We start from the raw sequence: 54,693 nt of genomic DNA on the forward strand, positions 1-54,693 counted from the left end.
CGCACGTCCTGTGCGCCGCCCTCCGGGTCTACTGTTGACCGGCAAAGCGGCAAAGCAGATCAAAATCTTGGCAACTGCAACTGCAACTGCAACTGCAACTGCAACTGCAACAACGACGCCGTTCTTGGGTGGGAGCGGCGCGAGCCGCGACCAAACGAAGAGGTTTAACGCCACGTCGCTGTCCGAAGCCCTGCTGAGCAGTGCGGAGCCGGAATGTCTCGGTTCCGGTCATTGCGCTTGCGCTCGTCGCTTCGTTCTGTCGCGGCTTGCGCCGCTCCTACCCCTAAAGGCAGCGCCGCCCAAGCCGACTGCCTGGAGCCGCCGAGCAAGATCAGCCGTGCTGCTTCTGCGCGGCCTCGAACGCGGCCAACTGCTCCGGGGTGGCGTCCTTCTGATGCTGGGCCTTCCACTGCGCGAACGGCATGCCGTACACGGCCTCGCGGGCTTCGTCCTTGGTCATCGCGATGCCGCGCGCGTCGGCGGCTTCGCGGTACCAGTCGGCCAGGCAGTTGCGGCAGAAGCCGGCCAGGATCATCAGGTCGATGTTCTGCACGTCGCTGCGCTCGTGCATCAGGTGGGCGATCAGGCGCCGGAAGGCGGCGGCCTCGATCGCCAGGGTTTCGTGGTCCTGAGGGGGATGGTCGGGGGGCGGGGTGTGGCTCATGGCGGCGCTCGCGGTGACCCGGCAAAAAACGCGGGTGGGAATAGGGGATAATGCGCGGCCTCGACTCTACCGCAGCGCATCCGACCTCGCATGACGTCCACACCCCATTCGGCGCATCCGGCCCGCATCCTCGACGGCAAGCGCATCGCCGAGGATCTGCTCGACAATCTCAAGGCCCAGGTCGATGCGCGCATCGTCGCGGGCCAGTCGCGGCCGGGTCTGGCGGTGGTGCTGGTCGGCAACGATCCGGCCTCCAGCGTCTACGTGCGCAATAAGCGCCGCGCCGCGCAGAAGGTCGGGATCCGCGCGATCGACTACGACCTGCCGGCCGATACCAGCGACGAGCAGTTGCTGGCCCTGATCGACCGGCTGAACGCCGATCCCGAGGTCCACGGCATCCTGGTGCAACTGCCGCTGCCGGACCGCCGCGACGCCACCGCGCTGATCCACCGCATCGACCCGCGCAAGGACGTCGACGGCTTCCATCCCGAAAACGTCGGCCACCTGGTCCTGCGCCAGTTCGGCCTGCGTCCGTGTACGCCGCGCGGCATCACCACCTTGCTGGGTTATACCGACCGCCCGGTGCGCGGGCAGAGCGCGACCATCGTCGGGGTCAGCAATCACGTCGGCCGGCCGATGGCGCTGGAGCTGATGATCGCCGGCTGCACCGTCACCAGCTGCCACAAATTCACCCCGCCGCAGGTCCTGGAGGCCTCAGTGCGCGGCGCCGACATCCTGGTGGTCGCGGTCGGGCGTCCGCAGCTGATCCCGGGCGAATGGGTCAAGCCGGGCGCGGTGGTCATCGACGTGGGCATCAACCGCCTCGACGACGGCCGCCTGGTCGGCGACGTCGGCTTCGATGCAGCGGCCCAGCGCGCCAGCTGGATCACCCCGGTGCCGGGTGGGGTCGGGCCGATGACGGTCGCGACCCTGATGCAGAACACCCTGGAAGCGGCCGAGGCCGCCGACGCCTGAGCGCCCGCGGGCAAAGGGTAGGAGCGGCGCAAGCCGCGACCACGCCCTTGCAGGTCGCGGCATCATCGGCGGTGTCCCCTGAGGCCCCCCGCCTGAATGCCGTCCTGACCGCGGAACGCCCAATTCCATGCGCAGGCGAGCGCCGGAGGCCCGGAACGGGATACAATGGCGCGCTTCATCCTCCCGGGCCCGCCCATGCTGCGCATCCAGGCTGAAGCGCTTACTTACGACGATGTGTCCCTCGTCCCCGCGCATTCGATCGTCCTGCCTAAGGACGTAAACCTCTCGACCCGCCTGACCCGCGACCTGTCGATCCGCCTGCCGATCCTGTCGGCGGCGATGGACACCGTCAGCGAGGCCCGCCTCGCGATCGCGTTGGCCCAGCTCGGCGGCATCAGCATCATCCACAAGAACATGAGCCTGGAAGCCCAGGCCGCGCAGGTCGCCCAGGTCAAGAAGTTCGAGGCCGGGGTGATCCGCGAGCCGTTCACCGTCGGTCCGGAAACGACCATCGGCGAAGTGCTCAAGCTGACCCGCGCGCGCAACATCTCCGGCGTGCCGGTGGTCGACGGCGGCCAGTTGGTCGGCATCGTCACCAGCCGCGACATGCGCTTCGAGACCAAGCTCGACGATCCGGTGCGCCACATCATGACCAAGCGCGACCGCTTGATCACGGTGCAGGAAGGCGCCAGCGACGACGAAGTGCTGCAGCTGCTGCACCGTCACCGCATCGAGAAGATCCTGGTGGTCAACGACGGCTTCGAGCTGCGCGGCCTGATCACGGTCAAGGACATCCAGAAGAAGACCGACAACCCCAACGCCGCCAAGGACAGCGCCGAACGGCTGCTGGTCGGCGCGGCGGTCGGCGTCGGCGGAGACACCGAAGCGCGCGTCGAAGCCCTGGCCGCGGCCGGCGTCGACGTGGTCGTGGTCGATACCGCCCATGGCCATTCGCAGGGCGTGCTCGACCGGGTCAAGTGGGTCAAGACCCGCTTCCCGCAGTTGCAGGTCATTGGCGGCAACATCGTCACCGGCGACGCCGCATTGGCGCTCATGGATCACGGCGCGGACGCGGTCAAGGTCGGCGTCGGCCCCGGTTCGATCTGCACCACGCGCGTGGTCGCCGGCGTCGGCGTGCCCCAGGTCACCGCGGTGGCGATGGTCGCCGAGGCCCTGCAGGACCGCATCCCGCTGATCGCCGACGGCGGCATCCGCTATTCGGGCGACATCGGCAAGGCGCTGGTCGCCGGCGCCTCCACGGTCATGGTCGGCGGCCTGTTCGCCGGCACCGAGGAAGCCCCGGGCGATATCGAACTGTTCCAGGGCCGCAGCTACAAGAGCTATCGCGGCATGGGCAGCCTCGGCGCGATGGAGCAGGGCTCCAAGGACCGCTATTTCCAGGACGCATCCGACGCCGACAAGCTCGTGCCCGAAGGCATCGAAGGCCGCGTGCCGTACCGCGGCCCGCTGCACGGCGTGGTGCACCAGTTGGCCGGCGGTCTGCGCGCGACCATGGGTTACGTCGGCTGCGCGACCATCGAGGACATGCGCAAGAAGCCCAGCTTCGTGCGCATCACCAACGCCGGTGCGCGCGAAAGCCACGTCCACGATGTGCAGATCACCAAGGAACCGCCGAATTACCGAGCGGGTTGAAACCTAGGAACGAGTGAAGAGGAGTGAGGAACCAGTGTCCCGCTCCTCTTCGACCATTCCGAAGCCGCTTTTGCTCCTCTCGTTCCTCACTCCTCTCCATTCGTTGCCGGCTCCATGACTGACATCCATAGCGACAAGATCCTGATCCTCGACTTCGGCGCGCAGTACACCCAGCTGATCGCGCGCCGTATCCGCGAACTCGGCGTGTACTGCGAAATCTGGGCCTGGGACCACGATCCGGCGGAGATCGCCGCGTACGGCGCCAAGGGCATCATTCTTTCCGGCGGCCCCGAATCGACCACCGAGCACGGTTCGCCGCGCGCGCCGCAGCAGGTCTTCGACGCCGGCCTACCGATCCTCGGCATCTGCTACGGCATGCAGACCATGGCCAAGCAGCTCGGTGGCGAAACCGAGGCCGCGGACCAGCGCGAATTCGGTCATGCCGAGGTCTCGCTGGTCGCTCACGACCGCTTGTTCGACGGCCTCAAGGATCACCCGGGCTCGCCGCCGCGCCTGGACGTGTGGATGAGCCACGGCGACCACGTCTCCAAGGCGCCGGAAGGCTTCACCGTCACCGCCAAGACCGACCGCATCCCGGTCGCCGCCTTCGCCGACGACGCGCGCCGCTGGTACGGCGTGCAGTTCCACCCCGAGGTCACCCATACCAAGCAGGGCCAGACCCTGCTGCGCCGCTTCGTGGTCGACATCTGCGGCTGCCAGACGCTGTGGACCGCCGCGCACATCATCGAAGACCAGATCGAGCGCGTACGCGCGCTGGTCGGCAGCGACGAGGTCATCCTCGGCCTGTCCGGCGGTGTCGACTCCTCGGTCGTGGCCGCGCTGTTGCACAAGGCGATCGGCGACCAGCTGACCTGCGTCTTCGTCGACACCGGCCTGCTGCGCTACAACGAAGGCGACCAGGTCATGGCGATGTTCGCCGAGCACATGGGCGTCAAGGTCGTGCGCGTCAATGCCGCCGACCGCTACTTCGACAAGCTCGCCGGCGTCAGCGACCCGGAAGCCAAGCGCAAGATCATCGGCAACCTGTTCGTCGAGATCTTCGACGAAGAGTCGAACAAGCTCGCCAACGCCAAATGGCTGGCGCAGGGCACGATCTACCCCGACGTGATCGAGTCGGCCGGCAGCAAGACCGGCAAGGCCCACGTCATCAAGAGCCACCACAACGTCGGCGGCCTGCCCGAGCACATGAAGCTCGGCCTGGTCGAGCCGCTGCGCGAGCTGTTCAAGGACGAAGTGCGCCGCCTCGGCGTCGAACTCGGCCTGCCGCGCGAGATGGTCTATCGCCATCCGTTCCCGGGCCCGGGCCTGGGCGTACGCATCCTCGGCGAAGTGAAGCGCGAATACGCCGATCTGCTGGCCAAGGCCGACCACATTTTCATCGACGAACTGCGCAAGGCCGGCCTGTACGACAAGACCAGCCAGGCCTTCGCGGTGTTCCTGCCGGTGAAATCGGTCGGCGTGGTCGGCGACGCGCGCGCCTACGAGTGGGTGATCGCGCTGCGCGCGGTCGAGACCATCGATTTCATGACCGCGCATTGGGCGCACCTGCCGTACGACTTCCTCGGCACGGTCTCCAACCGCATCATCAACGAACTGCGCGGCGTCTCGCGCGTGGTCTACGACATCAGCGGCAAGCCGCCGGCGACGATCGAGTGGGAGTGAGTCGCCGCTGAGTCCGCCGGGGCCGTCGCCCCGACGACCGGGGTCTTGCCGCAAGCGCGGCAAGGTCCCGATGCGGTCTTATCGGTCGAGGCATGTGCGGGCCACGTCCGCTTCGGCCGGGTAAAGCCGAGTCGACTCTTGCAGGAACGGGTGGCGCTGGCCGCAGTTCGCGCATCTTTCTGTTTACTCCCAAGAGCGTCTCGAAGAGAGCGGCAGCGAAGCATCGTGCCGGCGCCCACCGTTCGGTTTCGAAGCGGCTGTCCGGGCGCGAGCCATCCTGTCGGCGACGCATCAACCCAAGCTTTCATAGCGCTGCCTTCCGGCCCTGGCGTCGGGACGGGCGCTCCGTGCCCATTCCCGAGTGCGTTTGTGTGATTCGCAACGCGTTTCCGCGGGCCTGACGCCGCTAGGGTGCGAACGGCATCCGGGTATCGGCCCGGAGCCGCCAGGGGACACAAGGATGTCCGCACCCGCTTGGATGGGCTGCCTCATTACCGTCGTGTTTCGCGAAGCCGACGCGCGGCCGGGGTGGTCGTCGCGCCGCCGCGAACCGCCATGTTCCTGTTTTCGGGCGCCGGCGCCGACCAGGCCCGCAGTTGGTCTGTCCGCCATTGAATCTTCGACATCGCCGGTCTGCACGACCGATGCGCATGAGCGTCATCCGACTGCTCAGGGCTTGAAGACTGTTGCGACGAAGCGCGTGCCGCCGTTGGTGCGCGCTCTCTCCGTCAAGGAGCGAGGCGAGCAAGCACTGCGAAATACGAGCTCGCGACGGCGAAACGCCGCATCGCGGGACCGATTGGCTGCGGAAGGAGTCGCGGCGAACCCGCGCTGGACGGCACCCGCCGTCGGCGTCCGAGACGGCGGGGAAGGAGAGCCCCGGTCGTCCCATCACCATAGGAGAAGGCGATGAATAGGAAGTCCCGTACCAAGGTATTGCTGGCTTGCTTCGCGTTCGGCTTGGGTCTCAGTGTCAGCCTCAGCGCGTTCGCGCGGCCCTGCTGCAGCAGCTGCGATCCGGACGATCCGGATTCGCGTTGCTGGGCCATCTGTTCGCCGGGCTGCTGATTCCGGCACCAGGAAGGGGCGGGTTGACCGCCCCTTCCTTCGATCCACGAGGGCCGCCGCGGCTCTGTCCGCTGTCCGCTGCCGATGCCGCGCCTCGGCAAGCGAAGCTCTTCACCACAGATCCCCAGAGCCGAGCCCGATGCACTCGCCGGCGCCGCCGACATGCCCGCGACATCGGGTCACATCCGATGGATAACTGCGTCTCGGATCATGACATCGCCACAGTGGCGCCTTCGATTTAGGACAAAGCCAGTCCGGAATGGGGCGTAGCTTCGCCGCATGACGATCTGTCCCGGGGCCTCGATCCAAGCGGCTCACGGGCATCCGTCTGCGCATAGAAGCGGGGTATGTCGAGCCGCCTTTCGCGTTTACGCGTGATCGCTGTCGATTTTGGGGTGCTCGACTCGTCGTTTCTTCAGTGCCGGCCGATCCAGGCAATCGCCGTGGCCGACCTGCACGAGGAACGGCCTTGATAAGGAGAAGTTCGATGTCGAGATATCTGCCGGTGGTGGCGGCCTTGCTGGCCTTGCCGCATCTGATCGCGGCCGCGTCTGCGCGGACCGAATCGGATGCGGCGCGCAGCGAACATGCGATCGAGCTGGAACGGGCCCGCTGCGACGCGCTTTACCGGAAACACCCCGTGGCGGCACCCAGAAAGACCGCGAAGCCGATCGTGGCCGCGCCGCGATCGCTCGGTGCGCACTGAGCGCGCCAGCGCGCTTGCTTCAGGCTGAGGGCCAGGCGCGCATCGCGATGCGCACGACCTGCGCCAGCTGCGCCGTCGTCGCACCGTCGCGTGCCTGGATCGACAGGCCCTGGGTCAGGGCGGTGAGGAACTTGGCCAACGCTGCCGCATCGGTATCGGCCGGCAAGTCGCCCACGCGCATACCGCGTTCGATGCGCAGCAGGAATTGGCTCTCGAGCGCGCTGCGATAGCGCGCGAGCTCTTCGCGCAGTTCGGCCGGCAGGCCGCCGGCCTCGGCCGCGATCAACATGCAGCCGGAGCGCTGTTCGGACTCGACGAAACTCTGCCCGATCGCCTCGAAGAAGGCTTCGAAGGCTTGGCGCGTGCTCATGTTTTCGTCGGCGAGCAAGCGTCCGCCGTTGCAGCGGTAGCCGTCGATGTAGCGGGCGATGGCGGCGCGGAACAATTGTTCCTTGCTGCCGAACGCGGCGTACAGGCTGGGGGCGGCGATGCCCATCGCGGCGGTGAGCTCGCTCAGCGACGTCGCCTCGTAACCCTGGCACCAGAACAAGCGCATCGCCGTTTCCAGGGCCTGCTCGCGGTCGAACACCCGCGGCCGGCCGCGTGGGCGGGGCGCCTGCTTGCAGCTGTCCGAGGCCTCGGCGAGGGGCTCGGGTTTCGCAACGGGTATTTCCATAGCGATCGATAATAAAATCGTTGACCCGGCCGGGGCAAGCGGCCAGAATCCCGCTCGCATTCCTTAGCAATCGCTACATTAAGTTTCCGGCCCGGAGTCGCCACTACCTGTGTGGCGCGAGCCTGCGCCGTGCAGTCGGTTTCGATCCATCCGCAAGCAGCTCACCGGCGCGCCGTCCGACGGCGGCGCGTTCGCCACCACGCCACCATGAGAATCCCCATGAATCTATCCTTGTACGACATCTCGGTACCCAGCCTGTTGCGCGGTCTCGACACGCTCTCGCACTTGCTCGACAAGGGCGCGGCGCATGCGCAGGAGCAGGGCATCGAGGTCGGGCAGTTGCTCGGCGGCCGTCTCGCCCCCGACATGTACACGCTGACCCGCCAGGTGCAGGCGGCCAGCGATGCGGCCAAGTTCGGCGCCGCGCGCCTGGGCGGCATCGCGCCGCCGAGCTTCCCCGATACCGAAACCACCCTGGACGAGCTGCGCGAGCGTATCGCCCGCACCCAGGAGTTCCTGCGCAGCGTGCCGCGCGAGAGCATCGAGGGCCAGGAGCAGCGCGAGGTCGTGATCCGCCCGCCGAACGCGCCGGAGCTCAAGTTCGTCGCCGCCGATTACATCCGTTTCTTCGTGCTGCCGAACTTCTATTTCCACCTGACCACCGCCTACGGGATCCTGCGTCACCAGGGCGTGGCCCTGCGCAAGCCGGACTTCCTCGCCGCCGGCTCGATCTGAGCCGCAGCGGCCCCGCATGCAGGCGCACCGGCACGGCCGGTGCGCCGCCGCGGCGCGTCGGCGATAATCGCCGCTTTCCACGAGCGGGACCCGCGCCGAGTGAGCGAGCTGGCCGACATCGACGAACGCTGGATGCGGCATGCGCTGGCCCTGGCCGAACGCGCCGAGCGCGAAGACGACGAAATCCCGGTCGGGGCGGTGTTGGTCTCGGCCGACGGCGAGGTGCTCGGCGAGGGCTGGAACCGCAACATCGGCAGCCACGACCCCAGCGCGCACGCCGAGATCGTCGCCCTGCGCGAAGGCGGCCGGCGGCTCGCCAATCACCGTCTGATCGGCACGACCCTGTACGTGACCCTGGAGCCTTGCGCGATGTGCGCGATGGCGATGGTGCATGCGCGCGTCGCGCGCGTCGTGTTCGGCGCCGGCGACCCCAAGACCGGCGCGGCCGGCAGCGTGTTCGACCTGTTGACCGATCCGCGCCACAACCATCGCATCGAGGTGCGCGGCGGGGTGCTTGGCGAAGAGGCCGGCGCGCGTCTGACCGCATATTTCCGCCGCAAGCGCGGCAAGCCGATCGCAGGGGCGTAGCTCGCATCCAGCGAGTTTCCGGCGCGGGCGCGTAAACGCCAGTTCGTGCGAGGCCTTCGCTCTCAACGCGCGCCGTCGCGCATCAGCGCCGCTTCTGGCGTCCGTTGTCGCGGTCGAATTCGCGCTTCACTTCGGCATCGAGCATGCTCACGCTCATGCGCGCTTCCCGGCCCATGTTGATCGACGCGGCGAGTACCAATAGCACGCCGCACATCGCCAGGCCGGTCGGTACGCCGCGCAGGCGGTAGTCGGTGAACTGGTCGATGCCGATCGCCAGGCTGGTGGCGACGAAGGCGGTCATGGCGCCGTACAGCAACTGCAGGCAGATCAGGATCAGGCGCACGCGTCGGCGGTGCAGGATGATGCGCGCCTCCAGATAATCGCGGGCCTGCTCGTCGACGGTGTCCTCGAGTTGGTTCAGTTGCTGGCGCATGCGGTCGACCACGCGTGCCAGGCGGTTGTTCGAGGACACCAGCAGCGAAGCGGTCGCGGTCAGGAAGAACGCCGGCGTGATCATCGCCGACACCACGGTGTAATGGCTGCTCAGTTGCAGCAGAGGATCGGCCATGACGGGCTCCAGGATCGATGCGCGCGAAGCCCGATGATGCCGCAAGCCGGGCCGCAGCGGTTCATGCGCGCGGCTTGGACCAGCGCTTCATCGCGGTGATGTGGCCGTGGTCCATTTCCTCGTTGACCGCCTCGACCGCCAGCGAGGATTCGCGCGCGAGCAGCAGGCTGGCGGCGAACATCGCCAGCACCCCGAGCGCGGCGAGGATCGTCGGCACCGCGCCGAGCCGGTAGCCGAGGAAGGCGTCGCCGGCCACGCTCAGGCTGGTGCCGACGAAGAAGCTGATCGCGGTGTAGAGCAACTGGCTGCCGCGCAGGATGATCTTGCTGCGCTTCTTCTGGCGCAGGATGTGGCGTTCGAGCTGGTCGCGCTCCTCGGCGTCCTCGGTTTCGGCCAGTTCCTTCAGCAGGACCCGGGCGCGGTCGATCACCCGCGCCAGGCGGTTGTTGGCCGACAGCAGCAGCGAGGCGGTCGCGGTCAGGAAGAACGCGGGGGCCAGCATCGCGGTGAGGATCGCGTAGTGGGCGAAAGAGGCGGCGTTCTGGCTCATTGCGGTACGGCAGCGGGGAAGGGGGCTGGGCTATCATGCCGCGACACGGGCACGACGGCGAGGCTATGAGCGACAAGACAGGGCAGGAGCACCGGCTGATCTGGATCGATCTGGAGATGACCGGGCTGGATACCGACCGCGATTCGATCCTGGAAATCGCCACCGTCGTCACCGATGCGCAGCTGCAGGTCCTGGCCGAAGGGCCGGAACTGGCCATCGCCCATCCGCTCGAACGCCTGCAGGCGATGGACGAGTGGAACCGCCACCAGCACGGCAAGTCCGGCCTGTGGAAGCGCGTGCTCGAACAGGGCGTGGCGATGGAAGAGGCCGAAACCCGGACCCTGGAATTCCTCGCCCAGTGGGTGTCGCCGAACACCTCGCCGATTTGCGGCAATTCGATCTGCCAGGACCGCCGTTTCCTGCACCGCTGCATGCCGCGGCTGGAGAAGTACTTCCACTACCGCAACCTCGACGTCAGCACGATCAAGGAGCTGGCGCGGCGCTGGGCCCCGGACGTGCTGGCCGGGTTGAGCAAGGACAGCAAACACACAGCCCTGAGCGACGTCATGGACTCGATCGCCGAGCTCAAGCATTACCGCGCGGCGATGGGCAAGTTGGGCGGATTGGGCTGAGGCTGCCCTGAGGCCACCGCCTCGGGGATCGGCGAAGCGGCTGCGGTCAGGCCTTCGGCTTGACCACCGGCTGGGCCACATCGCCGTCGTCGGCGATGGCCTTGGTCAGCACTTCGGTCAGCGGGCGGCCGTCGGCGTCGTGGTGATACACGTGCAGATCGCGCTGCGGGTAGGGGATGTTGAGGCCCTTGCCGATCAGCTCGTTGCGGATGCCCTCGACCAGGTCACTCTTGGTCCGCATCAGATTCGCGGTCTTGACCCAGGAGCGCAGCTCCAGGTTGACGCTGCTCTCGGCCAGGGCCGTCACCAACACTTCCGGCGCCGGGTCCTGCAGCACGTTCGGATGCGCGGTGGCCAGGGCCAGCAGGGTTTCCTTGGCGACCTTGAGGTCGTCGTCGTAGCCCACGCCGACGGTCAGGTCGATGCGGCGCTTGGGGTTGGCGGTGAAGTTGATGATCGCCGCGGTGGTGATCAGGCTGTTCGGCAGCACGATCACGCGGTTGTCGATGGTGCGCAGGCGGGTCTGGAACACGCGGATCTGTTCGACCGTGCCCTCGATGCCGGCGGCCTGGACATGGTCGCCGGCCCGGAACGGGCGCAGCACGATCAGCATCACGCCCGAGGCGATGTTGGACAGCGAGTCCTTCAGCGCCAGGCCGATGGCCAGGCCGGCCGCGCCGAGCACGGCGAGCACCGAGGTCATCGGCACGCCGAGCTGCTGCAGGGCCGCGACCGCGACGATCACGATCATCGCCGCGTAGGCGATGTTGCGCAGGAAGCCACGCAGGGTGACTTCCATGTTGGCGCGGGTCATGACCCGCTCCAACGCGCGCGACAGCCACTTGGCCAGCCACAGGCCGATCAGCAGGATCGCCAGGGCGCTGATCAGGACCAGGCCCTTGGTCTGCGCCCAGGCGAGCAGCTTGTCGATGTCGAAGCCGGCCTCAAGTCCCAGCAGGGACTTGGGGACCAGCGCCTGCACCGCGTCCTTTTCCGTCATCGTGCGCTCAGGCCTGGGCCTTGGCTTTCGCCTTGGCCAGGCGCAGCCAGGTGTCGACCACGGTGTCCGGGTTCAGCGACACCGACTCGATGCCCTGATCCATCAGCCATTCGGCCAGGTCGGGGTGATCGCTCGGGCCCTGGCCGCAGATGCCGACGTACTTGCCCTTGGCGCGCGCGGCCGAGATCGCCATCGCCAGCAGCTTCTTGACCGCCGGATCGCGTTCGTCGAACAGGTGGGCGACGATCGCCGAGTCGCGGTCCAGGCCGAGGCTGAGCTGGGTCAGGTCGTTGGAACCGATCGAGAAGCCGTCGAAGATCTCGAGGAACTCGTCGGCCAGCAAGGCGTTCGAGGGCACCTCGCACATCATGATGATCTTCAGGCCATTCTCGCCCTTGCGCAGGCCGTTCTTCTCGAGCACTTCCAGCACGCGACGGCCCTCGTCGAGGGTGCGCACGAACGGGATCATGATCCAGCAGTTGGTCAGGCCCATTTCCTCGCGCACCTTCAACACCGCCTGGCATTCCAGGGCGAAGGCGTCGGAGAAGCTCGGGTCGACGTAGCGGCTCGCGCCGCGGAAGCCGATCATCGGGTTCTCTTCGTGCGGCTCGTAGCGGGTGCCGCCGATCAGGTTGGCGTATTCGTTCGACTTGAAGTCCGACAGGCGCACGATCACCGGATGCGGCTCGAACGACGCGGTGATGGTGGCGATGCCTTCGGCCAGGCGGTCGACGTAGAACTGCACCGGGTCGTTGCCGTAGCCGGCGATCTTGGCGTCGATCTTCTTCTTGGTATCGGCGTCCTGCGAGGCGTATTCGAGCAGCGCCTTGGGATGGATGCCGATGTGGCTGGCGATGATCATCTCCAGGCGCGCCAGACCGACGCCGGCGTTCGGCAGCATCGCGAAATCGAACGCGCGCTCCGGGTTGGCGACGTTCATCATCACCTTGAGCGGCGCCGGCGGCATCTTGTCGAGGTCGGCGACGTGCCGCTCGAAGGGCAGGCTGCCGTCGTAGATGAAACCGGTGTCGCCTTCGGCGCAGCTGACCGTGACGACCTGGCCGTCCTTGATCGCATCCAGGCCGTTGGTGGTGCCGACGACCGCCGGCACGCCGAGTTCGCGGGCGATGATCGCCGCGTGGCAGGTGCGGCCGCCGCGGTTGGTCACGATCGCCGCGGCGCGCTTCATCACCGGCTCCCAATCGGGGTCGGTCATGTCGGCGACGAGCACGTCGCCCGGCTGCACGCGGCTCATGTCGTCGAGGTTGCGCACCACGCGCGCCACGCCGCTGCCGATCTTCTGGCCGATGGCGCGGCCTTCGGTGATGATCTCGCCGCGCTTTTCGAGCTGGTAGCGCTCGATCTGGGTGGCCTTGCCGCGCGACTTCACCGTCTCCGGGCGCGCCTGGACGATGAACAGCTTGCCGCTGACGCCGTCCTTCGCCCACTCCACGTCCATCGGACGGCCGTAATGCTTTTCGATGACCAGCGCCTGCTTGGCGAGCTCGTGCACGTCGGCATCGTTGATCGAGAATGTCGCGCGCAGTTCGGCCGGGGTGTTCTCGGTGCGCACGCGCTCGCCGGGCTGGTCGGAATAGACCATGCGCAGCTGCTTGGCGCCGACCGAGCGGCGCAGGATCGCCGGCTTGCCCTGTTGCAGAGTGGGCTTGTAGACGTAGAACTCGTCGGGATTGACCGCGCCTTGCACGACCATCTCGCCCAGGCCGTAGCTGGAAGTGATGAAGACCACGTCGCGGAAGCCCGACTCGGTGTCGAGGGTGAACAACACGCCGGAGGCGCCGACGTCGGAGCGCACCATCAACTGCACGCCGGCCGACAGGAACACGTCCTCGTGCTTGAAGCCGTGGTGCACGCGGTAAGCGATGGCGCGATCGTTGTAGAGGCTGGCGAAGACTTCCTTGACCTTGCGCACCACGTCGTCTTCGCCGGTGACGTTCAGGAAGGTTTCCTGTTGGCCGGCGAAGGACGCGTCGGGAAGGTCTTCGGCGGTGGCCGAGGAGCGCACCGCGACGGCGACGTCGCCGCCGCCGTTCTCGTTACAGAGCTTGCGGTAGGCGGTGCGGATGTCCTGGTCGAGATCGTCCTGCAGCGGCGACTCGATGACCCAGCCGCGGATCTCGGCGCCGGCGGCGTTCAGCGCCGGCACGTCTTCCACGTCCAGCGTCGCCAGCTTGTCGAAGATGCGCTGGTGCAGGTTGTTATGGGCGATGAAGGCCTTGAAGGCTTCCGAGGTGGTGGCGTAGCCGCCGGGCACCGATACGCCGAGGTTGGCGAGGTTGCCGATCATCTCGCCGAGCGAGGAATTCTTGCCGCCTACGCGGGCGAGATCGTTGAGGCGTAACGCGTGCAGCCAGAGGATGTTCTCGTTCAAGACACACAATCTCCGAGGGGGGAGGACACGTCGGGGCGCGGCCAAGCGGCTATGATCGCCCGGGCGTCGGGTGCATACAAGCTTGATCCGACGGGCTTTTTCGTATTGGTGCAGCTTCGAGACGGGGTGGGCGATGGCAGGAACAAGACCGGTTTTCTACGTTTCCGACGGTACCGGCATCACCGCCGAGACTATCGGTCACAGTTTGCTGACCCAGTTCACCGAGACCCGGTTCGTCACCGATCGCATCGCTTTCGTGGACAGCGTCGAGCGCGCCCAGGACGCCGCGGCCAAGATCCGCGAGGCCGCCGTGGTCCACGGGGTGCGGCCGGTGGTGATCAATTCCTGCATGGACGGGGAGGTCGGCGCGGCCCTGGCCGAGAGCGGGGCCCTGATGCTGGACGTATTCGCGCCGTTCATCGAACCGCTGGAGCGCGAGCTGCACGAGACCCGCCAGCGCCGGGTCGGCCAGGCCCACGGTATCGCCGACTTCGAGACCTACCACCGCCGCATCAACGCGATGAATTTCGCCCTGACCCACGACGACGGGGCCAGCGTCGACTACGCCGAGGCCGACCTGATCCTGGTGGCGGTGTCGCGGGCCGGCAAGACCCCGACCTGCGTTTATCTGGCGCTGCATTACGGGGTGCGCGCGGCGAACTATCCGCTGACCGAGGAAGACCTCGAGCACGACCGCCTGCCGCCGCGCCTGCGGCCCTACCGCAACAAGCTGTTCGGCCTGACCATCGACCCGGTCCGGCTGCAGCAGATTCGCCAGGAGCGACGGCCGAACTCGCGCTACGCCCAGTTCGAGACCTGCAAGCGCGAGGTCGCTGCGGCCGAGATGATGTTCCGGGCCGAGCGCATCCCGACCCTGAGCACCACCCACACCTCGATCGAGGAAATCTCGAGCAAGGTGCTGACCACCCTGGGCATCCATCGCGAAATGTTCTGATGCCGCCATGCGCCGCGCCGCCATGCGCGGCGCGGATGCGCGCGAGCGAGCGAATACGCGGGGCAGGGCAGGCCCTGAGTGCGATGCGGAGCAGGGAGGGTTGCGAGGCGATGGCTCGCGGATGAATGCATGAACCGGGGCGTAGGACCGCGCGCCGCAGTGGGGTTCGGGGGGCGAATTCCGAGCGCGTGCTTCGGCGTGTTTCCGGCCCCGTTCGCCTTGGCGAAGAGCCTACAAATTAAGGCTTTTTTGCCATTGCGTCAATCCTGCCGCGCGCTGCGCAAGGCGTGTAGGATCGCGAACATGAGCACCGCCGCCTCCCGCTTCGCGCGCCTTCCCAAACTCAGCCGTTTCGGCTGGTTGATGGGCTTGTACGCGGAGAATCACGATCGTCTTTCGCGCCTGTTTTCTCCGGCCGAGCTCGCACGCGGCGTGTACCTGTCCGACGTCGGCGACGGCCTCGAGCTGCGCCTGGACGTGATCGAGCAACATCGCTATACGACCGAAATGCGCTTGACGTATGCGCTGCAGGACCCCCTGACCGGCGAACCCGACCCTTCCGCGTATCTGCGCCTGTATCACGACGCGCACCAGGTCGAAGCCACCCATTGCTATGTCGGCCGCCGCTGGCAGGACGTCATCGGCATGTACCCGCCGCCGGCGGAGGTGATCGGCCACCGCATGCGCATGAATACTTTTTTAGGAAAGTGGCTCGAGTATCTAGCGGAACGGGGTCATGGCATGGCAACATTGCGCCCGGTCGAACACGACCCCGCGCAGCCCGATCCATTCGGCCCAGGCGACGCGGGACCGGGAAAAAATTTAGCGATGAATGCTTGACGACATCGCTGAACGCCCGCTAAGATGTTCGTCTTTCCAGCACGTGGGGCCATAGCTCAGCTGGGAGAGCGCTACAATGGCATTGTAGAGGTCGCCGGTTCGATCCCGGCTGGCTCCACCACTCTTCGGAACTGAAAGGGTTTCCGGACGAGTTAGCTGCAAGAACAACAAGTTTTGTCCCCATCGTCTAGAGGCCTAGGACATTACCCTTTCACGGTAGCGACCGGGGTTCGAATCCCCGTGGGGACGCCAAACAACACAGAAGGCCGCCGAAAGGCGGCCTTCTGTGTTTTCGTTCGTTCGTGCGACGAACGAATGCCGCCGGCATGCCCGCGTTCGTGGCTGCGCTTTCATGGCCTGTCTTGCATGGCTCGATAAGCGGAGCGCGTAGGGCCGGCGATGTGCATCGACGCATCGTGCGCGCGGCGCGCCTGTCGAGCCGCGATCGTCGACGAGGCAAGGATCGCAAGCGCGCCGACGAGATCGTGCGACGGATGCGTACGACGGATGCGTACGACGGATGCGCGCGCCGCGGCGCGCGCATTGCCGATACGGTCGTTGCGCCGCCGCGGGCACTCGCCCGAACAGTCTCGATCGGCCTCGATTGGCCTTGTCAGCTTTAATCGGCAGCGACTTCGGCGTACATGCCGTTGTGCACGGTCTCGATGATGTCGTTATAGCTGCCGGTGGACCACGGCTGTCCCTTGCCCGGCGCATACAAAGTCATCTTGGCCGGAACCACCCGGCTGCCGGCCTGATCGAGCAAGCGATCGAACTCGGTCAGCCCTTCCAGCAATTTCTTGGTCTTGAGCTTGGCCGGATTGCCCTTCTTCGCCAGCACATCCTGCATGCGCGCGCTCAGCGCCGGCACGGTGCATTCGAGTTCGACCTCGCTGATCCGCCCGTTCTTGACGTATTCGTTCGCTTGCTCGGTGTTCGACAGGCCGCGGCATTGCGCGCCGGCCGCGAGTTGGTTGACCCGCTTGATCGCTGCGGCGAGGGCGGGCTTGGCCTTGGCTTTGTCAACCTTCGGCATGTCCGCCAGGATGCCGTCGGCGAAGCCTTCGTACTGCTGCTCCATGCCGGCCGTGTCGGCCAGGTCCTCGAGATCGAAGGCGTTTTCGTTGTTGGCGTACAGCGGTTTGGAGTAGGCGTTGAGTTGCTTCGCCGCTTCGAGGTCCTGCCTCAGCGCAACGCGCGCGTAGAGCTCGGCGACCTGCTCGGGCTTCATGGCGATCTTGGGCGCGCGGGTCTTGGCTTTGGCGGCCTTGGACGGCTTGGCGGCGAAGGCCGGGTCGAAGACCGGCGCGAACACGGCCGGAATCAACAGCGCGGCCAACAGCGCATTACGGAGCGGGTTGCGGGACATAGGGCGTTCCTTTGCGTGGGAAGAGGGTGGTTTGCCGGTTCAAAGCGACCGGCTGGTCCGGCCGAGGCGGGCATGCGGGCCCGCCGAAGTCATAGGACGAACGACGGCACCCGTTCCAGCACGCCGCCGGCATAGTCGCGCTGGAACGGCAGGTCGGGGCGATGGGCGTAGCCGATGTAGCAGTCGCAACGCGAGTTCGGACAGCTGCGGGTGCGCAGTTGCGCGGCGTAGCTGCCGTCGTAGAGGTTGCCGAGCGGTTCGGCGACGAAGTGGCAGCGCTTGACGTTGCCGTCGCCGTCGACCGAAACGACGTTCTCGCCGGTCAGGCAGGGCGCGCCGAGGCTCGGCGCCGGGTCGAGGTTGTAGCGGAAGTGCGGGTCGATGCGTTGCAGGCGTTCGATCTGCGCCTCGTCGTAGTAACTCGGCGGACGCTCGTCGTAGGCGTTGAGCCACAGCGGCGTGTGCGCCGGTAGTTCGGCCCGCAGCGCTTCGATTTCGTCCAGGTGCTCGTGCAGGGCGACCATGCCGACGCTGTGGCGCACGCCGCGGCGCGCGAGTTCGCGGCAGCGGGCGAGGAAGGCCGCTCGCGTGACCTGGGTCGGGTGATAGGTGCACCACAGTGCGAGCGTGCGGGTATCGACGTCGTCGAGCCAACGCATGCCGACGCACAGGTTGGTCTGGATCGCGACTCGGCGCACCTGCGGCAGGTGGCTCAGGCGGGTTATCGCGTCGCGGTAGTGGCGGCGCACCAGGCCTTCGCCCCAGGGGGTGAACAGGATCGACAGGTCCATGCGCTGCTGCATCGCCCAATCGACGAAACGCGCCAGGTCGTCGGCGTCGCGACGCAGCGCGGCGCGGCTGTCGTAGGTCTTCGCGAACGGGCAGTAGGCGCACTCGTAGTTGCAACTGCTGAGCCGGCCGCGATAGAGCAGGGACAGGTGCATGCGCTCAGCCGAGGCGATAGTCGTGCATGCGCTCGGCGATGCGCGCCGACGTCAGCCAGGGGCCGATGGTGTCGGCGCGGGCGAGGCCGGCGTCGGTCAGGGCAAGCATCGCCCCGTCGCCGTGGGCGAGGTCGAGATCGAGCAGGTCGCGCAGCTGCGGCAGGTCGTCGAGACAATCTGCGCCGAAACGGCGGCGGTAGTCGTCGCGGTCCAGGCCCGGGCGGATCAGCAGGGACTGGATGACGTGGCGGCGCCGGCGTTCGTCCTCGTCGAGCTCGATACCGTAGTCGGCGTAGGCGAACGAGGCCGGGTCGCGGGCCAGGTAGTGGTCGAGGATCTCGGCGACGCTGCGCCGGGCCACGCCATACTCGCTGGAGTAATGCAGGGTGCCGGTGTAGGAGCGCGCACCGCAGCCGACCCCGACCATGCCGTCGCTCTGGCAGCAGTAGACCGGCGCGGCGATGTCGGGCGAATGCGGGGCGCGGAACATGCGCATCGAGACCTGGGTGTAACCGGCCGCGAGCAGATGGTCGCGGCCGGCCTCGTACAGCGCCAGGCGCGTGTCCAGCGGTTCGGGCTGCAGGGCGAATCCGGGCTTGGCGCCGGCCTTGGCCTCGATCCGGCCCAGACCGGTCAGCGGCCGCACGTACAGCGGATACAGATAGATCTCCTCGGGCTGATGCGCCAGGGCACTGTCGATCGAGGCGAGAAAGCTCGTCACCGTCTGCCCGGCGATGCCGTAGATCAGGTCTAGGTTGAGGATCGGGAAGGCCTGCTCGCGGATAGTCGCGATCGCGCGCTCGACCACCTCGCGCTGCTGCGGCCGCACCAGCGAGCGCACCTCGGCGTCGCTGAAGCTCTGGATGCCCATGCTGACCCGGTCGATGCCGGCTTCGCGGCAGACCCGCAGCTTGTCGGCATCGACGGTTTCCGGCGACACCTCAATGCCGGCCGGCGTGGTCTTCAAGTCGATCGAGGCGTGGCGTTCGACCATAGCGAACACTCTGCGCAACTGGTCGACGTCGAGGTAAGTCGGGGTGCCGCCGCCGAGCGCGAAACGCACGAAACGGTGATCGCCGAGCGCCTGCGCGGTGGCCTGCAGCTGCCGCTCCATCTGGTCGAGATAGGCGTCGACCTTGGCCGGTTCCGGCCGCGCCAGCGCGAACAGATTGCAGAAGCCGCAGCGGTAGGAGCAGAACGGGATGTGCAGGTACAGGAACAAGGCATCGCGGCGTTCGCCGGCCCACAACTGCGACAAGGGCTGCGCCGGCTCGATCGGGCGATAGGCGGTCTTGTGCGGGTAGGAATACGAGTACGCCTGGTAGGGCGGCAAGTTGAGCAGGTCGGCGAGGCCGGGCGAAGCAAGGGGAGCGGTCATGGCGTGAGTATGAAATGCGCGTAAGGCACGGTCATCACCACTTCGTGGGCGAGGCGATGGCCGTGGTAGCCGTCCTCGCCGTAGGCGGTGCCGTGGTCGGAGCAGGCGATGACGAAGGCGCGTCCGCGTTCGCGCAAGGCGGCGAACAAGGGCGCGAGCGCGGCGTCGACGTAGCGCAGGGCGGCGCAATGGCTGTCGTAGCCGTCGTGCTCGGCGCCGGCGAGGTAATGGCGATTGGGCTGGTGCAGGGCGGAGACGTTGATGAAGACGAAGCAGCGGGTATCGCGCAGCTCCTCGCTGCGCAGGCGTGCGCAGGCCAGCGCGACCTGGCGCTGGGTGGAGTCCGCCGCGGTGACGCCGAAACCCGGCTCCCAATAGCTCTCGTCGAACAAGCCGGGCAATTGCGAACCGAGCGGGTTGCGCTTGTTGAAGAAGCCGACCCCGCCGACGCAGATCGTGCGATAGCCGGCGTCGTGCAGGCCGGAGACGATGTCGGCGCGGTCGCGGAACACGTAGGTGTGGGCGGCGGTGGTTTCGCTGCCTTCGAAGTCGAGCGCGAACAAGCGCGGATGCGGGCCGGGCGAGGCCGGGGTCGGCAGGAAGCCGGCGAAGAACGCCGCGTGCGCGGCATAGGTGAAGCTGCCCGGCGTGTGCCGGCGCTCCCACCCGCCCGGAGGCAAATGCGGGCCTATCACCGGCAGTTCGCCGCGCTCGAAGCAGGCTTGGGCGGCGTCGTAGCGCAAGGTGTCGAGGGTGATCAGGACCAGGTCGTGATCGCCGACGATGGCGCGCATGTCGGGCAGGGCATCAGGCATGGGCGGGGCTTCGTTGCGGGCCGGTCGTGGTGTGCGGCGAGGGCGTCAGCGCCGCCTGATCGTCGTAGGTGCCGCGGCCCTGCCACAGCAAGTTCGGCAGCAGGTCGCCGAAGGCATTGGCTTCGAGCAGCCAACTGCGGCGGCCGCGCAGGATCAGGTCGAAGCCGATCATGCGGCTGCGCGGGAATACCTGGGCGGCGTGTTCGCTCGCGGTTTCCAGCGCCTGCATCGAACCCGCATCGAGCCAGGCCTCCAGCGCGCCGCGGCGGTTGCCCAAGTGCAGATTGGTTAACGGCCTTCGGCTGACCCGGGCGACGCGTTGCCGCGCCTGGCCGTCGAGGGCGACTACGCGCAGGTCGTAGTGTCCGCCGAGGGCATCGGGCGCGCGCGGCTTCGGTATCCAGCGCTCGGCGTATGCGCCTTGTGCGGCGAGGAGGTCGACAAGGCGGGCGATGTCGCGGGCGGCGGTGTAGCGGCGCGGGCGCAGCGAATTGAACACGCGGACTTGCCCGCCGCTTTCGACCAGTTCGGCCGAGCCGTAGGCGATCTCGCGGCCGGCGCGGTTGCGCCGATACGCCAACACGCCGGCGCCCGAGGATCCGTAGCGCGCCTTGACGAAGGCCTGGTCGCAGCCGGTATCGCGCAAACGTTCGCGCAGGTCTTCGTAGCCGTCGATCGGGCCGAGCAGCGGCGGCACCTCGATCCCGGCCGCGATCAAGCGCTGCTGGCAGGCCAGCTTGTCGCTCATGCAGGCGATGTCGTCGGGTGGGTTGAGGTAGGCGGCCTCGGCCGGCAGCGAGCGCAGCAGATCGGCGAAGCCGGCGTACCAGTGGTGCTGGTAGGCGAGTTCGCCATGTTCGAGCGGCTGCGGTACCGGGCCCGGCGCGCCGAGCCGATGCCAGCCGCGTTCGATCAGGGCGGCGTGCAGGGCCGGCGCTTCGCCGGGCGATTCCAGCTTGACCATCGCGCCGCGATGGCCGCCGATCGCCTCGGCGGCGCGTTCCGGCGCGCTCAGCAGGGTCTGGTAGTCGACGACTTCGGCCGCAGGCAGGCCGCGCTCGCGCAAGGCCTGCTGCAATCCCTGGACCCGGCGGCTGGCGCGCGGGCCGAACAGCAGCCAGGGGGGGGCGGCCACGTCTTACTCGGCGACTGCGACGTAGCGCTCGCCGTCGTCCTCGTCTTCATGCTCGTCGAGCAGCACTTCGCAGGGCAGGCTGGCGAGTTTCTGCTGCCATTCCGGCGAGATGTAGTGGTGGCTCAGGTTGATGCGTTCGATGCCGCCGAGGTTCGGGCTTTCGAACAGGGCCTGCGCACCGACGTCGCCGATGGTGCCCAGCGACAGGTCGAGGGTCTGCAAGCCGCCCAGCCAGGGCTGCGCGGCCAGCCATACGGCGAGTTCGTCGCTGATGCTGGCGTTGCGCAAGCCCAGGTAACGCAGGCGCTCGGGCTGGATCGCGGTGAACAGGCGCTGATAGGTCGTCAGGTCGCCGTCGTAGCCGTAGTTGTCGTCGCCGAGCCACAGTTCGAGGTGGTGCAGTGCGGGCAGCTTGGAGCCGGCGAGGGCGTCGACGATCTTCGACGGCAGGCCGCCGCATTCGATCGCCAGTTCCTGCAGGTGCTCATGCTCGAAGGCCTGCAGTTCCAGACCGCTGGAGCCTCGGATGCGCAGGGATTCCAGCGCCGGATAGGCGGCGAGCAGGGCGTTGTACGAGGTCTGGATGATCCAGGAGATCTCGCAGTCTTCGTACGTCATGTCGCCGACGAACAGCCCCTTGAGCGCAGGCAGTTCGGCGCGGCGTTCGATCAGCAGGTCGAGATAGCCCGACGGGCTTTCGTCGTGGGCTTCGCTCCAGGGGCCGACGACCAGCGCATCGAGCGTGCCCGGGTCGACCTGCGACAGCAGACTGCCGAGCAGATCGCCTTGGCTTTCGGCGCTGTCGTAGTCCTGATGCAGGCGGTAGACGACGTCGCCGCCGGCGGGCGTCTCGCCCATGCTGAAGTTCACGATGCGCTTGCCGCGGTAGATCTGCGAATACTCGCCAATGGCCACGAGTGGCTCCTTGCCTGAATGTGCCGCAAGCATACCCAAGCCCGGGCCGACCGCGTAGCCGCGCGCAGTTTGCGCATCGCGGCGGTCGGCACAGCATCGGCGCATCGATCGGCCCTCATCGCGCGGCGGTGCTGCCGACACAGCGCGCGGCAACAGGCCGTTGCTATGATCGGATCAAATCATGGAGGCGGCGATGGCGAATTTCGGTTTCGGCTCGACTAATCCCGGCGATTTCGGCGCCGGCCCCGATCTGGATGCATTGGCGCGACAGTACTGGAGCGCATGGGGGCAGATGATGCGCGGTGCCGGCGCGCAGCCCTCGCAGCCGTCGGTTCCGGGTTGGAACGAGGCCGTGAACTGGTGGTCGCAACTGGCCAAGGGCGCGAGCCCGCAAGCCGACGAAACCCTGGACCGCTTCAACAGCCAGGCGCGCGGCTGGTTCGGCGAAATCCAGAAGTTGGCGGCGCAGTTCGCCGGCAGCGACGCCTCGGCCGGCGACATCGCCGGGGCCTGGAAACGCGCGCTCGGCGGCAATGCCGCCAATCCCTTCGCCGACGTGTTCGGGGCGATGCGCGGCCCGGGCCAGCAGGATCTGTCGCGTTGGGTCGAGCAGGTCGCGCCGTTTCTGGAGCGCCTGCAAGGCCAGGGCCCATCGATCCTCGGCCTGCCTGCCTTCGGTTTCGCGCGCGAGCATCAGGAGCGTCTGCAGGCGCTGGCTCAGGCGCATGTCGATTACCAGAAGCAAAGCCAGGCCTACAACGCCTTGATGACCGAAGCCGGCCAGGATGCGTTCTCGCGTTTCGAGGACAAGCTGGCCGAGCGCAGCGAGCCGGGTCGTCAGCTCTCCAGCGCACGCGCGCTGTTCGATCTGTGGATCGATGCGGCCGAGGAAGCCTATGCCCAGATCGCCTTGTCGCCGCGTTTCCGCGACGCGTATGCGGCCCTGGTGAATTCGCAGATGCGCCTGCGCGCCGGCGTGCAGAAGGAAGTCGAACAGGCCAGCGGCGGCTTCGGCATCCCGACCCGCACCGAGATCGACGCTGCGCACCGCAAGATCGCGCAACTCGAACGCGAACTGCGGCGCCTGCGCGATGAAGTGCAGCAGGCGCGGTCCGCCAGCGCGAACGAGGCGCCGCGCCGGGCCGCGGAAGCGCCGCCCGCGCCGGCCCAGCCGGCTGCGAAGGCCGCGGCAAAATCAGCGGCAAAGTCGGCCAAGCCGGGGGCGAAGAAAACCGTCAAGCCGCGCCCGGCCCAGGCCACGGCGGCCGCCGCCAGCAAGTCGGGCGATGTGTCGCCGGGCAAGCCCAAGCCGGCGAAGAAGACCGCGATCGCCCGTCCGCAACCGCCGACCCGGCCCAGCGCCGCCGCCGCGGTGAAGCCGGCCAAGACCACGAAGAAGGCGCGCTGACATGACCTCACCGATCAATTTCAGCGCCGAATCCCTGGCCCAGGAAGCGATGCAGGCGCAGAACAAATTGCGCGCCGGCCTGGACTCGCTGCACCAGGTCGGCAACATCGACTACGGCGCGACCGAGCGCGAGGAAGTCTGGCGCGACGGCAAGGTCGTGTTGTATCGCTTCCGCGGCGACAAGGCGCCGACTGCGAAAGTACCGCTGCTGATCGCCTACGCCCTGGTCAATCGCCCCTACATGGTCGATCTGCAGGCCGACAAGTCGATCGTGCGCGGTCTGCTCGAACGCGGCGAAGACGTCTACATCCTCGACTGGGGTTATCCGGACCGCTCCGACCGCTATCTCGAACTCGAGGACTACATCCAGCGTTTCCTCGGCGGCGCGGTCGACCACCTGCGCCGCGAGTACCGCATGGACGCGATCAACCTGCTCGGCATCTGCCAGGGCGGCGCGTTCTCGCTGTGCTATTCGGCCTTGAACCCGGGCAAGGTGCGCAACCTGATCACCATGGTCACGCCGGTGGATTTCCATACCGACGACAACATGCTGTCGAACTGGACCCGCGGCCTGGACATCGACCAGTTCGTCGACACGCTGGGCAACGTCCCGGCCGACGTCATGAACTGGTGCTACCTCACCTTGAAGCCGTGGCGTTTGTTCGTGCAGAAGTACGTCGGCCTGATCGACATCCTCGACGACAAGCGCGCGCTCGAGGACTTCCTGCGCATGGAGAAGTGGATCTTCGACTCGCCCGACCAGGCCGGCGAAGCCTTCCGTCAATTCATCAAGCAGTTCTACCAGGGCAACGGCTTCGTCAACGGCGGCATCGACATCGGCGGCCGTGCGGTCGACCTGGCCTACATCGGCATGCCGGTGCTGAACATCTTCGCCGAGCAGGATCACCTGGTGCCGCCGGCCGCGTCGCGGGCGCTGGCCAAGTTGGTCGGTACCGAGGACTACTCGGAACTGTCGTTCCGCGGCGGCCACATCGGCATCTACGTGTCCGGCCGCGCCCAGCGCGAAGTGCCCCAGGCGATCCACGACTGGCTGGCGCAGCGCTCGCGCTGAATACGCTGCGCCCGGCGTCCTCGCTGCACACGATGTAGCCTGCCAACTGTTTTCTCTGGCGTATCCGATTCTTCTCGCATATCCGAAGCAGGCCCCGAACCGCTCCCTCTCCCGCTGGCGGGAGAGGGCCGGGGTGAGGGCCAGCGAGGCCTGCGCATAGCCCCCAGGATGCATTGCCCCGCTGGGACGTTTAGTCTCGGCAACTTGTCAGTCAGAGAACGCTCATGAGCCGCATCCTGCTTCCCTTGCTGCTGGCCCTGCTTTGCGCCTGCGCCAGCACCGCGCCGACACCCCAGGCTGCAACGACGGCCGCAGCGGCCCCGGCTGCCGCTGCAGCCGCCACCGATTCCAGCCGCTGGGAAATCAACATCCAGGCCTTCGAGCGCGAGGACGCGGTGGTCCGCCGCCGACCCGGCAGCATCGTCTTCGTCGGCAGTTCGTCGATCCGTTACTGGCAAAGCCTGGATACGGATTTCCCCGGCGTGGCCATCATCAACCGCGGCTTCGGCGGTTCGCGCGTCTACGATTCGCTCTACTACGCCGACCGCATCGTCACCCCGTATCAGCCGCGCGCGGTCGTGTTCTATGCCGGCGACAACGACTTGTCGGAAGGCCGCACGCCGACGCAGGTGCGCGACGACTTCGCCGCTTTCGTCGAGCGCGTGCGTGCCGCCGCGCCGCAGGCGCGGTTCGGTTTCATCTCGATCAAGCCCAGCCCCTCGCGCGCGGCCTTGCTGCCGCAGGTGCGCGAAGCGAACGCCCTGGTCCGCGCTTATGCGCAACAAGCCAAGGGCGTGGATTATCTGGACGTCTATACGCCGATGATGCAGGCCTCCGGTGCGCCGCGTCCCGAGCTGTTCCTCGAGGACGCCCTGCACATGAACCGCGGCGGCTACGAAATCTGGACCGAGGTGGTCGGCGCCTGGTTGCGTACGATCTAATGCGCCGCATGGACATCGCCCGCACCCGCTTCCGCATTCCCTTGATCCGCGCCCTGGCCACGGTCGCCTTGCTTGCCGGCCTGGGCGCCGCCCAGGCCGCGCCATCGGCCCAGGCCGAGCGCGAGATCGAGCAGCTGATCCAGGCGCTCGGCAGCTCCGCCTGCCAGTTCGAACGCAACGGCAGCTGGCACGACGCCAAGGCGGCGCAGGCGCATCTGCGCAAGAAGCTGGCCTACCTGCGCAAGCGCGACCTGGCCGATACCGCCGAGCAGTTCATCGAGCGCGCGGCCAGCGAAAGCAGCCTCAGCGGCCAGGCCTACCGGGTCCGCTGCGGCGGCGCGCCGCCGGTCGCCTCGGCCGCCTGGCTCAAGGCTCGCCTCGTTCAGCTGCGCGCCAAGCCGGCGACGACGCCATCACCCTGACGCGCTAGACTGATTCCGGGCCCGCAGGAACCCGGAGCACGCCCGGATGAGCAGTACCACGCGAACGTTCTGCCGCTCGCGCCACGATCGCATGATCGCAGGCGTCTGCGGTGGCATCGCCTTGCGGATGCATTGGAATCCGGTGCTGGTGCGCGGCGCTTTCGTCGTCCTGGCCCTGGCCACCTTCCTGCTGCCGGTCGCGTTGGTGTACCTGATCCTTTGGCTGTTGATGTCGGAAGAGGGCTGCTGACTGGCTGGCCTGTTGCGAATCGCCGGCAGGACGCTCGGCATGCTCTGGACCTCGCCGATCACGGCGCTGGGTCTGCTCGCCGGCGTCGTCGGCATGCCGTTCGGCGCGCGCCTGCGTTTGCGCCGCAGCGATCTGGCCCTGGTGTTCCAGCATTGGCCGTGGGGGCCGGGCGGGGCGATCACCCTGGGCAACGTCATCCTGCACACCGGCGACAGCCTGGATTCGCCGTGCTTCACCTATGCCCACGACGCCGGCCATGGCGACGAGCCGCCGATCCTGCTCGCCGATCACGAGCGTGCCCATGTCTATCAATACATGGTGCTGGGGTTGTTGTTCGTGCCGCTGTATCTGCTGTGCGGCGGCGTCAGCGTGCGCAATCCGTTCGAGCGCGCCGCCGATCGCTACGCCCAGACCGGCCGCGGTTGGTGGCCGTGGTCGAAGTGAGTCAGGCGAGGAGCGAGTGGTCAGGAGCGAGGAATGAGTAGGTGCCCAGGCTGCGGGCGATCTCTCTCACTCCTGGTTCCTAGCTATTCGTCCCGACTGCTGAACGCGCCGCCGAGCGTCCTGAACAGGTGCGCGTCAGATTTCGCTTACGAAAATTTGATCGGCAGGTAACGCCGGCGGCAGTACCTTACGCCTATCGGAGAACAACCAACGGACGAAAGTCCGATGCAATCGCTCCGATACGGAAGGCCCGGACACCCGAGGAAATCTCGAAGGCCCGGGTCTTCTCATTGCGCGTTTGGTCAGTGCGCGCGAGCAACTCAGCTGCGCGGCGACAAGGGCAGCAGCGTCGCCGATTCGCCGCCGGCCGCGCCGTTCGGGCCGAAGCGACGCTCGACGAAGGCGATCGAATCGGCATCGATCAACACCACCGTGCTGCAACGCGTGCCGTAGCGCTCGCCGAGCACGAACGGCGGCGACAGCATGCGTTCGAGTTCTAGCCCCACGCCGGTATCGGGCAGGGCCTCGTCGGGCGCGGGCGTGGAGTCGGCGAGCGCCGACAACAGCATTTCCAATTGGTCGGTGCCCGATTGCGGCACGGTCGATGCCGACGAGTCCAGCCACGACGACAAGGCGCGCGTGGCGTGAGTGCTCTTCGGCCACGGCGCGTCGAAGGCGCCGTTCGACATCGCATGCACGCCGGGCGCGACCGGCCCGGCGACGAAATGCGGATGATTGCTGGCGAACATCAAGGCCTCGCCGTCCCATAGCAGCAGATTGAAACGGCCGAACTCGGCCGCGTCGGGACGCAATGCTTCGAGATAATCGGCGGCGCCGATGCGGTCGCGCACGAACTCGCGCACCAGTCCGCCGCGCGATCGCGGTGCGGCCTCGGGATTGAGCCCGGCGCGCACGTTGGTGACCGCAGCGAAGCGGCCCGCGCTCGACGCCATCAGCCAACTGCCGCCCTGGAGCAGGTCGCGGCCGCCGTAGACCTCGGGACTGTCGGGGTCGGGCCCCGCGGCCGCGGTCGGGCGTTGATGGGCCTCGTCGCGATTGGCGATCAAGGCCAGGCGATAGCGGGGATGGTGTTGCCAGGCGAGGGCGATCAGACACATCGCGCCATTCTAGCCGTGCCCGCGCCGCCGCATTGCTCACGGTCGGCCTCGACGCGCAAGCGGCAAGCGTCGCAGCGCCGCCACGACGAATGGCAGGGGCGTCGGGGCGGGCCTGGCCATATTCTGGCCATCGTCTCATCGACTGAGACCGCTCCACGTTCTGCTAGCTGGCGCAGAAGGGGAGACGTGTCGATGAATCGTGGTGCCAGGATGTTGCTGCAGTTGTTCGCGCCGGCCTTGGTGATCGCCGCCGGCGGCATCGCGGCCGGTACGGTACTGCTGGAACTGGGCGATACGCCCGCCGGTGCGGCGTTCGCACCGATCGCACGATCGTTGCAGCTCGGCAGCGTATGCGCCGGCTTCACGATGATGATGTATTCATTCTGGCGTCTGTGGCGCTGGGAACGCGGCTTGGAGCCGCAATGCCCTTGTGGCGGTCTGTTGTCGCGGCCCGCGTCCGGCCGTCGTGGCCACACCCGGCGATGCCTGGGCTGTCGTCGAACTCATTCAGAAAACTGATCCCCATGCTCGCAACCGCCGCCGCCATCCGATGCACCGTGACCGCCTGGCAGGCGGCGGCGCGGATAAGCACGGCGGAACGCGCGGAGTCGGTGGCGGAGCCGCAGGAAACCGGCGATGCCGCGGCCGCTTCGATGACCGCGGCGTTCGGCGCCGAGGACGATGCCGGCGAGCCGAACTGAGTCTCGGTCTGGCGTCGCGATTGGTGAGCAAGGCAAGTTCACCCGCCTTCTTTCAAAGGGGAGGCTTCAGTGGAGGTCGTCGTCGCGAACAGACCTGTGCTGTTCCCCTTGATAAAGGGGGGAGGGGGGCGTTGTCGTTTGACTCACGCGAAAGACGACGGCGAAGCGAAGCCGGTCCCTTGCCACCCGAGCAGCCATCGCGCTCCGCGCCCCTGATCGAACCCGTGTCGGGCTTGGCGGCATCCAACCTCATCAAGACGTGCAGACGCGGAGCGTTTGCCTGGGTATACTGCGCAGCCGCTGCCGGAGTGGCGGAATCGGTAGACGCAGCGGACTCAAAATCCGCCGCCCTTAAAAGCGTGTGGGTTCGAGTCCCACCTCCGGCACCATGAAAAACAAGGGCTTAGCCGCAAGGCTAGGCCCTTTGTTTTTGCCCGCTCGTCGCGCATCGACGGCGATGCCTAGGCCGATACCGATCCGGCTGCAGTGCCGGGCCGACGTGGCCCGCCTGCGAGGTGTATCAGGATCGGCAGGTCGCGGTGCGGCCGTAGCGGTCTTCAGAAGCCGCCGTAGCGCGCCATAGCCGCGGCCAGCACGAAGATCGCCGCGATCAGGACCAATTCGAAGCGCACGATGCCGCGCATCTTCGCCACTTCGCCGGCATCCGGCAGATAGCCTGGGTCGAGCGACCAGGCCTTGCGCCAGCGCAGGAAACGCACGGTCGGCAGGATCGACAGCAGGCCGACCAGGACGTAGGCGCCGAGCTTGGCGTGGAACCAGGGGTTGTGCAGATAGAAATCGTGGCCCTTGACGCCGTACCACACGCGCGCCAGGCCGATCAACAGCAACAGGCCGGCGCAGCCGCCATAGGCGGAGTCGAGACGGGCCAAGCGTTGCAGCACGCCGCCGTCGATGGGGCCGCGCAACAGGATGGATTCGGCGACGAGCATCGACACCAGGGCGAAGATCAGCAGGTGGTGCGAGGCGGCGAGCAACAGGTCGGTCAGCATCGTCTGATCTCCGGGCGGCGGCTGAGAGAGGCAAGAAGCGAACGCGCGAATGCTACCCGGTGCCGGGCGCGCCGGCATGGGCCATCAGCAGGTTGTGTGCGGCGCCACGAGGGGACGATGACGCGTGTGCGCGCCGCTCATCGGGCCTGCCGGCGATGCGGTGGTGCGGCGCCGTGTGGAACGGCGCGCTGCGGATCAGGCCGCTTCGTCGGTTTCCAGCGACTTGTCGACGCGGCGGAACCACTCGCCGTCGCGCGGCACGAACATCGAGCAGGCTTCCATCGGCGCCTTGTAGATGTGCAGGGACACGGCGACCGAGTCGTTACTGGCGTTGCGGATGGTGTGGTACTCGTGCGGCGGGATCAGGCTGCCGGCGCTGCCCGGGCCGGCATGCATGCCGCCGGCGGCGCGGAAACGGAAGTTCTCGCCGTTGCGTTCGAGCAGTTCGAACTGGGTGATTTCGAGCTCGCCGTCCCACACGCCTTCGACGCACCACAGGCCGCTGTGGTCGTGCATCGGCGTGCCCTGGCCTGGGCCCCAGGTCATCGCCACGACGCTGTAACCGAGCTGCGGGCTGCGGTAGATCTCGCGCCGGGCGTAGTGATCGTCGATCGGATCGAACACGCATTCGGGCAGGTGCACGTCGCGGTCGCGGATCATCTTGCACAGGGTGTTGCGCAAGGCGGCGGTGACGGCGTGTTCGTCGCCGGAAGCGACGGCGTCGTCGATGGCAGCGACCAGTTTGTCGTGGCCGGGGAAGTCGAGGTCGGGCAGGGCGTCGGTGGCGTTCATGCGGTCCATTCTACGTCTGTCCTAGCGTCCCCGCAGCTCAGCCAGGAATCCTGCGATGGCCGGCCCAAAACGGCCGATGTCGACCAGGAAGGCGTCGTGCCCCTGCGGCGATTCCAGCGGCAGGAAGCGCGAATCGGCGCCGCCGGCGCGCAGGCCCTCGGCGATTTCCTGCTGTTGCTGCAAGGGGAACAGGATGTCGGTCTGGACGCCGATCGCCAGGGCTTTCTCGACCCGGATCGCGGCCAGGCCGAGCCGCACCTGTTCATCATTGTCGGCGAGGGGCTGGCCGCAGTAGTCGCCCAGGTCGAACCAGTCCATCGAGCGGCTGAGATACAGGTAGCAGTTGGGGTCGAAACGGCGGACGAAGCGGCGGGCGTGGCCTTCGAGGTAGCTTTCGACTTCGAATTCGAGCCCGAACGGTTCGTCGTCGGCGCGGTCCGACTCCAGGCGCACGCGGCCGAAGCGGCCGTCCCATTCCAGCGCCGAGCGATAAGTGATGACGCCGAGCTTGCGCGCCATGCGCATGCCCGACTCCGGGTAATGCTCGTCGTCGTAGCGGCCCTGGTTCCATTGCGGGTCCAGGCGGATCGCCTCGCGCTGCAGCGAGCGGATCGCGATCGAGAACGGCAAGGCGCGGGCGGCGCCGGAGATATTGATGTGGTTGCGCGCCAGGCCCGGGTGACGGATCAGCAGGGCCAGCGCGGTCATGCCGCCCATCGAATTGCCGATCACGCAGGCCAGGTGCTCGATGCCGAGCGCGCGCACGACATGGGCGGCCGCATCGGCGCCGTCTTCGATCGACAGCTCGGGGAATTCGAGGCGGTACAGCTCGCCGGTGACCGGGTCGACCGAAGCCGGGCCGGTCGAGCCCTTGCAACTGCCCAACGAGTTCACGCAGATCACGAACCAGTGGTCGCTGTCGATTGGCTTGCCCGGGCCGAGCATGGCTTCCCACCAGCCCGGTTCCGGATTGCCGGCATTGGCCGCCGCGTGCGCGTCGGGCGACAGGCCGGTGACGATCAGGATGGCGTTGTCGCCGGCGGCGTTGAGCTCGCCCCAGGTTTCGTAGGCGATGCGGGCGCCCTGCAGCGCGCCGCCGCGCTTCATCGGGAACGGCGACGGCAGGTCGATGTGGCGGGTGCCGGGCGGTATGAATTCGGTCATGCCTTGCGCTCGTCTGGCCGGCCGTGGGCCGGTGTCCTTGGGGTCGGAGGGGAAGGGCGGAGCGGGAAGCGGAGGCTGGCGAAGTTCGTTTCGTCCGCTCGCCCGTATCGATCGCCGTGCAGCCTAAACCATTGTTTCGGCGTGCGTGGCAGCATCATCCGTTCTGTCGTCATGCGCCCGTTCCGATGGCGAAACAGGCCTCGTTTCGAGGCCGGATCCGGACGGGCCCGGCCGCGATCATTCGACCACGCGATCGATCACGATCTCGACCCTACCGCTGTCGGCCACGCGCGCGGTCGTGGGCGAGGAGGCGAGGTCGCCCGCCTGCGGAATCGCGTTGCCCGATGCCGAGACGCGGGCGAGCACCTGCACTTGCGCGAGCTGGGACAGTTTCATGGTCGGCATCGGGCTGTCGCCGTCGTCGAGCCGGACTTCGATCGGGAAATCCTTGGCCGCGTGTTTCTCTACCGCGACCGGCATCGGCGCGCCGCTGGTCTGGCGGGCGAGCACGAACAAGCTGGCGTTGGCCGGCAGCTTGGCCGCCAGGGCCGGCGCCAGGCTGACCTTGATCGTGATGCCGGGGCCCGCGCTTGCGGCCGCGGCCGTCTTGGCCGGCGCTTGCATCGGTTCCAGCCCGGCCTCCAGGCGCGCGCCGTTGATCTGTTCGAGCAGGCTCGCGGCGGTGCGGGCATCGACCACGGCGAGCAGCGGCTCCCAGGTCTTCGCCGCTTCGGCCGGTTGCTCGGCCTGGCGCTGGGCGATGCCGAGGAACCAACGCGCACGCTGGTGCATCGGCTGCTGTTGCAAGGCGTGCTGCAGCATGGCCACGGCTTCGGCGTCGAAACGCCGGTCCGGCATCGCCAGCGCGCGCGCCTCGGCGGCTTCGGCGAGCAGGTCGGGGTTGTCGGGGGCGAGCTTGACCGCACGCGCATAGGCATCGCGCGCTTTCGCGCTCAAGCCTTCGGCGGTGTAGGCGCTGGCGAGCAGGCGCCAGCCTTCGATCTGGTTCGGATCGCGTTCCAGCTCGGCTTCGAGCTGGGTCACCGCTTCGGCGAGGGTCTGGGGTGCCTTGACCTGCTGCGGATTGAGCGCGGCCGGCGTGCCGATCGCGAGGTACAGCGCCGCGGTCACCGCCGCCAGCGCCAGGCCGACGCCGGCACCGAGCCACGGCCGCGAGCGCCACAGCGGATACAGGGCGAATCCCAGCGCGAACACGACCAGGGTCGCGCCCGCCACCACGAACATCGTCATCGAGGTCGAACCCATCGCCACGGCCATCACCACTCTTGCTCGTCGTCGTTCGGCGCGGGCGTCGACGCCGCGCTGCGCTGGCGCACGATGCGCGCGACCACGAAGCCGCCGGCCAACAGCAGCAGGGCCGGGCCGAACCACAGCAACCAGGTCTTGGATTCGACCTGAGGCCGGTAGAGCACGAACTCGCCGTAACGCGCGACCAGGAAGTCCTTGATCTGCGCGTCGTTCTTGCCCTGGCGCATCAGCTCCAGGACCTCGCGGCGCAGATCGTGGGCGATCTGGGCGTTGGAATCGGCCAGCGACTGGTTTTGGCACATCACGCAGCGCAGCTCGGCGACGAGGGCATGGAAGCGCCGTTCTTCGCCGCTGTCGTTGAAGCTCAACGGCACCGGGTCGTTGGCGGGCTGCGCCGTCAGTGGAGCGGCAAAGGACAGGGTCAGCAGCAGGGCGAGCGAGAGGGGGCGTGCGATTCGGCGCAGCGAGTAGGCGAGGACGGCAAATCCCCCCCGGCCCCCCTTTTTCAAAGGGGGGAGATCTTCGGTAGAGAGCGTCGTTACAGGCGAGACAGGAATGCGTCGGGAGATTGCTTCACCACCAACGAACCCGTGCTGTCCCCCCCTTTGCAAAAGGGGGGTAGGGGGGGATTTGCTCTCGCCGCAGTAACTCATCGCGCCTTCTCGACTTCCGCCAGCTTCGGCAGCAATTCGTCGCGGATCGTCGCGTCGGTCAACGGGCCGACGAACTTCCAGCGCACGATGCCCTTACCGTCGACCAGGAAGGTTTCCGGTGCGCCGTAGATGCCCCAATCGATCGCCGACTTGCCTTCGAAGTCGGTGACCACGACCCAGTAGGGATTGCCGAACTGCTCCAGCCAACGCAGGGCGTCGGCGTGTTCGTCCTTCCAATTGAAGCCGATCACGCGCACGCGCTTGGTCTCGGCGAAACGGGTCAGCACCGGATGTTCGTCGCGACAAGCCGGGCACCAACTGCCCCAGACGTTGAGCAGGTAGGGTTCCCCGCGCAGGTCGTCGGACGAGAGCAGGCGGCCGGCTTCGTGCAGCACCGGCAGCGAGAACGCCGGCGCCGGCTTGCCGATCAGCGGCGACGGCAGCGCCTCGCGGTTCGGCTTGCGGCTCAGCCAAACGCCGGCGGCGAGCAGCACGGCCAACGCAGCGAATACCGCCAACGGCAACCAGCGGCTGTTGTTGCCGCGCGGGGTGGGGGTATTCATGCCTGTTCTCCTGCAATGGATCCTGCGACCGCGGCGGTCGCCGTGGCTACGGCCGGACGCGGCTCGGGCGAACGTTCGCCTTCCTCGCGCGCATCGGCCTTGACGCGGAAACGCCGGTCGGCCGCTGCGACGAAACCACCGAGCATCATCAGCAAGGCGCCCAGCCAGACCCAGCGCACGAACGGTTTGATGTGCACGCGTACCGCCCAGGCGCCGTCGCCCAGCGATTCACCGAGGGCGACATACAGATCGCGGGTGATGCCGCGTTCGATCGCCGCTTCGGTCATGACCTGGCCGCCGCTGGCGTAGGCGCGTTTTTCCGGGTGCATGACCGCGAGCACTCGCTCGCCGTCGAACACGGTGACGGTGCCGTAGTCGGCTTCGTAGTTGGGCCCGACGCGATGGTCGACGCTGTCGAAGCGGAACGCGTAGCGACCGAGGTCCAGGCTCTTGCCCGGCGTCAGCGCGACTTCGCGCTGCACGCTGAGGCCTTCGACCAGCAGGGCGCCGACCAGGAATACGGCGACGCCGAGATGGGCCAGGGTCATGCCGAGCATTTCGGCGGTGTAACGGGTGCCGTTGCCGCGCACGCGCGTCCACACGAAGCGCAAAGTGCCGGCCGCGACCCACACCGCGCCGCCGACGCCGGCGGCGACTTTCCACGGCCCCTGCGGCGCGAGGAAATAGGCCGCGATGGCCGCGCCGAGGGCGAGACCGGCCCAGGGCACCAGCATCGCCAAGGGGCGTGAGGGCTGCTCGCGCTGCCAGCGGAACAAGGGCCCGAACGGCAGCAACAACACCAACGGCGTCATCAGCAACACGAACATCAGCGAGAAATACGGCGGGCCGACCGAGATCTTGCCGAGTTCCAGCGCATCGGCCAGCAAGGGATACAAGGTGCCCAGCAGGACCATCGCGCAGGCGGTGGCGAGCAGCAGATTGTTGGCGAGCAACAAGGTCTCGCGCGAACTGAGCTCGAACGGCTTGCCGCCGTCGTCGTCGCCGGACGGCACGCGCAGTGCGTACAGCAGCAGCGAACCGCCGATGACGATGCCGAGGAAGATCAGCACGAACAGGCCGCGCGAAGGATCGGCGGCGAAGGCGTGCACGCTGGTCAGCACGCCGGAACGGACCAGGAAGGTGCCGAGCAGCGACAGCGAGAACGCGGCGATCGCGAGCAACAGGGTCCAGCCGCGGAAGCTGCCGCGCTTTTCGGTGACCGCCTGCGAATGCAGCAGGGCGGCGCCGGCGAGCCAGGGCATGAAGCTGGCGTTCTCGACCGGGTCCCAGAACCACCAGCCGCCCCAGCCGAGTTCGTAATAGGCCCACCACGAACCCAGGGCGATGCCCAGGGTGAGGAAGGCCCAGGCGATATTGGTCCACGGCCGCGTCCAGCGCAGCCAGCGCGCGTCGACCTTGCCGTCGAGCAAGGCGGCGATGGCGAAGGCGAACGGCACCGAGAAGCCGACGTAGCCGATATACAGCATCGGCGGATGGATGATCAGGCCGGGGTCCTGCAGCAGCGGATTGAGATCGCGGCCTTCGGCGACCGCCGGCAGCAGGCGCGCGAACGGATTGCTGGTGAAGATCAGGAACGCGAGGAAGCCGACGCTGATCACGCCCATGACCGCTAGCACGCGCGAGATCACCTCGGGCGGCAAGGTCTTGGAGAAGCGCGCGACCGCCGCGGTCCACAGCGCCAGCACCAGCGCCCACAGCAGCAACGAACCCTCGTGCGCGCCCCACACCGCCGAATAGCGATACGCCATCGGCAGCAGCGAATTGCTGTTCTCGGCGACATAGCGCAGCGAGAAATCCTGGGTGACGAAGGCTTCGGTCAGGATCAGGAAGGCGAAGCCGACCAGGATCAGCTGCGCGTAGGCCGCGGGCCGCGCGATCGCCATCCACGGCGCGATGCCGCGATGCGCGCCGAGCATCGGCAGGCTGGCCTGCACGATGGAGATCAGCAGGGCGAGGATCAGGGCGATCTGGCCGAGTTCAGGCAGCATGGGTATCGCCTGCGAGGGTTGGGAACGAGGGAGCGGTGAGAGCAAATCCCCCTCGGCCCTCCTTTTTCAAAGGGGGAAGGCCAGCGGAGCGTGGTGAAGTCGACCGGGTTGTTTCCGTTGTCGCAAAGGAAGCGTGGCAAGCAGGTCCTGAAGAACCGGTCCCGGCCGTTCCCCCCTTTGTAAAAGGGGGGCAGGGGGGATTTGCTCTCGCTACCGCAACGGTCACTGCGATCAACGCGCCGGCTCCGCGCCGCCGGGGGCGGCGACGTCGTGCTTCTTGTGCGCCGCGCCCATCTTGTCGGCGACTTCCTTCGGCATGTAGGTCTCGTCGTGCTTGGCGAGAATCTCCTCGGCGACGAAGGTGTCGCCCTGCATGCGGCCGGTCGCGACCACCGCCTGCTTCTCGCGGAACAGGTCGGGCAGGATGCCGGTGTAGGCGACCGCCAACTCGGCGTCGCCGTCGGTGACGCGGAATTGCGAATCCAGGGTGCCCTGGGTGCGCTTGAACGAACCCGCCGCGACCATGCCGCCGAGGCGGAAACGCGCTCGCTCGCTGGCTTCGCCGCGCAGGATCTCGCTCGGCGTGTACAGATAGGCGACATTGCGCTGCAAGGCGGTGGCGACCAGGGCGGTCGCGGCGCCGGCGGCGGCGACCAGTCCGACTACCCAGAGCAGGCGGCGACGGCGAGTGGGGTTCATCGGCTCAATTCACTTGTCTGGCTACGCGCTGCGCTGCGGGCCGCGCGCGCGCGCGCCAGGCGCAATTCGCGGCGGATCTGCAACCGGCCGGCGACGAAGTCCCAGCCCAGCACGACGGCGAAAACCGCATACGCGGCGATGATGTATTCCTGGTATTCCATTATCGGCGGCCCTCGCTCGTGGCGCCGGCGAGTTCGGCGACCCAGGCCTTGCCCTGTTCGCGGCGCAGGTTGTCGGCGCGCGCCCGCGTCAGCAGGGCGCCGATGAACCACAGCTTGGTGCCGACGATCATCCAGATCAGCGGCGCCATCATGCTCGCGTCCATGCTCGACTTGCCGAGCAGGCTGATGGTCTGGCCCTGGTGCAGCGAGTTCCACCACACCACCGAATAACGGATCACCGGCAGCAGGGCCACGCCCACGATCGCCAGCAAGGCGGCGGCGCGCGCCGCGGCGCGGCGGTCGTCGATGGCGTTGTACAGGCCGATCACGCCGAGATACAGGAACAGCAGGATCAGCTCGGTGGTCAGGCGCGGGTCCCAGTCCCACCAGGTGCCCCACATCGGCTTGCCCCAGATCGAACCGGTCGCCAGTGTGATCAGGGTGAAGCCGGCGCCGATCGGCGCGCAGGCCATGGCCAGGATCTCGCACAGTTTGATCCGCCAGACCAGGGCGATGGCGGCATAGAACGCCATCAGGGCGAACACCGCCATGCTCATCCAGGCGCTGGGCACGTGGATATAGAGGATGCGGAAGCTGTCCTTCTGTTGGTAGTCGGCCGGCACCAGGAACAGGGCCGAGTACAGGCCCCAGGCCATGACCAGCAGGCCCAGGCCGTAGCCCCAGGGCGCCCAACGCGCGGCGAAGCGGTCGAAGTAGGGCGGCGAGCCGAGTGTGTGGAACCAGCGGACGAGGGGATTCATTCAGTGGGTCGTTCGGGGTCTGGGTCGCGAGCGGCCTGGAGCGGTGGGACGCGGCCAAGCGGCGGCCGCGCAGGATCTGTTCGGTGCGATCAGTTCAATGCGATGCGGATCGCCGCGGCGGCCGCCAGCGGCGCCAGCAACAGGGCGACCACCAGTCCGGCGGCCAGCAACAGCAACGCGCCTACCGGGTCCAATCCCTGGGCCGAGCGAGCCACGCTGCCCGCCCCGAACACCAGCACCGGGACATACAGCGGCAGCGCCAACAAGGCCACAAGGATACCAGAGCGCCGCATCCCGACCGTCAGCGCGGCCACGACCGCGCCGAGCAGACTCAGCAGCGGCGTGCCCAGCGCGAGCGAGGCCAGCAGCACCGGCAATTGCTCGCGCGGCAGGTATAGCAGCTCGCCGAGGAAGGGGGTCGCGACCAGCAGCGGCAGGGCGGTAGTGGCCCAGTGCATGAAGGTGCGCACCGCGACCAGCCAGCCCAGCGGCACCGGCGCCAGCATCCATTGCTCCAGCGAGCCGTCCTCGGCGTCGCCACGGAACAAGGTGTCGAGGGCGAGCAGGCCGGCCAGCAGCGCCGACAGCCACAGCACCCCGCCGGACACCTTCGCCAAGGCCTGCTTCTCGCCGCCCAGGGCCAGGGCGAACAGCACCACCACCAGCAAGGCGAACAGCGCCGGCTGCAGGGCGTCGCCGCGGCGGCGCCAGAGCAGGCGCAGGTCGCGCGCCATCAGGGCGCGGGCCGAGCCGATCAGGCCGGGCGTGGCGGCGGTCAGGCTGGGATTGCGTTGGCGCGCGCTCATGCCGCCTTCTCCATGACCAGCATGCGGGTACGCACCGGCGGCGCGGCATAGGCGCCGTGGGTGGTGACCAGGGCGGCGCCGCCCTCGCGCAGGTGTGCCTGGACCATCCGATTGACCAGTTCGATGCCTTCCAGGTCGAGATTGGCGTAGGGCTCGTCGAGCAGCCACAGCGGTGCCGGCGCCATCCACAGGCGGGCCAGCGACAGGCGCTTCTTCTGTCCGGCCGACAGCTGGCGGGCGAGGGCATCCTCGTAGCCGGCCAGGCCGACGATGGCCAGGGCGTTCTCGGGCAGCTGGCCGCGCCGGCGCCCCTGCAGGCCGCACAGGAAGTTCAGGTTTTCCATCGCGCTGAGGTCGGCCTTCAGCCCGGGCAGATGGCCGAGGTAAGCGATCGCCCGGGCGCGGCGCGCCGGGTCGGACGGTTCGCCGTCGAGTTCGATCTCGCCCTCGTCGGCCCGCAACAGACCGGCCAGTACCCGCAGCAGCGTGGTCTTGCCGGCGCCGTTGTCGCCCTGCACGAGCAAGGCCTCGCCGGCGTCGACCGCGAAATCGAGCGGCCCGAACACGGGTTCGTCGTTGCGCGCAAAGCGCAGTCCGCGGGCTTGCAACAGCGGCGGGGCAGTACGTTCGTGTGAGGTCATCGGTCGGGTGCGGGCGCCCGGTCGGGTCGCGGAGCGCGCATTTTATGCGAGTCCGCCGCCAATCCCCCATGAGCGAGCGAGGGCGAGGGCGGCCGCGCCGGCCCGGATCGCGCCCGACTCAATCGCCGAGCCAGTCGGTGTATTCCGAGCGCTCGGCATTGGCCGGGCGCGCGATCAGCATGCGCAAGCGCACCGGCTCGCCGCGGCGCCAGGCCAACACCCCGGCCTGGCCGAAATCGCGGGCCAGGGCATGGGCGAGGCTTTCGTCGAGGTCGGCCAACAGCCAGCCCGGCTCGCGCCATTCGCCTGCGCTGTCTTCGGCCCAGGCGGCGTGGCGTTGCACCCCAGCGGCATCCAGGCGCGCCACCAGTCGTTCGTCGGCGGCGCGGTTGGCGCTGTCGGAGTGCGGTTCGGACGCCGGGTTCCAGGCGGTCACGAACATATAGTGAGTCGCCGGCCAATACGCTTCGAGGTCCCTGGCCGGGCGGCCGACCCGTAAGGGCAGCGCGTCTCCGTCGAGGGCCACCGCATAGTCCGCGGCGGCGTAAGCGACCGCCAGTTCGGCAGCATTGACGACTTGTAGTTCGCGCATGGCGTCAGTGTCCCGAGCCTGGGCGGACAGTGCAATGCCCGTTGATCGGCGGCTGTCCAATGGGTCGGGCGCATATCGATATGTCGACTCGGACGGCTTGCGGCCGGATGCGATCTAACGGCCTGCAACACCGCACCGTTACACTCGATGCCCCGTACGCGATCCGTTCCCGGCCCATGACGCTCGAAACCAAGCTGCCGAAAGTCGGCACCACCATCTTTACCGTGATGTCGCAGCTCGCCCTCGAGCACCAGGCGGTCAATCTGGGTCAGGGCTTTCCCGACTTCGACGTGCCGGCGCGGCTGGTCGAGTCGCTGGCGCGGGCGATGAAGGACGGCAAGAACCAATACGCGCCGATGACCGGCATCCCGGCCCTGCGCCAGGCCATCGCCGCCAAGACCGAGCGCTGCTACGGCCACCGTCCCGACGCCGACAGCGAGATCACGGTGGTGTCCGGCGCCAGCGAGGCGATCTTCGATGCGGTCCAGGCGGTGGTCCGCCCGGGCGAAGAAGTGATCGTGCTCGATCCCTGCTACGACAGCTACGAGCCGGCCATCGACCTGGCCGGCGGCCGCGCCGTGCATGTCTCGCTCGACCCGCAGACCTTCGCCGTCGACTGGGACCGGGTGCGCGCCGCGATCACCCCCAAGACCCGGCTGTTGATGATCAACTCGCCGCACAACCCGTCCGGGGCCATGTTCGATGCGAACGACATCGCGCGCCTGAGCGAGCTGCTGCGCGACCACGATATCTGGCTGTTGTCGGACGAAGTCTACGAACACATCGTGTTCGACGGGCTGCGCCACGAGTCGATCCTGCGCTACCCGGAGTTGCGCGCGCGCGCCTTCGTGGTGTCGAGCTTCGGCAAGACCTACCACTGCACCGGCTGGAAGATCGGCTACTGCATCGCGCCGCCGGCGTTGTCGGCCGAGTTGCGCAAGGTCCATCAGTACAACAGCTTCTGCAGCTTCGCCCCGGCGCAGTGGGCTTTTGCCGAGATGATCGAGGCCGAGCCGGAGCACTACCTGGGCCTCGGCGATTTCTACCAGGCCAAGCGCGATCGGTTTCGCGAGCAACTTTCGACCACGCGCCTGAAGCCCCTGCCGGTGCCGGGCGGCTATTTCCAACTGGTCGACTACTCGGCGATCAGCGACCTCGACGACGCGGCCTTCTGCCGTTGGCTGACGATAGAGAAGGGCGTCGCGGCGATTCCGCTGTCGCCGTTCTACGAGTCGCCGCCGGCCGGGCAACGATTGGCGCGCCTGTGTTTCGCGAAGAACGAAGCGACCCTCGACGCGGCGATCGAACGCCTGGCCAGACTTTGAGTCGCAACTCTAGATTGCACTTTTTTCGTCGACCCACTTGCCGAAAGCTTTGACTTCGGTCTAATCTTCGTCTACGAGTGTCGTCAGACACACGTTTAACGGTACTACCGTGCTGTAGGGGAGTTCATGGACAGAACGATGATTACGCGTCGCGCGACTCGCGCGGCCTTACTTTCGCGACCCGGTGCAGAAAGGGCAGGCGTGTTACGCACTGCCACTGCAAAGGTGTCCGCCGTCTCATTTTGGCCGGCTTCGGTCCAGCAAATCCGTTACCAACAATGACCGCGGCGGGGCCAGTCGCGACGCACTGGCGAGTCCAGGCGTGGCTGGCGGCCTCAGCGGCGATTTCGTGCGTCAGTTCAATCAAATAAAGCCGGGGAAAGCGTGAGACATACAACTGCAACCAGCCCTCGTTTGTGGGTCGCGATTTTGCTGGCGATTGCGCTGGCAGGCTGCGCCACTCGACCCGCGCCGGATTTCGGCGGCCGCTGGAAGCCGGTCAACCGGTATTCCGAAGCCCCCAGTGAAATCCCGCTGCACCAGTCCTACGTGTTCTATCCGTCGCCGATGGACGGCACGTTGAAGAACATGCTGACGCGCTGGGCGACCGATTCGAATATGACCCTGGATTACCAGCATTATTCGGACTTCACCCTGCACCAGGCGGTGTCGCTGATCCACACCACCAGCCTGCCCGATGCGGTTTCGCAGCTGAATTCGGCGTATGCCGCGCAAGGCGTGGTCATCGCCCGCGAAGGCGACAAGATCGTGGTCCGCTCGGCCGTCGCCGCGCCGGCGCCGGGTCCCGCCGCGGCGGTGCCCGAGCCGGAGTCGAAGGCCAGCCGTCACGCCAAGACCAAGAGCGAGGCGGCCCCGGCCGAATCGCCCTCCGCGGATGCGGCGCCCTCGTCGGTCTCGACGACGGCGGTCGCGCAAACCGCAGCTCCGACGCCTTAACCATCGAACGGCTAACGCCGACCCGCTTGAGCGATCCGGTCTGCGTGCGCAAGCACGCGCGGTCGCCGGCAACGATTCCATAGTTATGGATGCAACATAAGATGTTCGGAAAAAAGCCCGTAACTCCGCAGATCGAGAACGCCGTCGCCAAGGCGGCCAACTACGAAGTCACCGTTGCCGACATAGCGCGACGCAGCGAACGCCGCGCCTGGATGGTGGCGTTCGCCTCGTTGGTGATGTCGCTGATCCTGGCCGGCGGATATTTCTACTTCCTGCCGCTGAAGGAAAAGGTGCCGTACCTGGTCATGGCCGATGCCTACACCGGCACCTCGACCGTGGCCCGCCTGCGCGACGACTTCGTCAACCCCAGCATCGCCAGCAGCGAGGCGATCAACAAGAGCAACATCTCGCACTTCGTGATGGCGCGCGAGTCCTACGACCACTCGCAGATCGGCGAGCGCGATTGGAGCACGGTGTTCGCGATGGCGGCCCCGCACGTCACCAGCGGCTACTCGCAGCTGTACGGCAACACCAATCCGAACAATCCGATCACCATCTTCGGCAAGGCCAAGACGGTCCGGGTCAAGATCCTCAGCATCCAGCTCAACGGCGAGCAGAACACCGGTCCGAAGCCGAAAGTCGCCACGGTTCGTTTCCAGCGCAGCGTGCTGAACAAGGACACCGGGTCTTCCGAGCCTCTGGACAGCAAGATCGCCACGATCGAGTACCTGTACAAGTCGAACCTCAAGATGGACGAGCGCAATCGCGTGCTCAATCCCTTGGGCTTCCAGGTGACCGGTTACCGCGTCGACAACGACTACGCCGCTTCGCCGCCGATCCAGAGCGAGTATCCGACTACGCCGGGCGCGGCTCCTGCTCCTGCTCCCGCGGCTGCGCCGCAGGGCCAGCTCATGCCCGACGGCACGATGGCGCCGGCTCCCGCTTATCCCGGCGCGGCTCCGGCCGCTCCCGGCGCCGCCCCAGGCTACCCGCCGACGGCACCGGCCCAGCCGGGCCAGCCCGGCGCGCCCGTTCCCCCCAATCCCGCCGCCAATCCGGCAATGACGCCGGCGGCACCCGCACCTGCACCGACTGGCAATGCGAATGGAGTCAGCAACCGATGAACTGCCTGCGTAAACACCGCTTGGCCGCCCTGCTGTTTCTGGCGGTTTCCGGCCTCGCGCTACCTGCCACGGCCCAGGTTATCCAGGAATACGAATACGAAGCCAACCGTATCTATCCGGTACGTACCGGCCTGGGCATCACCACCCAGATCGAGCTGAGTCCGAGCGAGAACATCCTCGACTACAGCACCGGCTTCAGCACCGGCTGGGATCTGAGCCGCCGCGACAACGTCTTCTACATCAAGCCCAAGAACGTCGACGTCGACACCAACATGATGATCCGTACGAGCACGCACTCGTACATCTTCGAGTTGAAGGTCGTCGCCACCGACTGGCGCGTGCTCGAGCAGGCCAAGCAGGCCGGCGTGCAGTACAAGATCAAGTTCGTCTACCCGAACGGCACCGAGTTTTCCGGCGCTCAGGAGACCAAGGTCGAGCCGGTTCCGGAGTTGAACACGACGCTCGACAAGAACCGCGTCTACAACTTCGACTACCAGTATTCGACCCGCAAGAAGCCCTCCTGGCTGGTGCCGACCAACGTCTACGACGACGGCCAGTTCACCTACATCAAGATCAGTGGACTGAAGAGCCTGCCGACCGGCAATTTCCCGGCCGTGTTCGGTCGCGAACGCGAAGGCAGCGAGGATTTCGTGGTCAACACCACGGTCGAGAACAACACGATCGTCGTCCACGGTACCTATCCCTACTTGATCATCCGGCACGGCAACAACGTCGTCGGTCTGCGCAGGAAGAAGCAGAAATGAGCCAGAACATGCCGCCCAACCCGCCTGGCCGCCCCGAGGACAACACGGGCACGTCGCAAGAAGGCAACTACGGCTATGCCGGTGCCAATCCCTATTACGGCCAGCAGGCCAGCGGCCCCGCGCCGGACCTGGATGCCGGTACCCCGACCCTGAAGTCCGCCGAAGCGCAAAAGCTCAACCGTAAGGCGCTGCTGTTCCTCGGCGGCATCGTGCTGTTGTTGATCATCGCCGCGCTGTGGATGTTCAACCGCGCGACTTCCGACGACGACGAGACGAAAAAGGTCAAGGAAGAGGAGATCAGCATCCCGGCGCTGCCCAAGCCGATCGAGGCGCCGTTGCCTCCGCCGGAGCCGATGCCGCCGATGCCGCCCTTGCCGATGGCCGAGCCGATGCCGCCGCCGCAGCCGCAGATGAACCAGCAGCCGCAGGAACAGGTCGAAGCCGGCCCGCGCGGTCCCAGCCTGATGGAGCGCCGCATGGGCGAAATGGCCGGGCAGGGCGGTGGTAGCGGTGGACAAAGCCAAGAGGACCGTGTCGCGGCCCAGATCGCCGCGGCCGAAGCCCGCCTCAACCCGAAGGCCGCCGTCGTCGAGCCGCCGAAGGAAGTCGCCTTCGCACAGCCGATCTACAACCCCGATACCTTGCTGGTACGCGGTACATACATCCGCTGCGTGATGGAAACGCGAATCGTCACGGATCTGCCGGGCTTTACTTCGTGCATCGTCACCGAGCCGACCTACTCGATCAACGGCCGTCGTCTGTTGCTGCCGAAGGGCTCGAAGATCTCCGGTCGCTACCAGAACGACAACATCAACGGCCCGCGCGTTTCGGTCATTTGGGATCGCATCACCACCCCTAACGGCATCGACGTCAACATGGCCAGCCCGGGTATCGACAACCTCGGCGGTGCCGGCCACCCCGGCGATTTCAACGCGCACTGGGGCAGCCGTATCGCCTCGGCGCTGATGATCAGCCTGATCAGCGACGCGTTCAAATACGCAGCGGCCAAGAACGGTCCGGAAAGCACCACGATCACCAACAGCGGCAACGAGATCCAGCAGCCGTACGAGAGCAACACCGCTCGTGCGATGGAACGCCTGGCCAACCAGGCCCTGGACAAGAGCATCAACCGTCCGCCGACCGTGACCATCAACCAGGGCACGATCGTGAACGTCTATGTCGCCAAGGACGTCGACTTCTCGTCGGTCCTCAGGTGATATCGGCCACAGTGGTTAGTTGAGAGAAATGGATACAGACAATTCACCGATCGCCCAGGTATCCAACGCGTTCCTGGAATACCAGTACCAGGTGCTGGGCATCCACGAGTACATGAGCTCGCCGGATGTGACGGAAATCTGTATCAACCGGCCGGGGGAGCTCTATCTGGAGACCCGGTCGGGCTGGAACCGGATCGAAGTGCCGGGCCTGACGTTCGATCGGGCCCGGCAGTTCTGCACCGCGGTCGTCAACGAGAGCAACACCGGCCAGCGCATCACCGATGCCGACCCGGTGGTCTCGTTGACGTTCCCGACCGGCCAGCGCGCCCAGTTCGTGATCCCGCCGGCGTGCGACGCCGGCAAGGTCTCGATCACGATCCGCCTGCCCTCCAAGCACAGCAAGACCCTCCAGCAGTACGAGGAGGACGGCTTCTTCGCCCAGGTCGTCGAGCAGACGCACGTGCTGAGCGAGCACGACCGCGAGCTGCTGGAGCTGCGCGCGTCGAGGAACTACGCCGAATTCTTCAAGAAAGCCGTCCAGTACAAGAAGAACGTCGTCGTCGCCGGCGCCACCGGCAGCGGCAAGACCACCTTCATGAAGTCGCTCGTCAACCACATTCCGGCCTACGAACGGCTGGTGACGATCGAGGACGCACGCGAGCTCTTCATCGAGCAGCCGAATGTGGTGCACTTGCTCTACTCAAAAGGTGGACAAAGCACGAGCAACGTCACGGCCAAGAGTTGCATGGAGGCCTGCCTGCGTATGAAGCCCGACCGGATCATCCTGGCCGAGTTGCGTGGCGACGAATCGTTCTACTTCATTCGTAACTGCGCCTCGGGCCACCCGGGATCGATCACCAGCTGCCACGCCGGCAGCATCACCCAGACCTGGGATCAGCTGGCGTTGATGGTGAAGGCTTCGAACGAGGGCTCGGGATTGGAATTCGCGGTCATCAAGCGCTTGTTGATGATGACCATCGACATCGTCGTGCACATCAAGGCCCACGCCGGGCAGCGCTATATCACGGGTATCGATTTCAATCCGGAACGCGCGCACGCCGAATAGGTGCGATGCGTTCGGGAAATTCGTGAAAAAGTGACGTAAGTGTGCATAGTCATTGACAATCCTGGCTCCAACATGAATCATTGCGGCGTCGTTCCAACTGCTAGCAACCCATTCATTTTTGGTCTGTTTACAGGGGGTCGGCGCCAAGGTCGGCAGGGGGGATCAAGGAATGTTGCCCGGAATTGAGCTGATGAACTGCCCGGGCTTGGCAGTTCCACATGAAGTGATGCACCACGTCGTGCGCGTGGAGTCGTCCTTTAATCCCTACGCCATCGGCGTCGTGGGTGGCCGCCTTGTGCGCCAGCCCAAGAATCTCCCCGAAGCGATCGCCACCGTGCGCATGCTCGAGCGCCGCGGCTACAACTTTTCGCTCGGTGTCGCCCAGGTCAACCGCTACAACCTCGGCAAGTACGGCCTGGACTCCTACGAGAAAGCCTTCGAGGCCTGTCCGAACCTGCAGGCCGGTTCGCGCATCCTGGCCGAGTGCTACAGCCGCTCCAACAACGACTGGGGCAAATCTTTCAGCTGTTACTACTCCGGCAACTTCGTCACCGGTTTCCGGCACGGTTACGTGCAGAAGATCTATGCCTCGATCAACCGCGCCGCGAGCGAAGTCTCCGATGGTCAGGCCATCGCGGTGATCAGCAAGTCGCCGCGTGCCGAGCCCGTTGGGGCGAGCGTCGCCGCGGCCGCCAAGCCGGTCTACGCGCCAGGCCGGCAGTCCGGCCCCCAGCGCCTGGCCGCCGCCTTGGCGACTTCGCAGCCGGCCCCGGCCCCGCCGCCGATGGCCGCGTCGATGCCCCAGTTGCCGTTATCTGCTACACCAATGCCAGTTTCTTCACCGCCTCCGGCCCAGCCCGTTTCGATGGGTATGGCCGCACTGACCCTGCAAGCGTCTCAACCGGTGAGAGTCATGCCGATGAACGCCGCCGCGGGGCCAGCCGCTGCCGCTGCTCCGGCCAAGGAGCCGTCGCCGGGAGACCAGGCCTTCGTTTTCTGACCACCGATCCACCAGCGCCAAACCCTTAGCTCCAATTCCCTAGCTCCAATTCCCTAGCTCCACCCCTAGACCCACGATTCTTCTCCACCACCTTTGTCCACTCGCGAACTAGAAGGGATCTCTTCATGAACAACACCATTCTCAAGAACTTTGTCTCTGCCTTCGGCATGGCGGCTCTCTTCGTCAGCATGCTGGTCCTGCCGGAAGTGGCATTCGCTCAGCCGGGCGGCGGCGCCAATGCCGAAGAGCGCGTCAGCGGCTTCATCAACAACCTGAACTCGTTGCTCAATATCGCTTCGATCGCGGTCGTGACCATCGCCGTGATCTTCGCCGGCTACCAGATCGCGTTCGCTCACAAGCGCATCGCCGACGTCGCTCCGGTCCTGATCGGTGGCTTCCTGATCGGCGCGGCCGCCCAGCTGGCCAACATGGTGATCCCGGATGACGTCGGCCAGAACGTGATGGTGATGACGGCCCTGTCCTCGTATGCATAAGAACGCGCTGTTTCGCGGCTGTACGCGTCCGCCGATGTTCCTCGGCGTTCCGTACATTCCCTTCGCCTTCGGCGCCGGGACCTCGATGCTGCTGACGTTCTATATCGATATGTGGTGCATCTTGTTGCTGCCGGTGGTGATTTTCATCATGCGGCAGATGACCCGGCGAGATGAGCTGATCTTCCGCTTGCTGGGTCTGCGCTTCCAGTTCCGCGCTCGCGTGCGGAACCTGGAGCACCACCAGGGCATGTGGGTGTTCACGCCGAACCTGTATCGCAGCCCCAGCGACAAGAAAGCGAAAAAATGAAGTCCCGGACGTCATTGCGGCTAGCCCGCAATGACGTCCGGCTTTGCCGGCAGCCGTTCGCCGCCGGCTGTTAGCCGAGTTCGCTGTCAGCCGAGTTCCCCGAGCGATCCAGCCGTCCAGCCTCAAACAGCCGCTACATCCACTCCAGAAGGCACGTACTCACCCTATGTTGACGCCCGACGCTCCCATCAGCGAGTTCATCCCGCTGTCCACCCACGTATCGCCGACGGTGCTGAAGACGACCGGGGGCGACTTCCTGTTGGTGTGGCATTTGGGTGGGTTGCCTTTCGTCGGGCGCGAGGAGTGGGAGCTGGAGCACCGCCACAACACCTTCAACCGGATGCTGCAGACCCTGCGCGCGCCGGACTTCGTCAACGTGGCGTTCTGGGTGCACGACATCCGTCGTCGTCGCCGCGTCAACACCAAGAACCAGTTCGACCAGGTCTTCAATCAGGAATTGTCGGACGGCTACTTCGCGTCGCTGTCCAGTCAGAAGCTCATGCAGAACGAGCTGTACCTGACGATGATTTACCGCCCGATCGTGTCGGGCAAGCGCTTCGTCGAGAAGTCGACGAACGTCGAGCAGCTGAAGGAAGAGCAAGACCAGGCGATCGGCAAGCTCATGGAGCTGGCCAGCAACGTCGAGGCGGTCCTGAAGGACTACGCGCCGTACCGGCTGGGCATGTACGAAGCCAAGAACGGCCTGGTGTTCTCCGAGGCGCTGGAGTTCTTCGGCTACCTGCTCAACCGCATCGACGAGCCGGTGCCGGTGCTGCCGGCCCCGGTCTATAACTACCTGCCGGTCAGCCGGCACATGTTTTCGAACAAATCCGGCGACTTCGTCATCAATACGCCGAACGGCGTGAATCATTTCGGTGCGATCCTCAACATCAAGGAATACACCGACGCCACGTACCCGGGCATCCTCAACGGCCTGAAGTACCTGGACTTCGAATACGTCGTGACGCATTCGTTCAGCCCGATGGGACGCCAGGACGCGCTGAAGGCGCTCGACCGCACCAAGGGCATGATGATTTCGTCCGGCGACAAAGCGGTCAGCCAGATCATCGAACTCGACATGGCGATGGACCAGCTCGCCTCGGGCAACTTCGTGCTCGGCGAGTATCACTTCACCTTTACGGTGTACGCCGACAGCCAGGAAAAACTCGCCCAGCACCTGGCCATGTCGCGCGCCGAGTTGTCCAACGCCGGCTTCATTTCGGCCAAGGAAGACCTGGCCGTGGCGTCCTCGTTCTACGCCCAGTTCCCGGGCAACTGGAAGTACCGCACGCGCCTGGCGAATGTCAGCTCGCTGAACTTCCTCGGCCTGTCGCCGCTGCATAACTTCGCCACCGGCAAGAAAGAGAACAATCCCTGGGGCGACTGCGTCACCACCTTGCAGACGACCAACGGCCAGCCGTATTACTTCAATTTCCACGCGACCCATCCGGCCGAAAACTCGCTCGGCGAGAAGGCCATCGCCAATACCATGGTGATCGGTAAGTCGGGTACCGGTAAGACCGCGCTGATCAACTTCCTGTTGAGCCAGGTGCAGAAGCTCAAGCCGGTGCCGACGATCTTCTTCTTCGACAAGGATCGCGGCGCCGAGATCTTCGTGCGCGCCTGCGGCGGCAATTATCTCGCCCTCGAGAACGGTCAGCCCACCGGCTTCAATCCGTTCCAGTGCGAAAACAACGAAACCAATACCCAGTTCCTCTCGGATCTGATCAAGGTGCTGGCCGGCAAGACCGTGTATTCGGCACGCGAGGAAGAGGACATTTTCCGCGCGGTCGAGAACATCCTCGACACGCCGCCGCACCTGCGCAGCATGACCAACCTGCAGAAGAGCTTGCCCAACATGGGCGACGACGGTCTGTATGCGCGCCTGCGCAAGTGGACCGCGGGCAATTCGCTGGGGTGGGTGTTCGACAACCCGGTCGATACGGTCAATCTCGAGAAAGCCAGCATCATCGGCTTCGACTACACCGACGTGATCGACAACCCCGAAGTGCGCGTGCCGGTGATCAATTACCTGCTGCACCGCCTCGAAGAGCTGATCGACGGCCGTCCGCTGATCTATGTCATGGACGAATTCTGGAAGATCCTCGACGGCAGCGGCGGCCTGAAGGAATTCGCCAAGAACAAGCAGAAGACCATCCGTAAACAAAACGGTATGGGCATCTTCGCGACCCAGAGCCCGGAAGACGCGCTGGCCAGCGACATCTCGGCATCGCTGATCGAACAGACCGCGACGCTGATCCTGCTGCCGAACCCGAACGCCAGCCGCGAAGACTACATCGAGGGCCTCAAGCTCACCGATGCCGAGTACCAGGTCGTGAAGGGCCTTGACGAGCGTTCGCGCTGCTTCCTGGTCAAGCAAGGCCACTCGGCGGTCGTCTGCCAGCTCAACCTGCGCGGCATGGACGACGCCTTGGCGGTCATTTCCGCTTCGACCGACAACATCGACATCATGCACCAGGTGCTCGAGAAGGCGGCCCACAAGAAGGGCATTACCCAGAACGATCTCGTTCCCGCCGATTGGCTGCAGGACTTTTTCGACAACCGCAAGGGTTCGGGCAAGGGCCCGGCCAAGAAGGCGGTTTCCGATTCCGCCGCGGCCTGAGCCTGGCGAACCGCTTATTCAGCAGTATCTGACGTCAACCATCAGATCAGGAGAAGGAAGATGAAATCGAACATTGCCAAGCAGGCGCGCACTAAGAAGCTGGCTGTCTGCGCACTGGCGTTCAGTAGCGTGATGGCGGCCGGAAGCGTGAATGCGCAATGGGTGGTTACCGATCCTGGTCACACCATACAGAACGTCGTCCAGCAGATCCTCGTCTCGGGCGAGCGTGCCGGCGAATTCGTGAAAGAGTTGGACGAGTGGAAGAAGCAGTACGAACACTTCCAGCAGCAGCTCATCAAGTTCCAGAGCTTTCTGAATAATCCGATCGCCTTGCCGAATTCGGAGCCCTGGGTCGAGTTGAACAAGACCGAGGTCGTCAAGCAGAAGTGCGGCGATGCCGGCGGCAGCCTGCTGGGCCGGCTGATGGACAGCGTCGGCTTACAGCTCAACGGCGATCTGGCCAAGCAGCAGTTGCAGGTGTGCGTAAACATCGAAAGCGCCAAGGTCGACAAGTTCAACTACACCGTCAAGTTCGCTCGCGACTCGGTGCCGCAGATGCAGAGCCTGCTCGGCAAGATCCAGGGACAGCGCGGGACCAGCAGCAGCCAGGGCAACATCCAGGGCGTGGACAGCGAATCGATGCGCCTGGCGAACGACCTGGACATCAAGTACCAGTCCTGGCAGGCGCAAATGAAGACCTACGATGCCTACATCGCCGCGATGATGGACAAGCAGAACACGTTGGCGACGCGCGCGCTCAAGGGCCAGGCGAACCCCCTGGGTCAGGCCATCAGCACCGCGGCCATGGCGGGCGCGCTGCAGTAAGTCGGGCTCATGGATCACTGATCGGCAATGCCAGTGGCAACTATCGGATCGGGAGAGGGAAGATGAAAACGAATGCCAAGCAGGCGTACAAGAAGAACCTTGCGGTTGGCGTCCTGGCGCTGAGCTGTGTCATGACGGCCGGCAGCGTCAACGCGCAATGGGTCGTCACCGATCCGGGTCATATGGCCGCGAATATCGGTCAGCAGATCGCGACCAGCGCCGAGCGCGTCGTAGAGTTCGGCAAGGAAATGGCCGAGTGGAAGAAGCAGTACGACCACTTCCAACAGCAGCTCATCAAGTTCCAGAGTTTCCTGGACAACCCGATCGCCTTGCCGACCTCCGAGCCCTGGCGCGAGTTGGATAAGGCGCAGGTGGTCGAGCAGCGCTGCCGTCAGCCAAGCGGCGGAGGCAGCATTCTCGGCAATCTGATGTCCCGTGTGGGCTTGAACCTCGACGGCGACTTGTCTGAGCAGCAGATGCAGATCTGCGTGAACATCGAGAGCGCCAAGGTCGAGAAGTTCAACTACACCGTCAGGTTCTCGCGCGACACCGTGCCGGAAATGCAGCGCTTGCTCGGCCAGGTGCAGAGCCAGCGCGGGACCAGCAGCGATCAGGGCAACGTGGAAGGCGTGAACAGCGAATCGATGCGCCTGGCGAACGATCTCGATATCAAGTACCAGATGTATCAGGCGCAGATGGGTATCTACGACGCCTATATCGTGGCGATGGTCGACAAGCAGAACACGCTCGCCAAGCGCGGCCTGAAGGGCCAGCAGACGCTGATTGGCTCGGCCTTCAGCACGGCGGTGATGGCAGGGGCTCTGCAATGACAAGGGCGAACGGCGACGTTCGAATCAAGGCCGCTCTCCGCATGCGGATGAGCCGGGCCGGCAACAGCGATTCCAGGGATAGCGGGTGCAGCGATGATTAAGGGATTTAACCTCAGCGGCGGCTGGCTGCCGAACTCCAGTCCACTGGATTGGCTCAACTTGCGCATCGATTCGGTCGGGGATTTTGTTTTCTTCCGTCTGATCCTGACTTATTTGCGTCGCGAGATCCAAAAGTTCGGTCTCGACCTGATGGGCAACGCGATGCAGTGGGTCGGCGGTATCGCGCTGACCTTGATGACCTTGTGGATCCTGTTGCAGGGCTACCGCATCGTTACCGGCATGTCGCGCGAACCGATGATGGCGCTGGTGACCAATTCGTTGCGCGCGACCTTCATCGTCGCGATCGCGACTTCGATGGGCGTGTTCGGAACGGACTTGCACGAGTTCCTGACCGACGACGTCAAGAAGGAAATCAACTGGGTCGTCACTGGCGATCAGAATTCCACCCCGGAGCAACAGATCGACAAGAACCTGGGGTGGATGCAATTGGCCTGGTCGAGCATCGACGCGATGCAGATCGTCAGCGATCCAGCCTTGACCGACGAAAAGACCCGGGCTATGTGGGCGGTCGGTTTCGGCACCGGCGGGCCTGCGATTACTGCGGGTATTTCCCTGCTGCTTTATGAAATTGCGATGGCTTTGTTCATCGGATTGGGACCGATATTCATATTGTGTTTGCTCTTCGACCAGACAAAGCAACTGTTCAGCAAGTGGCTGTACTATGGCATCGGAACCATGTTTTCGATGGCGATGTTGAGTGCGATGGTCGCGATTGCCATGGAGATGGTCGCCAAGGTGGCGGCGGTTTTCTGGGGTACCGCGATAGCCGGTGCGATCCTGGGCCAAAACTTCACCCAGGGCATGTCGAGTCAGGCGTTGCAGCAGGGCGGCTTGGGTTTGATCCTGACGGTGCTCATCATCAGCGCACCGCCGATGGCCGCGATGTTCTTCCAGGGCGTGTTGGGTCAGTTCAGTTCGTACAACCAGTTCCAAGGTCAAACCGGTCAGTCGGGTTCGCCGGGCGCGGGCATTCCGCCGCACTACAGCGGTGGTGGACAGCCGCCGCAGCGGGCCGCCGAATCGCAAGGTAGTCAGTACCACTCACAAATGCAGTCCCAAGCTGCCGCTCCGCGATTCTCAGGCCAGCAGGCTAACGCGGAACCCTCACCGGGGCAGCGCGGGTTGGCAGGTAGCAAGGAATAGGAGCTCTTAGCATGAAAGCAGTCAGCCTCTTGGTACTCACTGGTCTCTCTGCTTTTTTTGCTGGACCTGCTTTGGCGCAATGCCCGGCCGGTATTCCATCAGGAGGGAATCCGTCATGTATACCTCCGAGCGCTTGGCCGCAGAATGCTCCTGCACAGCAGGCGGTCCCCGCGCCTCCGAGCTGGAAGTTGACCTGGGGTGCCATCGCTATCGATTTGGATAGCGGTGATGTAGGAACTGCGGTTGGTAAGCCCAGTAAAAGAAAGGCTGAGCGAGAGGCTTTAGATCGTTGTCAAGCGAGTGGCGCGACCGGTTGCAAGAAGGTTCTGTTCTCTTATCAAAACCAGTGTGCGGTCATCGCTTGGCCCGCCGTCGTAGGCGTCGGTGCAGGAGTTATCGCGCAAAGCGGTGCTAGCGTCGCTGCAGCAAGTGAAATCGCACTAAAAAGATGTGCGGGTACCAGTGTTGGCGACAGCGGGAAATGCCGGATCGTTTATTCTGAGTGCTCTGACCCGGTGCTCGTGTCGCGGTAATTTCGTTCTGAGAGTGGTCGTACTAATAAGTGGCTAAGAAAGCCCGCGTCATCGAGATGCGGGCTTTTTTATTGGTATGTTGCAGTCACGCTCGATGGCTTAGGCGCATAGCGCTGTTCTATTTGGAGACAATGCAATGAAGGCTGCCTGTCTCGTATTACTCGGTGTATTCGCACTTAGCCCCGCTGCGAAGGCTCAGTGTCCAGCCGGTATCCCTGCTGCCGGGAATCCTTCTTGCATCCCTCCGAATGCATGGCCTCAGAACGCGCCTGTACGCCAAGATCCTTCGCCGTCGCGCTGGGAGAGTCGCTGGGGAGCGATCGCGACGGATGCTCCGAAAGCAGTCTTAGGCACCTCGACCGGAATGAAATCCAAGCGGCAGGCGGAAGCGCAGGCACTTTCGCAATGCCGTAAGAGAGGGGGCAAAAATTGCGTCCTGGATGTCTCGTACTTCGATCAATGCGCGATCCTTGTTACGGGCGACAAGAAATACAGCGTTCACACTGCTGCGACTGTCGACAGAGCTTCTGAGCTGGGTATGCGCCAGTGCAGCAATGACGACGTGAACTGCCGTATTCACTACACGAATTGCAGCCCTCCGGAGTTGATGCGATAACCGCATCTTCACGAGTGGTTCGATTTGATGGG

Annotated in this window: 59 protein-coding genes, 3 tRNA genes and 1 pseudogene; 37 read left to right on the forward strand and 26 right to left on the reverse strand. The window is 66.0% G+C overall.

The features are described from left to right. Positions 1-331 precede the first annotated feature (331 nt). Positions 332-664: a DUF1244 domain-containing protein gene (locus tag EX88_RS0103875; protein ID WP_051884429.1), complete on the reverse strand. Its 333-nt coding sequence runs from the start codon at positions 662-664 to the stop codon at positions 332-334. A gap of 90 nt (positions 665-754) precedes the next feature. Here EX88_RS0103875 and folD point away from each other — a divergent pair, with 90 nt between their 5' ends. The 5 genes from folD to EX88_RS0103900 all read left to right on the forward strand — a co-directional run bounded on the left by folD (position 755) and on the right by EX88_RS0103900 (position 6,749). Continuing rightward, complete coding sequence (gene folD / locus EX88_RS0103880; RefSeq protein ID WP_031370693.1) at positions 755-1,639, forward strand: bifunctional methylenetetrahydrofolate dehydrogenase/methenyltetrahydrofolate cyclohydrolase FolD; 885 nt, start codon at positions 755-757, stop codon at positions 1,637-1,639. Between the two features lie 195 nt (positions 1,640-1,834). Then, entirely contained in the window at positions 1,835-3,292 is a 1,458-nt protein-coding gene (guaB, locus tag EX88_RS0103885) for an IMP dehydrogenase (protein WP_031370694.1), read from the forward strand. Positions 3,293-3,406: 114 nt separating this feature from the next. Then, positions 3,407-4,975, forward strand: coding sequence for a glutamine-hydrolyzing GMP synthase (gene guaA / locus EX88_RS0103890; protein WP_031370695.1), 1,569 nt, complete (start codon positions 3,407-3,409; stop codon positions 4,973-4,975). A 1,415-nt stretch (positions 4,976-6,390) separates the two neighbouring features. Further along, on the forward strand, positions 6,391-6,516 hold the full coding sequence (locus tag EX88_RS27300) for a hypothetical protein (protein ID WP_268745586.1): 126 nt from the start codon (positions 6,391-6,393) through the stop codon (positions 6,514-6,516). 14 nt (positions 6,517-6,530) lie between these two features. Next, positions 6,531-6,749: a hypothetical protein gene (locus tag EX88_RS0103900; RefSeq protein WP_031370696.1), complete on the forward strand. Its 219-nt coding sequence runs from the start codon at positions 6,531-6,533 to the stop codon at positions 6,747-6,749. Positions 6,750-6,768: 19 nt separating this feature from the next. Here the strand turns inward: EX88_RS0103900 and EX88_RS0103905 are convergent, their stop codons facing one another. Then, positions 6,769-7,425: a TetR/AcrR family transcriptional regulator gene (locus EX88_RS0103905; protein WP_081930607.1), complete on the reverse strand. Its 657-nt coding sequence runs from the start codon at positions 7,423-7,425 to the stop codon at positions 6,769-6,771. 219 nt (positions 7,426-7,644) lie between these two features. On the opposite strand from EX88_RS0103905, the gene EX88_RS0103910 reads away from it, so the two are divergent. Together EX88_RS0103910 and tadA are read left to right on the forward strand one after the other, a co-directional pair. Further along, positions 7,645-8,160: a DUF1993 domain-containing protein gene (locus tag EX88_RS0103910; protein WP_031370698.1), complete on the forward strand. Its 516-nt coding sequence runs from the start codon at positions 7,645-7,647 to the stop codon at positions 8,158-8,160. Positions 8,161-8,259: 99 nt separating this feature from the next. Continuing rightward, positions 8,260-8,748, forward strand: coding sequence for a tRNA adenosine(34) deaminase TadA (gene tadA / locus EX88_RS0103915; RefSeq protein WP_031370699.1), 489 nt, complete (start codon positions 8,260-8,262; stop codon positions 8,746-8,748). Positions 8,749-8,830: 82 nt separating this feature from the next. Here tadA and EX88_RS0103920 read toward each other — a convergent pair whose 3' ends face one another. Together EX88_RS0103920 and EX88_RS0103925 are read right to left on the reverse strand one after the other, a co-directional pair. Continuing rightward, positions 8,831-9,316, reverse strand: coding sequence for a DUF2721 domain-containing protein (locus EX88_RS0103920; RefSeq protein ID WP_051884431.1), 486 nt, complete (start codon positions 9,314-9,316; stop codon positions 8,831-8,833). A 61-nt stretch (positions 9,317-9,377) separates the two neighbouring features. Further along, a complete protein-coding gene (locus EX88_RS0103925) occupies positions 9,378-9,866 on the reverse strand; it encodes a DUF2721 domain-containing protein (RefSeq protein WP_051884433.1) in 489 nt (162 codons plus the stop codon). Between the two features lie 65 nt (positions 9,867-9,931). Between EX88_RS0103925 and orn the strand changes: the two genes are divergently transcribed. Beyond that, a complete protein-coding gene (gene orn / locus EX88_RS0103930; protein ID WP_031370702.1) occupies positions 9,932-10,498 on the forward strand; it encodes an oligoribonuclease in 567 nt (188 codons plus the stop codon). A 46-nt stretch (positions 10,499-10,544) separates the two neighbouring features. Here orn and EX88_RS0103935 read toward each other — a convergent pair whose 3' ends face one another. Further along, entirely contained in the window at positions 10,545-11,498 is a 954-nt protein-coding gene (locus EX88_RS0103935) for a mechanosensitive ion channel family protein (protein ID WP_051884435.1), read from the reverse strand. Positions 11,499-11,505: 7 nt separating this feature from the next. Further along, on the reverse strand, positions 11,506-13,890 hold the full coding sequence (gene ppsA / locus EX88_RS0103940) for a phosphoenolpyruvate synthase (protein ID WP_031370704.1): 2,385 nt from the start codon (positions 13,888-13,890) through the stop codon (positions 11,506-11,508). Between the two features lie 133 nt (positions 13,891-14,023). Here ppsA and ppsR point away from each other — a divergent pair, with 133 nt between their 5' ends. The 5 genes from ppsR to EX88_RS25725 all read left to right on the forward strand — a co-directional run bounded on the left by ppsR (position 14,024) and on the right by EX88_RS25725 (position 16,308). After that, positions 14,024-14,845, forward strand: coding sequence for a posphoenolpyruvate synthetase regulatory kinase/phosphorylase PpsR (gene ppsR, locus EX88_RS0103945; RefSeq protein ID WP_031370705.1), 822 nt, complete (start codon positions 14,024-14,026; stop codon positions 14,843-14,845). 303 nt (positions 14,846-15,148) lie between these two features. After that, a complete protein-coding gene (locus EX88_RS0103950) occupies positions 15,149-15,685 on the forward strand; it encodes a DUF1249 domain-containing protein (RefSeq protein ID WP_051884437.1) in 537 nt (178 codons plus the stop codon). A gap of 45 nt (positions 15,686-15,730) precedes the next feature. After that, positions 15,731-15,806: transfer RNA gene (locus EX88_RS0103955), tRNA-Ala, on the forward strand. A gap of 55 nt (positions 15,807-15,861) precedes the next feature. Next, positions 15,862-15,937, forward strand: a tRNA-Glu gene (locus EX88_RS0103960). Positions 15,938-16,086: 149 nt separating this feature from the next. Beyond that, the gene (locus EX88_RS25725; RefSeq protein ID WP_152566086.1) at positions 16,087-16,308 is read left to right on the forward strand and encodes a hypothetical protein; all 222 of its coding nucleotides are present in this window, start codon (positions 16,087-16,089) and stop codon (positions 16,306-16,308) included. On the opposite strand, the gene EX88_RS0103965 is transcribed toward EX88_RS25725, so the two are convergent. The 6 genes from EX88_RS0103965 to EX88_RS0103990 all read right to left on the reverse strand — a co-directional run bounded on the left by EX88_RS0103965 (position 16,305) and on the right by EX88_RS0103990 (position 22,241). Further along, positions 16,305-17,054, reverse strand: a complete 750-nt coding sequence (locus EX88_RS0103965; protein ID WP_031370707.1) for a hypothetical protein — start codon at positions 17,052-17,054, stop codon at positions 16,305-16,307. The genes EX88_RS25725 and EX88_RS0103965 overlap by 4 nt on opposite strands. 89 nt (positions 17,055-17,143) lie before the next feature. Continuing rightward, the gene (locus EX88_RS0103970) at positions 17,144-17,998 is read right to left on the reverse strand and encodes an STM4011 family radical SAM protein (protein WP_031370708.1); all 855 of its coding nucleotides are present in this window, start codon (positions 17,996-17,998) and stop codon (positions 17,144-17,146) included. A gap of 4 nt (positions 17,999-18,002) precedes the next feature. Continuing rightward, on the reverse strand, positions 18,003-19,376 hold the full coding sequence (locus EX88_RS0103975; protein WP_031370709.1) for an STM4012 family radical SAM protein: 1,374 nt from the start codon (positions 19,374-19,376) through the stop codon (positions 18,003-18,005). Continuing rightward, positions 19,373-20,191 (reverse strand): STM4013/SEN3800 family hydrolase, encoded by an 819-nt coding sequence (locus tag EX88_RS0103980; RefSeq protein ID WP_031370710.1) that lies wholly within the window; start codon positions 20,189-20,191, stop codon positions 19,373-19,375. The genes EX88_RS0103975 and EX88_RS0103980 overlap by 4 nt, the downstream gene beginning before the upstream one ends. Next, entirely contained in the window at positions 20,184-21,305 is a 1,122-nt protein-coding gene (locus tag EX88_RS0103985) for an STM4014 family protein (protein ID WP_031370711.1), read from the reverse strand. The genes EX88_RS0103980 and EX88_RS0103985 overlap by 8 nt, the downstream gene beginning before the upstream one ends. Positions 21,306-21,329: 24 nt before the next feature. Then, a complete protein-coding gene (locus EX88_RS0103990) occupies positions 21,330-22,241 on the reverse strand; it encodes an STM4015 family protein (protein ID WP_031370712.1) in 912 nt (303 codons plus the stop codon). Between the two features lie 193 nt (positions 22,242-22,434). Here EX88_RS0103990 and phaE point away from each other — a divergent pair, with 193 nt between their 5' ends. The 6 genes from phaE (at position 22,435) to EX88_RS0104020 (ending at position 26,778) form a co-directional block, all read left to right on the forward strand. Next, on the forward strand, positions 22,435-23,649 hold the full coding sequence (gene phaE, locus EX88_RS0103995; protein WP_031370713.1) for a class III poly(R)-hydroxyalkanoic acid synthase subunit PhaE: 1,215 nt from the start codon (positions 22,435-22,437) through the stop codon (positions 23,647-23,649). A gap of 1 nt (position 23,650) precedes the next feature. Next, entirely contained in the window at positions 23,651-24,721 is a 1,071-nt protein-coding gene (locus tag EX88_RS0104000) for a class III poly(R)-hydroxyalkanoic acid synthase subunit PhaC (protein ID WP_031370714.1), read from the forward strand. A 224-nt stretch (positions 24,722-24,945) separates the two neighbouring features. Beyond that, on the forward strand, positions 24,946-25,662 hold the full coding sequence (locus EX88_RS0104005) for an SGNH/GDSL hydrolase family protein (protein WP_031370715.1): 717 nt from the start codon (positions 24,946-24,948) through the stop codon (positions 25,660-25,662). A gap of 8 nt (positions 25,663-25,670) precedes the next feature. Continuing rightward, a complete protein-coding gene (locus EX88_RS0104010; RefSeq protein WP_051884479.1) occupies positions 25,671-26,084 on the forward strand; it encodes a DUF5329 domain-containing protein in 414 nt (137 codons plus the stop codon). A 46-nt stretch (positions 26,085-26,130) separates the two neighbouring features. Beyond that, positions 26,131-26,334, forward strand: coding sequence for a PspC domain-containing protein (locus EX88_RS0104015; protein ID WP_031370717.1), 204 nt, complete (start codon positions 26,131-26,133; stop codon positions 26,332-26,334). A 39-nt stretch (positions 26,335-26,373) separates the two neighbouring features. Further along, positions 26,374-26,778: a hypothetical protein gene (locus EX88_RS0104020; RefSeq protein ID WP_031370718.1), complete on the forward strand. Its 405-nt coding sequence runs from the start codon at positions 26,374-26,376 to the stop codon at positions 26,776-26,778. Positions 26,779-27,098: 320 nt separating this feature from the next. Here the strand turns inward: EX88_RS0104020 and EX88_RS0104025 are convergent, their stop codons facing one another. Next, positions 27,099-27,896, reverse strand: coding sequence for an NRDE family protein (locus EX88_RS0104025; protein ID WP_031370719.1), 798 nt, complete (start codon positions 27,894-27,896; stop codon positions 27,099-27,101). Positions 27,897-28,088: 192 nt separating this feature from the next. Here EX88_RS0104025 and EX88_RS0104030 point away from each other — a divergent pair, with 192 nt between their 5' ends. From EX88_RS0104030 to EX88_RS0104040, 3 genes are all read left to right on the forward strand, one after another. Continuing rightward, the gene (locus tag EX88_RS0104030) at positions 28,089-28,415 is read left to right on the forward strand and encodes a hypothetical protein (protein ID WP_152566087.1); all 327 of its coding nucleotides are present in this window, start codon (positions 28,089-28,091) and stop codon (positions 28,413-28,415) included. 5 nt (positions 28,416-28,420) lie between these two features. Next, positions 28,421-28,597, forward strand: a complete 177-nt coding sequence (locus EX88_RS26460; protein ID WP_161786076.1) for a hypothetical protein — start codon at positions 28,421-28,423, stop codon at positions 28,595-28,597. Between the two features lie 302 nt (positions 28,598-28,899). Then, positions 28,900-28,986 (forward strand) — tRNA-Leu (locus tag EX88_RS0104040). Between the two features lie 168 nt (positions 28,987-29,154). Here EX88_RS0104040 and EX88_RS0104045 read toward each other — a convergent pair. From EX88_RS0104045 to EX88_RS23465, 13 genes are all read right to left on the reverse strand, one after another. Continuing rightward, a complete protein-coding gene (locus tag EX88_RS0104045) occupies positions 29,155-29,607 on the reverse strand; it encodes a DUF2214 family protein (RefSeq protein ID WP_031370721.1) in 453 nt (150 codons plus the stop codon). Between the two features lie 195 nt (positions 29,608-29,802). Next, positions 29,803-30,399 (reverse strand): cysteine dioxygenase family protein, encoded by a 597-nt coding sequence (locus EX88_RS0104050; RefSeq protein ID WP_031370722.1) that lies wholly within the window; start codon positions 30,397-30,399, stop codon positions 29,803-29,805. Between the two features lie 21 nt (positions 30,400-30,420). Beyond that, positions 30,421-31,563, reverse strand: a complete 1,143-nt coding sequence (gene metX, locus EX88_RS0104055) for a homoserine O-acetyltransferase MetX (RefSeq protein ID WP_031370723.1) — start codon at positions 31,561-31,563, stop codon at positions 30,421-30,423. Between the two features lie 237 nt (positions 31,564-31,800). Then, positions 31,801-32,814: a tetratricopeptide repeat protein gene (locus EX88_RS0104060; protein WP_031370724.1), complete on the reverse strand. Its 1,014-nt coding sequence runs from the start codon at positions 32,812-32,814 to the stop codon at positions 31,801-31,803. Between the two features lie 26 nt (positions 32,815-32,840). Beyond that, positions 32,841-33,287 carry a cytochrome c-type biogenesis protein CcmH gene (locus EX88_RS0104065; RefSeq protein ID WP_031370725.1) on the reverse strand — a complete coding sequence of 149 codons (447 nt, stop codon included), beginning with the start codon at positions 33,285-33,287 and terminating at the stop codon, positions 32,841-32,843. Between the two features lie 194 nt (positions 33,288-33,481). Further along, on the reverse strand, positions 33,482-34,048 hold the full coding sequence (locus EX88_RS0104070) for a DsbE family thiol:disulfide interchange protein (protein ID WP_031370726.1): 567 nt from the start codon (positions 34,046-34,048) through the stop codon (positions 33,482-33,484). Continuing rightward, positions 34,045-36,057, reverse strand: coding sequence for a heme lyase CcmF/NrfE family subunit (locus EX88_RS0104075; protein WP_081930609.1), 2,013 nt, complete (start codon positions 36,055-36,057; stop codon positions 34,045-34,047). The genes EX88_RS0104070 and EX88_RS0104075 overlap by 4 nt, the downstream gene beginning before the upstream one ends. Positions 36,058-36,288: 231 nt before the next feature. Then, a complete protein-coding gene (gene ccmE / locus EX88_RS0104080; protein ID WP_031370728.1) occupies positions 36,289-36,756 on the reverse strand; it encodes a cytochrome c maturation protein CcmE in 468 nt (155 codons plus the stop codon). Further along, positions 36,753-36,917: a heme exporter protein CcmD gene (gene ccmD, locus EX88_RS0104085; protein ID WP_031370729.1), complete on the reverse strand. Its 165-nt coding sequence runs from the start codon at positions 36,915-36,917 to the stop codon at positions 36,753-36,755. The genes ccmE and ccmD overlap by 4 nt, the downstream gene beginning before the upstream one ends. Further along, complete coding sequence (gene ccmC, locus EX88_RS0104090; protein WP_031370730.1) at positions 36,917-37,678, reverse strand: heme ABC transporter permease CcmC; 762 nt, start codon at positions 37,676-37,678, stop codon at positions 36,917-36,919. The genes ccmD and ccmC overlap by 1 nt, the downstream gene beginning before the upstream one ends. An 89-nt stretch (positions 37,679-37,767) precedes the next feature. Further along, a complete protein-coding gene (ccmB, locus tag EX88_RS0104095; protein ID WP_036148003.1) occupies positions 37,768-38,484 on the reverse strand; it encodes a heme exporter protein CcmB in 717 nt (238 codons plus the stop codon). After that, a complete protein-coding gene (gene ccmA / locus EX88_RS0104100; protein ID WP_031370732.1) occupies positions 38,481-39,125 on the reverse strand; it encodes a heme ABC exporter ATP-binding protein CcmA in 645 nt (214 codons plus the stop codon). The genes ccmB and ccmA overlap by 4 nt, the downstream gene beginning before the upstream one ends. Positions 39,126-39,243: 118 nt before the next feature. Continuing rightward, complete coding sequence (locus tag EX88_RS23465) at positions 39,244-39,717, reverse strand: DUF3293 domain-containing protein (RefSeq protein WP_051884444.1); 474 nt, start codon at positions 39,715-39,717, stop codon at positions 39,244-39,246. Positions 39,718-39,893: 176 nt separating this feature from the next. On the opposite strand from EX88_RS23465, the gene EX88_RS0104110 reads away from it, so the two are divergent. The 15 genes and pseudogenes from EX88_RS0104110 (at position 39,894) to EX88_RS27450 (ending at position 54,661) form a co-directional block, all read left to right on the forward strand. Then, positions 39,894-41,042: a pyridoxal phosphate-dependent aminotransferase gene (locus EX88_RS0104110; RefSeq protein WP_031370734.1), complete on the forward strand. Its 1,149-nt coding sequence runs from the start codon at positions 39,894-39,896 to the stop codon at positions 41,040-41,042. A gap of 414 nt (positions 41,043-41,456) precedes the next feature. Then, positions 41,457-41,819: pseudogene (locus tag EX88_RS0104115) on the forward strand (hypothetical protein); the annotation flags it as partial. Positions 41,820-42,100: 281 nt separating this feature from the next. Beyond that, positions 42,101-43,123, forward strand: a complete 1,023-nt coding sequence (locus EX88_RS27305; protein ID WP_036148033.1) for a virB8 family protein — start codon at positions 42,101-42,103, stop codon at positions 43,121-43,123. Next, the gene (locus tag EX88_RS0104125) at positions 43,120-43,887 is read left to right on the forward strand and encodes a TrbG/VirB9 family P-type conjugative transfer protein (RefSeq protein WP_031370737.1); all 768 of its coding nucleotides are present in this window, start codon (positions 43,120-43,122) and stop codon (positions 43,885-43,887) included. The genes EX88_RS27305 and EX88_RS0104125 overlap by 4 nt, the downstream gene beginning before the upstream one ends. Beyond that, entirely contained in the window at positions 43,884-45,104 is a 1,221-nt protein-coding gene (locus tag EX88_RS0104130) for a TrbI/VirB10 family protein (protein WP_031370738.1), read from the forward strand. Before EX88_RS0104125 ends, EX88_RS0104130 begins: the two co-directional genes overlap by 4 nt. A gap of 28 nt (positions 45,105-45,132) precedes the next feature. Then, a complete protein-coding gene (virB11, locus tag EX88_RS0104135; protein ID WP_031370739.1) occupies positions 45,133-46,170 on the forward strand; it encodes a P-type DNA transfer ATPase VirB11 in 1,038 nt (345 codons plus the stop codon). A gap of 181 nt (positions 46,171-46,351) precedes the next feature. After that, on the forward strand, positions 46,352-47,170 hold the full coding sequence (locus tag EX88_RS23470; protein ID WP_200875796.1) for a lytic transglycosylase domain-containing protein: 819 nt from the start codon (positions 46,352-46,354) through the stop codon (positions 47,168-47,170). A 125-nt stretch (positions 47,171-47,295) separates the two neighbouring features. Then, on the forward strand, positions 47,296-47,664 hold the full coding sequence (locus tag EX88_RS0104145) for a TrbC/VirB2 family protein (protein ID WP_051884449.1): 369 nt from the start codon (positions 47,296-47,298) through the stop codon (positions 47,662-47,664). Then, the gene (locus EX88_RS0104150) at positions 47,657-47,971 is read left to right on the forward strand and encodes a type IV secretion system protein VirB3 (RefSeq protein ID WP_081930610.1); all 315 of its coding nucleotides are present in this window, start codon (positions 47,657-47,659) and stop codon (positions 47,969-47,971) included. Before EX88_RS0104145 ends, EX88_RS0104150 begins: the two co-directional genes overlap by 8 nt. A 166-nt stretch (positions 47,972-48,137) precedes the next feature. After that, positions 48,138-50,594: a VirB4 family type IV secretion/conjugal transfer ATPase gene (locus EX88_RS0104155; protein ID WP_031370743.1), complete on the forward strand. Its 2,457-nt coding sequence runs from the start codon at positions 48,138-48,140 to the stop codon at positions 50,592-50,594. Positions 50,595-50,654: 60 nt separating this feature from the next. Next, the gene (locus tag EX88_RS24290; protein WP_031370744.1) at positions 50,655-51,419 is read left to right on the forward strand and encodes a hypothetical protein; all 765 of its coding nucleotides are present in this window, start codon (positions 50,655-50,657) and stop codon (positions 51,417-51,419) included. Between the two features lie 62 nt (positions 51,420-51,481). Next, entirely contained in the window at positions 51,482-52,249 is a 768-nt protein-coding gene (locus EX88_RS24295; RefSeq protein ID WP_051884450.1) for a DUF4141 domain-containing protein, read from the forward strand. A 93-nt stretch (positions 52,250-52,342) separates the two neighbouring features. Beyond that, a complete protein-coding gene (locus EX88_RS0104170; RefSeq protein ID WP_051884451.1) occupies positions 52,343-53,512 on the forward strand; it encodes a type IV secretion system protein in 1,170 nt (389 codons plus the stop codon). Positions 53,513-53,523: 11 nt separating this feature from the next. Continuing rightward, entirely contained in the window at positions 53,524-54,045 is a 522-nt protein-coding gene (locus EX88_RS27445; protein ID WP_081930611.1) for a DUF4189 domain-containing protein, read from the forward strand. A gap of 136 nt (positions 54,046-54,181) precedes the next feature. Further along, on the forward strand, positions 54,182-54,661 hold the full coding sequence (locus EX88_RS27450) for a DUF4189 domain-containing protein (protein WP_081930612.1): 480 nt from the start codon (positions 54,182-54,184) through the stop codon (positions 54,659-54,661). The last annotated feature ends 32 nt before the right edge of the window (positions 54,662-54,693 follow it).

Origin of the sequence: Lysobacter antibioticus (assembly GCF_000731095.1) — a bacterium.
Classification (GTDB): domain Bacteria; phylum Pseudomonadota; class Gammaproteobacteria; order Xanthomonadales; family Xanthomonadaceae; genus Lysobacter; species Lysobacter antibioticus_B.

Coding starts and splice junctions, on each gene's coding strand:
- EX88_RS0103875 (WP_051884429.1), bottom strand. CDS start 664: ATGAGCCACACCCCGCCCCCCGACCATCCCCCTCAGGACCACGAAACC.
- folD (WP_031370693.1), top strand. CDS start 755: ATGACGTCCACACCCCATTCGGCGCATCCGGCCCGCATCCTCGACGGC.
- guaB (WP_031370694.1), top strand. CDS start 1,835: ATGCTGCGCATCCAGGCTGAAGCGCTTACTTACGACGATGTGTCCCTC.
- guaA (WP_031370695.1), top strand. CDS start 3,407: ATGACTGACATCCATAGCGACAAGATCCTGATCCTCGACTTCGGCGCG.
- EX88_RS27300 (WP_268745586.1), top strand. CDS start 6,391: ATGTCGAGCCGCCTTTCGCGTTTACGCGTGATCGCTGTCGATTTTGGG.
- EX88_RS0103900 (WP_031370696.1), top strand. CDS start 6,531: ATGTCGAGATATCTGCCGGTGGTGGCGGCCTTGCTGGCCTTGCCGCAT.
- EX88_RS0103905 (WP_081930607.1), bottom strand. CDS start 7,425: ATGGAAATACCCGTTGCGAAACCCGAGCCCCTCGCCGAGGCCTCGGAC.
- EX88_RS0103910 (WP_031370698.1), top strand. CDS start 7,645: ATGAATCTATCCTTGTACGACATCTCGGTACCCAGCCTGTTGCGCGGT.
- EX88_RS0103920 (WP_051884431.1), bottom strand. CDS start 9,316: ATGGCCGATCCTCTGCTGCAACTGAGCAGCCATTACACCGTGGTGTCG.
- EX88_RS0103925 (WP_051884433.1), bottom strand. CDS start 9,866: ATGAGCCAGAACGCCGCCTCTTTCGCCCACTACGCGATCCTCACCGCG.
- orn (WP_031370702.1), top strand. CDS start 9,932: ATGAGCGACAAGACAGGGCAGGAGCACCGGCTGATCTGGATCGATCTG.
- EX88_RS0103935 (WP_051884435.1), bottom strand. CDS start 11,498: ATGACGGAAAAGGACGCGGTGCAGGCGCTGGTCCCCAAGTCCCTGCTG.
- ppsR (WP_031370705.1), top strand. CDS start 14,024: ATGGCAGGAACAAGACCGGTTTTCTACGTTTCCGACGGTACCGGCATC.
- EX88_RS0103950 (WP_051884437.1), top strand. CDS start 15,149: ATGAGCACCGCCGCCTCCCGCTTCGCGCGCCTTCCCAAACTCAGCCGT.
- EX88_RS0103965 (WP_031370707.1), bottom strand. CDS start 17,054: ATGTCCCGCAACCCGCTCCGTAATGCGCTGTTGGCCGCGCTGTTGATT.
- EX88_RS0103970 (WP_031370708.1), bottom strand. CDS start 17,998: ATGCACCTGTCCCTGCTCTATCGCGGCCGGCTCAGCAGTTGCAACTAC.
- EX88_RS0103975 (WP_031370709.1), bottom strand. CDS start 19,376: ATGACCGCTCCCCTTGCTTCGCCCGGCCTCGCCGACCTGCTCAACTTG.
- EX88_RS0103980 (WP_031370710.1), bottom strand. CDS start 20,191: ATGCCTGATGCCCTGCCCGACATGCGCGCCATCGTCGGCGATCACGAC.
- phaE (WP_031370713.1), top strand. CDS start 22,435: ATGGCGAATTTCGGTTTCGGCTCGACTAATCCCGGCGATTTCGGCGCC.
- EX88_RS0104000 (WP_031370714.1), top strand. CDS start 23,651: ATGACCTCACCGATCAATTTCAGCGCCGAATCCCTGGCCCAGGAAGCG.
- EX88_RS0104005 (WP_031370715.1), top strand. CDS start 24,946: ATGAGCCGCATCCTGCTTCCCTTGCTGCTGGCCCTGCTTTGCGCCTGC.
- EX88_RS0104010 (WP_051884479.1), top strand. CDS start 25,671: ATGGACATCGCCCGCACCCGCTTCCGCATTCCCTTGATCCGCGCCCTG.
- EX88_RS0104015 (WP_031370717.1), top strand. CDS start 26,131: ATGAGCAGTACCACGCGAACGTTCTGCCGCTCGCGCCACGATCGCATG.
- EX88_RS0104020 (WP_031370718.1), top strand. CDS start 26,374: ATGCTCTGGACCTCGCCGATCACGGCGCTGGGTCTGCTCGCCGGCGTC.
- EX88_RS0104025 (WP_031370719.1), bottom strand. CDS start 27,896: ATGTGTCTGATCGCCCTCGCCTGGCAACACCATCCCCGCTATCGCCTG.
- EX88_RS0104030 (WP_152566087.1), top strand. CDS start 28,089: ATGAATCGTGGTGCCAGGATGTTGCTGCAGTTGTTCGCGCCGGCCTTG.
- EX88_RS26460 (WP_161786076.1), top strand. CDS start 28,421: ATGCTCGCAACCGCCGCCGCCATCCGATGCACCGTGACCGCCTGGCAG.
- EX88_RS0104045 (WP_031370721.1), bottom strand. CDS start 29,607: ATGCTGACCGACCTGTTGCTCGCCGCCTCGCACCACCTGCTGATCTTC.
- EX88_RS0104050 (WP_031370722.1), bottom strand. CDS start 30,399: ATGAACGCCACCGACGCCCTGCCCGACCTCGACTTCCCCGGCCACGAC.
- metX (WP_031370723.1), bottom strand. CDS start 31,563: ATGACCGAATTCATACCGCCCGGCACCCGCCACATCGACCTGCCGTCG.
- EX88_RS0104060 (WP_031370724.1), bottom strand. CDS start 32,814: ATGACGATGTTCGTGGTGGCGGGCGCGACCCTGGTCGTGTTCGCGCTG.
- EX88_RS0104070 (WP_031370726.1), bottom strand. CDS start 34,048: ATGAATACCCCCACCCCGCGCGGCAACAACAGCCGCTGGTTGCCGTTG.
- EX88_RS0104075 (WP_081930609.1), bottom strand. CDS start 36,057: ATGCTGCCTGAACTCGGCCAGATCGCCCTGATCCTCGCCCTGCTGATC.
- ccmE (WP_031370728.1), bottom strand. CDS start 36,756: ATGAACCCCACTCGCCGTCGCCGCCTGCTCTGGGTAGTCGGACTGGTC.
- ccmD (WP_031370729.1), bottom strand. CDS start 36,917: ATGGAATACCAGGAATACATCATCGCCGCGTATGCGGTTTTCGCCGTC.
- ccmC (WP_031370730.1), bottom strand. CDS start 37,678: ATGAATCCCCTCGTCCGCTGGTTCCACACACTCGGCTCGCCGCCCTAC.
- ccmB (WP_036148003.1), bottom strand. CDS start 38,484: ATGAGCGCGCGCCAACGCAATCCCAGCCTGACCGCCGCCACGCCCGGC.
- ccmA (WP_031370732.1), bottom strand. CDS start 39,125: ATGACCTCACACGAACGTACTGCCCCGCCGCTGTTGCAAGCCCGCGGA.
- EX88_RS23465 (WP_051884444.1), bottom strand. CDS start 39,717: ATGCGCGAACTACAAGTCGTCAATGCTGCCGAACTGGCGGTCGCTTAC.
- EX88_RS0104110 (WP_031370734.1), top strand. CDS start 39,894: ATGACGCTCGAAACCAAGCTGCCGAAAGTCGGCACCACCATCTTTACC.
- EX88_RS27305 (WP_036148033.1), top strand. CDS start 42,101: ATGTTCGGAAAAAAGCCCGTAACTCCGCAGATCGAGAACGCCGTCGCC.
- EX88_RS0104125 (WP_031370737.1), top strand. CDS start 43,120: ATGAACTGCCTGCGTAAACACCGCTTGGCCGCCCTGCTGTTTCTGGCG.
- EX88_RS0104130 (WP_031370738.1), top strand. CDS start 43,884: ATGAGCCAGAACATGCCGCCCAACCCGCCTGGCCGCCCCGAGGACAAC.
- virB11 (WP_031370739.1), top strand. CDS start 45,133: ATGGATACAGACAATTCACCGATCGCCCAGGTATCCAACGCGTTCCTG.
- EX88_RS0104145 (WP_051884449.1), top strand. CDS start 47,296: ATGAACAACACCATTCTCAAGAACTTTGTCTCTGCCTTCGGCATGGCG.
- EX88_RS0104150 (WP_081930610.1), top strand. CDS start 47,657: ATGCATAAGAACGCGCTGTTTCGCGGCTGTACGCGTCCGCCGATGTTC.
- EX88_RS0104155 (WP_031370743.1), top strand. CDS start 48,138: ATGTTGACGCCCGACGCTCCCATCAGCGAGTTCATCCCGCTGTCCACC.
- EX88_RS24290 (WP_031370744.1), top strand. CDS start 50,655: ATGAAATCGAACATTGCCAAGCAGGCGCGCACTAAGAAGCTGGCTGTC.
- EX88_RS24295 (WP_051884450.1), top strand. CDS start 51,482: ATGAAAACGAATGCCAAGCAGGCGTACAAGAAGAACCTTGCGGTTGGC.
- EX88_RS0104170 (WP_051884451.1), top strand. CDS start 52,343: ATGATTAAGGGATTTAACCTCAGCGGCGGCTGGCTGCCGAACTCCAGT.
- EX88_RS27445 (WP_081930611.1), top strand. CDS start 53,524: ATGAAAGCAGTCAGCCTCTTGGTACTCACTGGTCTCTCTGCTTTTTTT.
- EX88_RS27450 (WP_081930612.1), top strand. CDS start 54,182: ATGAAGGCTGCCTGTCTCGTATTACTCGGTGTATTCGCACTTAGCCCC.